Source organism: Pseudorhizobium xiangyangii (assembly GCF_020531965.1).
Classification (GTDB): Bacteria; Pseudomonadota; Alphaproteobacteria; order Rhizobiales; family Rhizobiaceae; genus Neorhizobium; species Neorhizobium xiangyangii.
Window position 1 is genome coordinate 1 of the sequence record NZ_JAJAWH010000003.1, and the last position, 55,925, is coordinate 55,925.

The following is a 55,925-nucleotide window of genomic DNA, read 5'->3' on the forward strand; positions in this document are numbered from 1 at the left end:
CGGGCCATGGCCCGCTTTTTTTATTGCTGCTTCACAGGGAAGAAAGCCGCGTCAGGTTTCCATCGAATAGCCGGCGCCACGAACCGTGCGGATCACATCCTGCATGTTCGAGAAGTTGAGTGCTTTGCGCAGGCGTCCCACATGAACATCGACCGTGCGCTCATCCACGTAGATGTCGTGCCCCCAGACGCCGTCGAGCAGTTGCGAACGGGAATAGACCCGTCCCGGCGAAGACATCAGGAACTCGAGCAGGCGGAACTCGGTCGGACCAAGCCGGACTTCCCGGCTCTTGCGATGAACGCGATGCGTTTCGCGATCCAGCTCGATATCGCCGCAACGGAGCACCGCAGACACCACTTCGGGACGGGCGCGCCGTAGCATCGCCTTCACCCGCGCCATCAGCTCCGGCGTGGAGAACGGCTTGACGACATAGTCGTCGGCTCCGGTGGAAAGACCGCGAACACGCTCGCTTTCCTCGCCGCGGGCCGTCAGCATGATGATGGGCAGGCGCTCCGTCTCCCGGCGCACGCGCAGGCGGCGGCAAAGCTCGATCCCGGACACGCCGGGCAGCATCCAGTCCAGGATGAGGAGGTCGGGGACGCGCTCCTGCAACCGGATCTCCGCCTCATCACCCTTCACAATGGTCTCGACCTCATAGCCTTCGGCCTCGAGGTTGTAGCGAAGAAGCACGCTCAACGCTTCTTCGTCTTCCACTACCGTAATTCTGGGCTGCATCGCGACCTACTCCGCCAGTCTTAATCGTCGCTCAGAATGGCACTGAGCGTGTTCGACCGGTCATCCTTCGGGCGCTCGCCCTCCGGCTGATGTCCCGTCGCCATGTAATAGATGGTCTCGGCGATGTTCGTGGCGTGGTCGCCGATGCGCTCGATGTTCTTGGCGCAGAAGAGGAGATGCGTGCAGCTCGTGATGTTGCGCGGATCTTCCATCATATAGGTGAGGAGCTCGCGGAAGAGCGAGGTATACATGGCGTCGATCTCTTCGTCGCGCTGGCGGATGGCTTCCGCCTTCTCCACCGAGCGCGTGGCGTAAACGTCGAGAACTTCCTTCAGCTGGATAAGCGCGAGCTCGGACAGATGCTCTATGCCGCGGGCCAAATTGCGCGGGATACCGCTCTCCTGGACCGCGATCACGCGCTTCGCAGTGTTCTTTCCCAGGTCGCCGACCCGTTCCAGATCTGCCGCGATGCGCAACGAACCAATGATTTCCCGCAGGTCAGCAGCCATGGGCTGGCGCTTCGCAATCGTGATGATGGCCTTTTCGCCGATCTCGCGCTCGGCGTGATCGAGGACGGCGTCATCGGAGATCACCTTCTGGGCGAGCGCGCCGTCGGCGTTGACCAGCGCGCGCACTGCATCCGCGCACATCTGTTCAGCAAGACCACCCATCTCCGAAATGCGGCGGGTCAGATATTTCAGCTCTTCGTCGTAGGCCGACGTGATGTGTGTCGATGGCATGGCTTTATCCTCGATATTTCCGCGTCAAAGGGCTGAAGATGATCAACCGAAGCGACCCATGATGTAGTCCTGGGTGCGCTGATCGTTCGGATTGGTGAACATCTTGTCGGTGTCGTCTTCTTCGACCAGATGACCGAGATGGAACATCGCCGTGCGCTGGGAAACGCGGGCCGCCTGCTGCATGGAGTGGGTGACGATGACGATCGTGTAGTTCGTGCGGAGCTCGTGGATGAGTTCCTCGACCTTCGCCGTCGCAATCGGGTCGAGAGCCGAACAGGGCTCATCCATGAGGATGACTTCCGGGGAAACGGCGATCGCACGGGCGATGCAGAGACGCTGCTGCTGGCCGCCGGACAGGCCGGTGCCGCTTTCATGGAGGCGATCCTTGGCTTCGTTCCAAAGACCGGCTCTCTGCAGGCTGGCCTCGACGACCTGGTCCATCTCTGCCTTGTTCCTGGCCAGCCCGTGAATGCGCGGACCATAGGCGATATTCTCGTAGATCGACTTCGGGAAGGGGTTCGGCTTCTGGAAGACCATGCCGACACGTGCCCGAAGCTCCACGACGTCGATCGCCGGATCGTAGATATCCTCTTCGTCGAGCGTGATCCTGCCGGTGACCTTGGCGCTCTCGATCGTATCGTTCATCCGGTTCAAGCAGCGCAGGAAGGTGGACTTTCCACAACCGGAGGGGCCGATCAACGCGGTGACAGTGTTTTCTCGGACATTGAGATTCACGTCGTAAAGCGCACGCTTGTCGCCGTAATAGACCGACACGTCCTTGCCGATCATCTTGTAGGAAACATCATTCATCTTCTTGTCCAGAGCCTTTTCAACTGCTGCATCCGACATCATGTTCATCTTTCCTACTCCGTCTACCAGCGGCGTTCAAAGCGGCGTCTCAAGAGAATTGCGCCGACGTTCATCACAATGAGGAACAGAAGAAGAATGATGATCGCGCCCGAGGTGCGTTCCACGAAGGCGCGTTCCGCTTCGTTCGCCCACATGTAGATCTGCACCGGCAGCGCCGTCGCGGGATCCATTGGGGTCGTCGGATAGTTGGCGACGAAGGCCACCATGCCGATCAGGAGCAGCGGGGCGGTTTCACCCAGCGCATGCGCCAGACCGATGATCGTGCCCGTCAGGATGCCTGGCATGGCCAGCGGCAGCACATGATGGAATATCGTCTGCATCTTAGAGGCGCCGAGACCCAGTGCCGCGGCACGAATGGACGGAGGAACCGCCTTGAGCGCCGCACGGGTGGCGATGATGATCGTCGGCAGGGTCATCAGCGTCAGCACGAGACCACCAACCAGTGCGGCCGAGCGCGGCAGGCCCGCGAACCCGATAAAGACCGAAAGACCAAGCAAACCGTAGACGATCGACGGCACCGCCGCGAGATTGTTGATGTTGACCTCGATGAGATCCGTCCAGCGGTTCTTCGGCGCGAACTCCTCGAGATATATCGATGCCGCGACGCCGATCGGCAGCGACAGCACCAGCACGATCCCCATCATGTACAGGGAACCGATGAGAGCTACACCGACGCCGGCGGCTTCCGGCCGGCTCGAGGCACCGTTGAAGAAGATCCCGGTGTTGAATTCCTTGGCCAGCGCTCCGGCTTCGGTCAGTTGCTCCATCCAGCCAACCTGCTGATCGGATATCCGCCGGTTCGCCTCGGGAACGTCGAGGTTCATCTGCCCCTTCAGGGCGGAATCGATCTCACCCGCAGCAAGCAACGACACTGTCTGCGTCGTGCCGATGATCGACGGATCGGCAACCACCATGTTGCGAAGCTGCGACCGAACACCTTCCGACAGCATCCGACCGATCTCACGCATCTGCTGGCGGTCGCCGGGGTCAGCGCCCAGTGCGGCGGCCAGAGCATTGCGCGCGACCACCGGATAGTTCGCGGTCATGAGCTTCGTCGGGTCGGTGTCGCGTTCGTTATCCTTGTCGATGATCTGCTCGGAGAACTCGACGGGAATGGTGATCATCGTCTGCTGGAAGGCAGTGTAACCCTTGGACCCTACCGACCAGAGGAGAAGGAAGAGGAAGAGCAGGCCAAAGGATATGGCCGCGATCCCGTAGATCCGAAAGCGGCGCTCTGCCGCGTACCGACGCTTGATGCCGATGTCGCGTCGCGCAGGACGGGCTGGTACCGCACCCGCAAGGGGAGAAGCTGTGTTGGTCATTCGTACTGCTCCCGGTACTTGCGGACAATATAGAGTGCGTAGATGTTGAGGCAGAGGGTGATCGCAAACAGCGTGATGCCGAGTGCGAAGGCCACGAGCGTCTGCGGCGAGGTAAACTCAAGGTCGCCCGTCAGCTGGCTGACGATCTTGACCGTGACGGTGGTCATGGGTTCGAACGGATTGATCTGCATGCGCGCAGCAACGCCGGCGGCCAGGACCACGATCATCGTCTCGCCGATGGCGCGCGAGGCGGTCATCAGCAGCGCACCGACGATGCCCGGCAATGCAGCAGGAAGAACCACACGCTTGATCGTCTCCGAGCGTGTCGCGCCGAGACCGAGCGAGCCGTCCCGCAGCGCCCGGGGGACGGCGGTAATGATATCGTCCGACAGCGACGAGACGTACGGGATCAGCATGATACCCATGACGAAGCCGGCGGTGATCACGCTCTGCGCCTGGATGAAATTGGAATAGTTGCCGGTGGCGATGCCGTTCAACTGCGTGGACAAGTCGCGCAGGAAGGGACCTACCGTCGTCAGCGCGAAGAAGCCGTATACGATGGTAGGAATGCCGGCCAGTACCTCGAGCAGCGGCTTCACGGCCGACCGCATTCGCGGCGAGGCGTATTCTGCCATGTAGATGGCCGAGAATATGCCCACGGGAACCGCCACGACCATGGCGACGAAGCCTATATAGAGCGTACCGGCAAGCAGCGGGATCAGACCGAACTGACCGGCGGAGTCCGTTGCGCCCGCCGCCGCGAAGCGCGGATCCCAGACCGTGCCGAAGAAAAACTCCCAGGCAGGAACCATCTGGAAGAACTGTATCGCTTCCGTCAGCATCGACGCCACAATGCCGACCGTGGTCAGGATGGCGATGCAGGATGCGGTAATCAGGCTGGCAAGAATGACCTGCTCGACCTTGTTGCGGGCACGGAACCTGGGCGCGATCATTCTATAGGCGTAGAAAAAGCCGACAACGGATGCGGCGATCACGGCAATCGTCATCGCGAGCCGGCTCGTGGCGTTCATCGCGTTGAGTTCGGCCGCCGCAGAAACCATGAACGGCTCTGGATCACCGGCCAGCGGAACGCCCTTTCCTCCCAGCAAAACCCGCAGCTCGCCGGGATTGGCTTGCGCCTGAGCGACCTCTTCCGGCGTCAGGACCGTCAGACCGCGAGCGACGGAGCCAATCGTTCCGAAGGTGAGGCTCTGCGCCGCTTCAGTCTGAGCCTTCAGGTCCTCCGGGAAGTTATCGCGGATCGAGGAATTAACGTAGATCGGGCTGGCCACGAGCCAGACAGCCAGGATGAGGAGCGCGGGAAGCCCCGCCCACACCGCCACATAGGAACCATAATAGCCCGGACGGGAATGCATTTTTGGCAAGGCGGCCGCGGCAAGCCTGCGCGCCTGACGCGCACCAAGCACATAGCCAGCAAGGCCGATCAACGCCACAATCAACAAGATCAATGAAGTGCTCATAAGACTTCCCTGGCTGTCGCCTTCGGCTGCTTGTGTCGCCGCTCGGCTTCGGTCATCGAAACCGCTACTCTTTAGCGCATTGCTCTCAATGAGCCAGAACCCCGCGGGCGAGGTCGGCAGGATATCGAGCCTAACCCACAGATTAGAAGGCCGGCGCCGGGAGACCCGGCGCCGGTTTATTATTACATGATGGTGCCGGCTTCAAACTTTGCGCGGATTTCGTCGCGCTCTGCGTCCGGAGCAGCAACGAGGCCGTAGTCCGCCAGCGGGGAGTCCGGACCGATCATGTCGTCAGACACGAAGAAATCGACGAATTCCTTGAGGCCCGGGATCACGCCGAGGTGAGCCTTCTTCACGTAGAAGAACAGCGGGCGGGAAACCGGATACTCGCCCGAGGCAATGCTCTCGGTCGAAGGAACAACGCCGTTGATCGTCGCGACCTTCAGGCGGTCATTGTTGTTTTCATAGAAGGCCAGGCCGAATACGCCGAGGCCGGTCTTGTTGGCATCGATGCGAGCGAGCGTTTCGGTGTAGTCGCCGTCGATGTCAACCGACGCGCCGTCCTTGCGGACTGCAACGCACTTGGCGGCAGCTTGCTTGGCGTCGGTGACGAGACCCTTGATGGCGTCCGCCGCACCGGCTTCCTTGCAGCCTTCGGTCATGATCTTCTCTTCGAAGACTTCACGCGTGCCGTGCTTGGAGCCCGGGATGTAGGCCGCGATCGCAACGTCCGGAAGAGCCGAGTTGACTTCCGACCACTTCTTGTAGGGGTTGGCAACGAGCTTGCCGTCGACAACGACTTCGTTGGCGAGAGCGAGATAGAGATCCTTCGGCGTCATGGCGACGTCCGGGTTGGACGCGTCCATGGCGAAGACGATACCGTCGTAGCCGATCTGAACTTCCTGGACGTCCGTAACGCCGGCTGCCTTGCAGGCCGCCAGTTCGTCGGCCTTGATGGCGCGCGAAGCGTTGGCGATGTCGATGGTGGCTTCACCAACGCCTGAGCAGAAAGCCTTCAGGCCGCCACCGGTGCCACCGGACTCAACAACCGGAGCCTTGAAGTCGGGGAAGGTCTCACCGAAGGTTTCGGAAACGATCTTGGCGTAGGGAAGAACGGTAGACGAACCGGCCACCTGGATCTGGTCGCGGGCAGTAGCTGCGCCGGCGAAGGCCACGGAGGCCACCAGTGCTGCGGCCGAAAGTTTCAGGATGTTCATGAGGAATCTCCCATCATGCGCTTGTGTGAATTTGGCCGCGCCATCTCGCTTTCGCCAGCGCCCGGCAGGCCTCTCATAGCGGCCCCTCGCACACCCTTTTATGTCAGTTGCATGAAACATTTGTGACGGGCCAACTATTTGATATCAAATATCAAAATTTGCCCTTTACTGAGCAGGCACGCTCAATCCGTCAAAAACGGACGGTAAAGTCGCTTCCGCGCCCCAGCTCGGAGCGCACAATAAGGCGTGCGCGGTGCCGCGTAAGGATGTGCTTGACGATGGCGAGCCCCAGGCCCGTTCCTTTTTTGGACCGGCTATCGGCCACGCTGACCCTATAGAAGCGCTCCGTCAGGCGCGGCACATGCTCGGCGGGAATACCGGGCCCCCGGTCGATGACACTGACTTCCACCGGTCCCGGATCCAACGGTCGAAGATGGACATCGACGATCTTGCCGTCCTGGCCATACTTGCAGGCATTCTCGACAAGGTTCTCGAACACCTGCACCAGTTCGTCGCGCTCGCCGGCTACTTCCACCGCGCCTTCCGGCAGATGCAGCCGGATTTCAACTCCCAGGTCGTGGGCAAGCGGCGCCAGCGAATCCCGCACGTGACAGAGCAAAGGAGCGAGGTCGATCTTGCCCTCCGGAGCCACATGCGACCTGAGCTCCAGGCGGGATAGCGACAGCAGATCGTCGACAAGGCGGCTCATGCGGGTCGCCTGATCCAGCATGATCGACAGGAACCGCTCCTGCGCCTGCACATCGGATTTCGCCGGTCCCTGCAATGTCTCGATGAAGCCCCGAAGAGATGCCAGTGGCGTTCGCAGTTCGTGGCTGGCATTTGCGACGAAATCGCTACGCATCTGGTCCAGCCGGCGCAGCTCGGAGATATCCCGGAAGGAAAGAAGATAGAGCCGCCGTCCGCCTGCCGGCATCTGCAGCACGATCGGAGCTATGCGCACCATGTAGACTTGCTGGGACGGCAGCCGCTCCGCATGCTCGATCTGGTTCGACCGACCGGTTGCCAAGGTCTCTCGCACCATGTCGAGAACCGCCGGCGAGCGCATGCGGGCCGAGATATGAGTGCCGACGGGCAACGTGCCGAGCAGGCGATCGCAGGCGGGGTTCTGACACAAGACATTAGCCTCGGCGTCGAGCACCAGCAGCGGCATGTCCAGAGCGCCGATCGTTGCGGTGATCTCCGAGAGCGGATCGCTTTGCCGCGAATGGTCCACAGGCTGGGTCTGCACGTCCTTCAGCTCTGCCTTTCCGCCGCCGGCCAGCGTCAGGCAGACGAGAAAGAACCATCCGAGCGCCGCCTGCCACAAAGGAATCCCGGCGAAGACCGCAAGGGCTCCGACCAGCGAGAGCGCAACAAGCAACGGCCATCTGCTGCCAAAACGCTTGCTCAACCAGTCCCCCCACTCCTCGAATGCCATAGACGAAATGCCTCCCCATATTCGGCTCTTAGGCCGCTTTCGTGACAGATATACATCGACGCCCGGTGGATGAGCGATAAATTGCGTCTCGTGCCATCCCGTCTCGTCGTTGCCCGGCACCCACAAGGAGTTGCGAATCAATGAGCAATGTTAATCACGATCGCATCGTCGAACTCGAGATCAGCGGACACAAGCGCCCCTTCGACATCGATGACCCGAAGCTGCCGAAATGGATCGACGATGCGGCGCTGGCGTCGGGCGGCTATCCCTATGACGACAAGATATCGAAAGACAAATACGAGAAAGCCCTGAAAGAGTTGCAGATCGAACTGGTCAAGCTGCAGTTCTGGCTACAGGCGAGCGGCAAGCGCCTGATGGCGCTGTTCGAGGGACGGGATGCCGCCGGCAAAGGCGGGACGATCTTCTCCGTTCGAGCCTACCTCAACCCACGTTCGGCCCATGTCGTCGCTCTCCAGAAGCCGACGGAGACCGAAGCGGGCCAGTGGTACTTCCAACGCTATGCCCGACATTTCCCGACCGCCGGCGAGATCGTGCTGTTCGACCGCTCCTGGTACAACCGCGGCGTCGTCGAGCCGGTCATGGGCTTCTGCACGCCGCAGCAATGCGGAAAATTTCTTGAGGATGTTCCCCAGTTCGAAAAGATGATCGTCGATGAAGGGATCTATTTCTTCAAGTTCTGGCTCAATATCGGCCAAGAAATGCAGCTGAAGCGTTTCCACGACCGCCGGCACGATCCGCTGAAGGTCTGGAAGCTTTCGCCGATGGATATCGCAGCGCTGACCAAGTGGGACGATTATACCGAAGCTCGCGACAGGATGCTCAAGAAGACGCACAGCGCCCATGCCCCCTGGACTGTCGTCAAGGCCAATGACAAGCGGCGGGCACGCCTCAATGTGATCCGGCACATCCTCCAGTCGATAGACTATGAGGGCAAGGACAAGGATGCGCTCGGCGAGATCGACCCAAAGATCCTCGGCCAGGGCTTCAAAGCCCTGTGACGGCGGCTCACTGGCCGGGAAGAACGCGGACCGAATGCACGAGCATGCTGTGGTTGCCGCCGGCGAGAGCGGTATTCACCAGCAGCCTGCCGGGCCCATCGGCAGAAGCGGAGGCTTCGAACGTGACGCGCAAGAGCACATCCGCCTGCTCCTGGCGCGCCGTGAAGCGATGACGGGCGCAACTGCCGAGGCTCGCAAAATCGCAGCGTACCGAGAATTGCACCGGCTCTTCCGTCGATGACTGCACCGTCAGCGCGATGGTGGAAGACTTTCCGACGAGTTGTTGCAGGATGTCTGCAGGAACCGTGATCGCCACGTCCCCTGCGGTCGTCGCTGCAGCGGATGTCACGCGGACGGCAAGGCCGCCGCTTGGGATCGACGCCTCTTCCACGGTTGCCGATGCACCAGCCTGCACAGAAGCCGCATTGCCGTCGAACACCTCGACCCACTCATCCGAGAAGCCTGCCTGGGGCTCCAGTCCCCGAGATCCACCCGACCGGTTGTCCGTCGACCGGCTGCCTGCGTCCATAGCCTGCTGGAGTGACTGCTGAATGAGACCCGACGAATAGGCCCACCAGACAGCGGCACCGATCAGAGCAAAAAAGACCAGCCACGCCATCAGCACGGACAGAAAGCTGCGGCGACGCCGGGGCTTTGCCGCCCGCTCCGGCGGGACATCCAGCGTCGCTGCGTTCTTCCCGCGTCGGCGCTTTTCGTTTTTCGGCGGCGGCGCTACGGGTTCGCGCGCATCGGCGCGCTCTCCGGCTGGCGCGATCCTGTCCGACTGAAAAGCGTTGAGGCTGGAAGCATCGTCCGCAAAGCCGGAACTCGACCTTCCCTGAACGTCATCGCGCGTCGCGCCTCCCAGCATGGACGCGTCCTGCGGGGCGCTGCCTTGTGGTCGCGCGCTGGCCCGTGGGGTTTCGGACGACGGAACCTGAACTGGCGGAGCCGGCGAAGCAGCAGGCGGCTGAACGTGCGTCAGCCCCCTCTCCTCACCCTCGATTTCGCGTATCTTCAGCTCCAGGCGCTGCCGCTGGAGAGCGATGACCTGGCCATCGGTGACGCCCTGCCTTGCGAGGCCGGAATCGAGTGCCTGCCGGGCAGACTGATAGATGCGCGCCCGGATTTCCGGGTTGGCCCGGTCCGACTTCTCCAACGCGTTTCTGATCGCTGTTTCCAAACCGCTCAATGCCAGCCCTCTACGCTGTCGTACTCCGGAAGAAATTTATTTACGTTCCGGTAATCTTTCCGCCCGCGAACTGCAAGGCATTCCTATTCCGGCAAATATGGGGCCGGTGTATCCAAAAGCCGTCAGCTCGCGAAAAAGGCTCCCCTTTTCCAGTGACTTCGCTTCTGCTAAACGATTTACGTTTGCGTAAACGTCAATTGAGGAGAGACCTGCATGCTGCCGCCGATTCTAAGGGAAAAACTGCGCCTTCCGGTTGTCGCTTCGCCGCTCTTCATCATTTCCCACCCTGCACTTACCATCGCCCAGTGCAAGGCCGGGGTCGTCGGCGCATTTCCCTCTCTCAATGCGCGGCCGGAAAGCCAGCTCGACGAATGGCTGGCGCAGGTCACGGAAGAACTTGCCGCTCACGATGCGGCGCATCCCGACAGACCGGCGGCACCGTTCGCGGTCAACCAGATCGTCCACACGTCCAACAAGCGGCTGGAACACGATCTGATGATGTGCGTGAAGTACAAGGTACCGATCGTGATCTCTTCGCTTGGCGCGGTTCCCGAGGTCAATGCCGCAGTCCATTCCTATGGGGGCATCGTCCTCCATGACATCATCAACAACCGTCACGCGAATTCCGCGATCCGCAAGGGCGCCGACGGGCTGATCGCGGTCGCTGTGGGCGCCGGCGGCCATGCGGGCACGCTGTCTCCCTTCGCGCTCGTACAGGAGATCCGCGAATGGTTCGACGGCCCTCTGCTGCTGGCCGGCGCAATCGGCACCGGCGGCGGGATCCTCGCGGCGCAGGCCATGGGTGCCGACATGGCCTATGTAGGGACACCGTTCATTGCCACCGAGGAAGCGAGGGCATCCGACGGTTACAAGCAGATGATCGTCGACTCGAAGGCGGGCGACATCGTGTATTCCAACTATTTCACCGGCATACATGGCAACTACCTGAAGGGCTCGATTACTGCTGCGGGCATGAATCCCGACGACCTGCCTGTTGCCGATCCCTCCAAGATGGACTTCGAGACGGCGACAACCGGCGCAAAAGCCTGGAAGGACATATGGGGAGCCGGCCAGGGAGTCGGTGCCGTCAAGGGCATCGTCCCGGTCGCGGAACTGGTCGATCGTCTCGACCGGGAGTATCGGGAAGCGCGGAGCCGGATCTGCGGTTAAGCGCCGGCCGCCTTCGAATGTGAAAATGCAGTTCGGAGCAAAATCGCGGCTTGAAATCGGCGTCCTTTGCCTGTATCAGCCGCAACACATCGCAGCCGGCCCGCCGGCCTTGCGCTTGGTACGCCGCTTTAGCTCAGGTGGTAGAGCACATCATTCGTAATGATGGGGTCGCAGGTTCGAGTCCTGCAAGCGGCACCATTTCCTTCAGACAAGCCTGACCTACCCACGGCAACCGCCGATCGGTGTCCGATCGAAGCGGCGCCACCGATAAGGGGCACCGCTTCGCTCAGCAGTCTTTATTGTGCCGGCGCAGGCGTTGCAGGTGCCGGTGTCGCCGGTGCAGGCGTTGCCGGTGCAGGTGTTACCGGTGCGGGCGCGGGTGTTGCGGGCTCGGGTGCCGGCGCAGTCGTTGCCGGCGGTGCTGCTGTCGACGGGGCATCCCCTGCCGGCTGATTGGTGCCCGGCATGAACATCATCACCAAGACGATGATGACGACCAGGGCAACAATGCCGACGATCACGTTTCTGTTCATGTGTCTCCTCCAGAGGCTCTTTTCACTTCAGCCCTATTTCGATCTGGCGTCCTTCCCGAATTTTTCAATGCTCGACGGAACGAAGATGGCACCGGAGCAGGCGTAAGCCCGCACTTTCCGTATGAGGTCCAAACCCTGCGTCCTTTCCTTGACGCCCGGTGGCGAGCAGCCGAATATCCGCCGCCGCGAGAGGAAGACTGGGCTTCCGAGGCGCTGAGGAGATTTCATGCCGCTGGATCCGAAGATCGTCGAGACGCTGAAGGGTGTTTCCACCGCCACACTGACCACCGTCCTTCTGAAGAAGGGCCTCCGCAACGTCTGGATGCGCGGCACGAAGCCGCTGAAGCCCGGCCAGGGGCGCGTGGTCGGGCCGGCCTTCACGCTTCGTTTCGTACCCGCCCGCGAGGATCTCGCAACTCCCGAAAGCTGGGCCTCGCCGATCTCCACCCGTGCGGCGATCGAAGCCATGCCGGAGGGATGCGTGGCCGTCGCCGATGCGATGGGCATACCCGACGCCGGCATCTTCGGCGACATCCTCTGCGCGCGCATGGTCAAGCGCGGCGTTGCAGGACTGGTGACCGACGGCGTGGTGCGCGATGCCGAAGGTGTTCTCGGCACAGGCATGAACGTCTGGTGCAATGGCGTTGCCGCGCCGCCTTCCGTGGCGGGGCTTACCTTCGTGGCCTGGCAGGAGCCGATTGCCTGCGGTGGCGTGGCCGTGTTCCCGGATGACGTCGTCGTGGTCGACGAGGATGGCGCCGTCCTCATTCCGGCAAAGCTGCTGGATGCCGTGCTGGCGGAAGCGCCGGAGCAGGAACGGATGGAAGCCTGGATCATGACCGAGGTCGACCGCGGCGTGGCCCTGCCGGGCCTCTATCCGATGGATGCCGAAACAAAAAAACGATACCAATCATGGAAGGAAACTCAGTGAATTTCTCCACGCAAAGCACCGGCGTCTATGCCATCGCGACCACACCTTTCCATGACGATGGCACGCTGGATCACCTGTCCATCGACCGCCTCACCGATTTCTACCAGGACAGCGGCTGCACCGGGATCACCATCCTCGGGATCATGGGGGAAGCGCCCAAGCTGGAACCCGCCGAGTCCCGCGCCGTCATCAAGCAGGTGGTCGGCCGCTCGCGCGTGCCGGTCATCGTCGGCGTCTCCGCACCCGGATTTGCCGCCATGCGCTCGCTGGCAAGAGACGCCATGGAGATGGGCGCTGCCGGGGTGATGATCGCGCCGACGCCGGCGCTGAGGACGGACGAGCAGATCGTCAACTATTTCGCCCAGGCGGTGGAGGCCGTCGGCGACGACGTGCCGTGGGTACTGCAGGACTATCCGCTCACCCTCAGCGTCGTGATGTCGGTTGGCGTCGTCGCCAAGGTCATCTCCGACCACCCGTCCTGCCTGATGCTGAAGCATGAGGACTGGCCGGGGCTGGAAAAGATCTCCAGGCTTCGCGCCATGCAGAAGGCCGGCGATCTGCGGCCGGTCTCGATCCTGTGCGGCAATGGCGGGATGTTCCTCGATTTCGAACCCGAACGTGGTGCCGATGGCGCCATGACCGGCTACGGCTTCCCGGACATGCTGGTCGAGCTGATCGGACTGTTTGCGCAGGGCAGGCGGGACGAGGCGCATGATCTCTTCGACGCGCACCTGCCGCTCATCCGCTACGAGCAGCAACTCGGTATCGGGCTCGCCGTGCGCAAGCATGTGTTGAAGCGCCGCGGCGTCATTACATCCGATGCACAGCGCAAGCCGGGCCTGGCACTCAGCGCCACCGCGCGCGCCGAAGTGGACTACCTGCTGTCGCGGCTCGCAAAGCATGACAGCCGCGCCCCGGCATGAGCAAGAACGGGCGGCCCGACGGTCGCCCGCTTTACCTGTCGCTCACATGTCGGCGAGCTCGATCCATGACGGCGCGTGGTCGCTGGCATGATCCCAGCCACGAACGTGGCGATCCACCTGCGCCTTTATCAACCGGTTCGCGATCGACGGGCTGAGAAGCAGATGGTCGAGCCTGAGACCGGCGTTGCGTCCCCAGGCGTTCCGGAAGTAATCCCAGAACGTGTATATCCGCTCTTCGGGATGGAGATCACGTACCGCATCCTTCCAGCCCTGCCGCATCAGGATCGAGAACGCGTCCCGCACCTCGGGCCGGAACAGCGCATCGTCCCGCCATCGCTCCGGCGCATAGACATCAAGGTCTGTCGGCATGATGTTGTAGTCCCCGGCGAGCACGACAGGTGCGCCGGATGCGAGCAGATCCGCGGCGTGGGCGATGAAGCGCTCGTACCAACGAAGCTTGTCGTCGAACTTCGGGCCTGGCGCCGGATTGCCGTTCGGCGCGTAGAGACAGCCTATCAGCACGCCCTGCACGGCGGCTTCGATGTAGCGACTGTGGCTACCCGCGGGATCTCCGCTCAGGCCGCGCCGTGTTTCGACAGGATCCACATCGCGAGCCAGGATAGCGACGCCGTTCCAGCTCTTCTGGCCGTGCCAGACGGCGCCATAGCCGGCGCTTTCGATAGCCCGCTGCGGGAACTTCTCCTGCGGAGCCTTCAACTCCTGCAGGCAGACGACGTCAGGTTGTGCCTCGTCCAGCCAGCGGCGAAGGAGGTCGATCCGACCGTTGATACCATTGACGTTGAAGGTCGCGATCCTCATTCGTCTACGTCAGCACTTTCCGGCATTCAATCTATACCTCGACGTTGCCTGTCTTAACGCACGGGAGACGCTGTTCGATGCGCGCCTTTGCAAAGTCTTTACGATCTGACTTAGCGAAAGATTCAGCCCCTCGTGCGACATTGCATCCTGATCAAGTGCGTCGAATTGGTGAACCGGACGACGCCGCGAAGACAAATTTCTAGAATGGAGCAGCCATCCATGGCCCAGAGATTTCATCCCGCCCTGCGGGAATTTATTGCCGAGAACTTCCTTTTCCGCGCCGATGCGGACATCGCAAACAGCCAATCTCTTCTTGATAGCGGCGTGATCGATTCAACCGGCGTGCTGGAACTGATCGCCTTCCTCGAAGCCTCCTATGGCATCAGCATCGCCGACGAGGAGATCGTCCCGGAAAACCTCGACAGCGTCGACAGCATGGCAGGCTACCTGATGCGCAAGCTGCCGGTGGCCGCCTGACAACGTGACCATGCGCATCGAGACCCGGCTCCGCAACAGCGCTGACCGCTTCGGCGGGAAGACTGCGATCATCGCAGGTAGCTGTCGGCTGACCTATGCGGAACTCGATACGCAATCGGATCGCCTGGCATCAGCATTGAGTTGCCTGGGCGTCACGCAAGGCGCACGCGTCGTACTCCTGCTCGACAACGATGCCGAGGCGGTGACAAGCTTCTTCGCCATCTGGAAAGCTCGCGCCGTCGCCTGCCCGCTCCATCCTTCGATGAAGCCCCAAAAACTCGCGGCGATCATCGCGAGCACCGACGCGGCGGCCGTGATCGTGTCGGCGCGACTTCTCGCCAACGTCGATATTGCGATTTCACTGGCTGGCCTGCTTCCGGTCAGGATCGTGACCCATATGCCACCAGGCACCGCACATACCGCCTTGCGGTTCGAGGATCTTGTTGAACAGGGCGCTGCGAGCGAACTGCCGTCACTCGATGACTGCGAGGCGCTGGCGCTTCTCATCCATACGTCCGGCTCCACGGGTCGACCCAAGGGCGTAAAGCTTACGCACGCCAATGTGGATGCCGCCTGCCAGTCGATCATCACCTATCTGGAGAACACTCCCGACGATATCGTGCTCAGTGTCCTGCCGCTTTCCTTCGGTTACGGGATTACCCAGGCGGTGACCATGACCTCGGTGGGCGGGACACTCGTCCTCGAGAAGAGCTTTGCATTCCCACGCAAGATCGTTGACCGGCTTCGGGATGAGAGAGCGACCGGCTTTCCGCTCGTCCCGGCAATGGCTGCCCTGCTGGGCAACATGCAGGATCTGGCGCCCGGCTCCCTGCCGGACCTCCGCTACGTGACGAGCGCGGCCGCGGCACTACCGCCGACCATCGCCCGGAGGATGCAGGATCTCATGCCGCGCGCCCGGATCGTCGTCATGTACGGACAGACCGAATGCCTGCGTATCAGCTACCTGCCGGCTGAAGAACTCGTCAAACGCCCAACCTCCGTCGGCAAGGCAATTCCCGGGACGCATGCTCTTATTGTGGATGACGACGGCGCGCCTGTCGGCCCTGACGTCATCGGCGAATTGACCGTCGAGGGACCTCACGTCATGGCCGGCTACTGGCAGGACGAGCTCGGCACGGTCCAGACACTGGAGCCAACGGCCAACGGGCGCAGGCTGCGAACGGGCGACCTCTTCCGGATGGACGCCGACGGTTTTCTCTATTTCATCAGCCGCAAGGACGACATCATCAAGACCCGCGGCGAGAAGGTGAGCCCGCAGGAGGTCGAGCGGGTATTGTACGCCCTGCCCGGCATCAAGGAAGCTGCCGTTGCCGGCATCGATGATCCGGTCTTCGGTCAGGTGGTTCGCGCCTATGTGGTGCTCGAAAGCGATGTCGTCCTCAGCGAAAGGGACATCATCCGCCACTGCGCCAGCCATCTGGAAGACTACATGGTGCCGAAAAGCGTCGAGTTTCGCGACGCCCTGCCAAAGACAACAACCGGCAAGATCAGAATGACTGCCGCTATCGACCAAGAGCCACAATGGGGGCCAGAATGGGGGAATGCCGTATGAACCAGAGCATGAAGATCAGTGCAGAGGGCGGCCTGTCGTTCTCCTCCGCCACCTTGGCGCTCGATGCCGACGCTGAAATCGAGCGCATCAGCGGATGGATCCGCGACACGGTGCTGAAGGGCCTGCGCAAGCGCGGGGTCGTGGTCGGACTGTCGGGAGGCATCGATTCCAGCGTTACCGCGGCGCTATGCGCCCGGGCACTGGGACCGGGCAAGGTAACCGGCGTGTTCATGCCGGAACACGACTCCGACCCCGACAGCCTGCGTCTCGGCAAAGCGCTTGCTGAGGCTACCGGTGTCGAAACCGTGCTCGAAGACATCGGCCCGGCTCTCGCCGCAGCCGGTTGTTATGTCCGCCGCGACGGCTTCATTCGCCAGATCGTTCCGGATTTCGGTGAGGGCTGGGGCTGCAAGGTCGTGCTTGAGAACGCGCTTTCGAGCCGCGGCTACAACATCTCGTGGCTGGTTGTCGCCAATCCCTCCGGCGAGCAAAGCCGGCACCGCATGCCGCTCGATGTCTATCTCGGCATGATCGCGGCCGCCAATATGAAGCAGCGCACGCGCAAGCAGATCGAATACTATCACGCCGACCGACTGAACTTTGCCGTCGCCGGCACACCGAACCGCCTGGAATACGACCAGGGCTTCTTCGTGAAGAACGGCGACGGGGCAGCCGATTTCAAGCCGATCGCCCATCTCTACAAGACACAGGTGTATCAGCTGGCGGAAGCCCTCGGAGTGCCGGAGGAAATCCGGCGTCGTCCGCCGACGACCGATACGTGGTCGTTGCCGCAGGGACAGGATGAGTACTATTTCTCGCTCCCCTACGACCGGATGGACATCTGCCTGTATGGGCTGGACCACGATATCCCGCGCGAAGCTGTCGGCAAAGCAGCAGGGCTTACGTCGGATGAGGTGGACTCCGTCTGGCGCAATATTGCCTCCAAGCGCAAGGTTGCGGAGTACCTGCACGCAGCGCCCGCATCAATGCTCGACTGATACGGGTAGCCAATCAGTCGAAGTGGTCGCCGATAAGGCGCGTCCAGTTCTCTCCGGCCAGACCGCTGATCAGCGCCTGGCCGGAATTGACCGGCTGCAGAAGGCTCTTGTCCTTGGCATGGGCGACGAAGAATGCCCGTCCGTAGAAAACCGCCTTTCGGCTGATCAGCTCCGGCGTCAGCCACGGATGCCCGCCGCCGCGAACTCCGGCGCAACCCTCCGTGTCCGCATGGGCGAACAGATCATCGACAAGTTCACCAGCCACGGCCGGCGAGCAGAGGGCCTGGAGAAGCCAGGCGATGCCGCCGGGCTTGCCGTAGTAAACGTAGCAACCGGCGATTTCACCGTTGCGCGCCACGGCAATCCGCCAGGACGGCTTTCCGAAGGCCCGCTTCTGCTCCGCCTGCTCCATGAACCATTCGAGCGATGGGCGGTCCCATTGCGGGCGCAAGAGTGCGAGGTCCTTCAGGGCAAAGACGGCGTCGGCGAACTCCTGCCGGGTTGCATCCTTGAAGGTCGCGCGACGTGCATTGAGCGCAATCGGAGCACGTAGCGAAAAAAGGCCGGTCCGTTCACCGAACCCATCGGCCATTCTGCCGATCGGCCGCAGGAGCCGTGCGACCGAACTTGCCTTTTCCATCACCTGGACGGCAGCCGACACCGGGCGGAAAACCCTGATCCAGTTAAGGCTGTAGGCGAGGTCCAGCGGAAGCGCGAGCTTTTGCCACATGCCGAGCGCCAGGGCATTGGCGGTTTCCGTCAGGGAGAGATCCTGGGGGCCAGCCAGAAAGGAGCGCAGCAGGCGGGCGCCAACGAGCGGATTTTCCGCCGGCCGATCGACCATCATCGTTCCGGCAAATGCTGCGCGCAACGACCGCCCCTCCAGCTCCAGACGGGAGGGAAACACGCCAATGAAACCCTTGAGTTCACTCTGGCCATCGATGAATACCTTCGACCGGAGTTCCTCGTCGTACCATGGATGATCGAAGAACACCTCGTGGAGGTAGCTCACCAGGGATGGCGGCAAAGTCTCTGACTTGCGGAACGTCTTCTGGAACAGCCGTCCGACAGCCGGAAGGTCCTCGCGCTCGAGATCACGCACCCCTGCCTTATCTGACTGTTCGGACATCGCACCCCCGCTGGCTCCACTTCAACGGCCGCCGCGCGGCATGATTCGCACGGAGGCGTTAAGCAAACGAAAAGAGGCCCCGCGCAAGCAGAGCCTCTTTCCAGGCGTCAGTGGCCGTGATTACAACCAGTATGGAGCAACGCCATAATGGTCGTAGATCGTTCGACCCTTGTCCTGATACCAGGTGTCGTCATCAAGATCATTGTAGCGCGGAGCGCCTGCGATCTGATCCTTCGTCAGGTCGATTCGATAGCCATCCAGTTCGTCGTCGTAATTGAGCTTTTCCCATGGCAGCGGATAATAGTCATCGCCTATACCCATGAAGCCGCCGAAGCTCAGAACGGCATAGGATACGCGCCCGCCACGTTTTTCCAGAAGAATCCGCTGGATCGAGCCGATGTGACGGCCGTCGGCGCCATAGACGCGGGTCCCTTCCACCTTGTCGCTGGCAATCAGCGAAGGAGTGTCCTTGACGTAGGGGTCCTGTCCTGCTCGCGGTTCGTGATGCACCATCAGTTGCCTCCTGTATGCGGTGGTTGTTACCCAAGCACAACGCCAGCGAACGACCTTCGTTCCCGCCTGCCGGTCGGCCCCGTTGACGTTTACGTCAAGGTTATATAGCTAGGTACCCAGGACATCGTCCAAGGCGGGGGCGTATGGCATGCTATAGTTCTTGAGGTGAAGTGGAGGACTTTGCATCGAGCCCCGCCAAGGATAAAAACAGGGAAGAGGAGGCCCTCATGAGCGACGTGTCTATGCAGACAAACGACGATTCCGCAAAGATCTGGCTTGCCTCGTATCCCCCCTCTGTGCCGGCCAATATCCCTTCTCTTGCCTATCGGTCGCTGGCCGAACTGTTCGAAAGCTGCTGCCGGGAATACGCGGAGAGAATTGCCTTCTCCAGCATGGGCCACGAGATGTCCTACCGGGTGCTCGATATGGAAACCCGCAAGATCGGCGCCTGGCTGCAAAGCATTGGACTGCAAAAGGGTGACCGCGTTGCGGTGATGATGCCGAACGTGCTGCAGAACCCGGTGGTGACCTACGGCATCCTGCGCGCCGGGCTTATAGTGGTCAACGTCAACCCGCTCTACACGCCCCGCGAACTTGAACACCAGCTCAAGGATTCCGGTGCCAAGACCATTTTCGTGTTGGAGAACTTTGCGCACACGGTGCAGCAGGTCGCAGCGCAGACCGGGCTCAAGCATATCGTCGTGACGGCGATGGGCGACATGCTCGGATTCAAGGGCCATATCGTCAACTTTGTGGTGCGCAAGGTTAAGAAACTGGTTCCTGCCTGGTCCATCCCCACCGCACGCAAGTTCAATGATGTACTGGCGGAAGGTATCTGGCATACGTTGAAGCCTGTCGACATCGACAGCAGCGACGTGGCGTTCCTGCAGTATACGGGTGGAACGACCGGCATTTCCAAGGGCGCGACGCTGACGCATGCGAACCTGATCGCCAACAAGATGCAGATCGCGCTTTGGCTCGATGCCGTGTTCCAGACCCGCCCCCGGCCGGACGTGCTGAACTTCGTCTGCGCCCTGCCGCTCTATCATATCTTCGCGCTGACGGTGAACTCGCTGATGGGCATTGCCATGGGCGGACATAACATCCTGATCGCCAATCCGCGTGACATCCCGGCCTTCGTGAAGGAACTGCAGAAGCACAAGGTCCATGTGTTTCCCGGCCTCAACACGCTCTTCAATGCGCTGATGAACAATCCCGATTTCCAGAAAGTGGACTTTTCGTCTCTCATCCTGGCGCTCGGTGGCGGCATGGCCGTACAGCGTCCTGTGGCGGAACGCTGGCAGGCCATGACGAAGACGGCGATTACAGAGGGATACGGTCTGTCGGAAACATCTCCCGTCGCGACGGCCAATCGGTTCGATTCGCATGATTTCACCGGCATGATCGGCCTGCCCTTGCCGTCCACCGAGATATCCATCCGCGACGATGACGGAAATGCCGTTTCCCAGGGAGATATCGGCGAAATCTGCATCCGCGGGCCGCAGGTGATGGCTGGCTACTGGCAGCGTCCGGACGAAACCGCAAAGGTGATGACCCCGGACGGTTTCTTCCGCTCCGGCGACATGGGCTATATGGACGCACGCGGCTACACCAAGATCGTCGACCGCAAGAAGGACATGATCCTCGTCTCCGGCTTCAACGTCTATCCCAACGAAGTTGAGGAAGTTGCAGCCATGCACCCGGGCGTGCTGGAAAGTGCCGCGATCGGCCTTCCCGACCCCCATTCCGGCGAAGTGGTGAAGCTTTTCGTGGTCAAGAAGGATCAGGCGCTGACGGAAGAACAGTTGCGCGAGCACTGCGCGGCAAACCTGACGGGTTACAAGCGGCCAAAGCTCATCGAGTTCCGCAGCGAGCTTCCGAAGTCGAATGTCGGCAAGATCCTGCGCCGGGAACTGCGCGGCTGATCACATCGCTCGATACGCGGCTTGATTTGAGAATGAAAGCTTATAGGTTCCCGTGCATCCCTCCCCCGGATCACGAGGACTTCCCATGCAGGCTATCGTCAAAGACCTGAAGAACACCGCCGCCGCCACGAAAGCAACCGATCTGCGCGCCGCGTTTGCCGCCGACGCAGAGCGGTTTTCGAGGTACAGCGTAGCCTCCGGCGACCTGCTTATGGATTTCTCGAAGACCGCGGTCAACGAGCAGATCCTGGTTCTCCTCGAGCAGCTCGCGGACGAAGCCGGGGTCGCTGCCAAGCGCGATGCGATGTTCTCGGGCGAGGAAATCAACTTCACCGAAGGCAGGGCTGTCCTCCACACCGCGCTGCGTAATCGCACCAACACGCCTGTTCTTGTCGATGGCAAGGATGTGATGCCCGACGTCAATGCCGTGCTCTCCGCCATGGGCCGGTTCGCCGACGGCATCCGCTCCGGCGCGCTCAAGGGCGCTACGGGCAAGGCGATCACGGACGTAGTCAACATCGGCATCGGCGGCTCCGACCTCGGACCGGTCATGGCAACGCTGGCGCTCGCGCCTTTCCATGATGGACCCCGCGCGCACTTTGTCTCGAATGTCGATGGCGCCCATATCGCCGATACGCTGAAGCTGCTCGATGCAGAGACGACGCTCTTCGTCATTGCCTCGAAAACCTTCACCACGATCGAAACAATGACGAACGCCGCCTCGGCGCGCGCCTTCATCGCCGACAAGCTCGGCGAAGCGGCCGTGAAGCATCATTTCGCGGCCGTCTCCACCGCGCTGGACAAGGTCGCGACCTTCGGCATCGAGAGTGACCGCATTTTCGGCTTCTGGGACTGGGTAGGCGGCCGGTACTCGATCTGGTCGGCGATCGGCCTGCCGCTGATGATTGCCGTCGGGCCTGAAAATTTCGGCAAGTTCCTGGACGGCGCACATGCGATGGATACGCATTTCCGGGACGCACGGGTGCGGGAAAACCTGCCGATGCTGCTGGGGCTCATCGGCTTCTATCATCGCAATGTTCTCGGCTATCCGTCGCGCGCCATCCTGCCCTACGACCAGCGTCTCCTGCGCTTTCCCGCTTACCTCCAGCAACTCGACATGGAATCGAACGGCAAGGGCGTGACGGTCGACGGTACTCCGGTCGACGGCAATTCCGGTCCTGTCGTCTGGGGCGAACCCGGGACGAACGGTCAGCACGCCTTCTACCAACTCATCCACCAGGGCACGAGCATCATCCCGGCCGAGTTCATGATCGCGGCGAACGGCTTCGAGCCGCATCTGCGCCATCAGCACGAACTGCTCATCGCCAATTGCCTTGCCCAGTCGGAAGCGTTGATGAAGGGCCGCACGCTGCAGGAAGCCAAGGCGCAGCTCACCTCCAAGGGCGTGGACGATGCCCAGGCGAACTTCATCGCTCCGCATCGCGTCTTTACCGGAAATCGCCCCTCCATCACCTTCGTCTACGATCAGTTGACGCCGTTCGCGCTAGGCCGCCTGATTGCACTCTACGAGCACCGCGTCTTCGTGGAAGGTGTCATGTTCCGCATCAACTCCTTCGACCAGTGGGGCGTCGAGCTTGGCAAGGAACTGGCGACCGGCCTGCTGCCGATCGTCGAGGGCAAGGAGAGCGCGGCAAGCCACGACTCGTCCACGCAGGGGCTGGTAAAGACGCTGGCGGGTTTGAAGAAGTAGGTACTCAAGCGCGGCGATCAGGAGGCGGGTCTCTCCTTACCCCTCCGCTTTTCTTGGCGACCCTCTCCCCCCGGGGAGAGGAAAAACCGCGGCGTGTCAGCAAGCTCCACCTTCTCCCCTGCTGCGAGAATCTGGTCTGAAGGATCGGAGACAGGGGAGCAGCTTTCTGCCTTTGGGGAACTAAAGCCCGATCTCGTGCGCGAACGGCGGATTGGCCCCTGCCCTCGAGACAGTGACAGCAGCGGCTTTCGCGCCAAGCGCCAGCGCCTTTGCAATCTGACCCTCCGTCAGGCTTGCCACCTGCGCCTTTGTCAGGAGGTTCTGCATTTTCAGCGAGGCGAGGATACCTGCATCGAACGTGTCGCCGGCGCCGACGGTATCGACCACGGTAACCCGCTCGCTCGGCACCGTGACCTTATGGTTCGCGGTATAACCGACAGCACCTTCGGCGCCACGAGTGACGACGACCAGCTTGGCGCCATGATGCAGCCAGTGATGGGCCAGCGTGTCCTCATCCCCTTCGAGACCGAACCAGACAAGATCCTCGTCCGAGAACTTCACGATATCCGACATCGCTGCCATGCGGTTGATGCGGGAGAGATGCGCTGCCTTGTCCTTGATGAAGCCGGGGCGGATGTTCGGATCGAGCGAGATCACGCGCGTCGCATGCTCACGCTTCATCAACGCCTCATAGGTCGAACCGCAGGGCTCGGGAATGAGGCTAATGGCACCGAAATGCAGCGCCTCGCAATTATCTCCCAGCGCCGGCAGGTCGGCTTCGGTGATCATGCGCCCGGCCGTGCCTTCATCATAAAATGCGTAGGTGGCATGGCCATCGACCAGTTTGACGAAGGCGATCGTCGACGGGCGCGATGCTAACGCGCAGTAGCTGAAATCGACTTTGCTCTGGCGAAGAGTGTCGCGCAGGATGTCACCCATCATGTCGTCGGCAAGGCCGGTAAAGAAACCGGTCTCGACGCCGAGGCGACCGAGCGCGATGGCCGTGTTGAAGACGGCCCCGCCGGCATAGGGAGCAAAACCCGTTTCGCCGAGCGTAGTCTCGCGCGGCAGCATGTCGATCAGCGCTTCACCGCAACACAAAATCATGGCTATCCTCCCAAAGACGCGACGTCGTTCACCGGATTAAGTGAGCTTTTGCCGCTTGGCTAGAGCGAAAGCTCGCTTACGCCGCCATTTCGACCGGACCATGCAAGCGGCGCATCAAGGAAGGCCTCGACTTCCGCCAACGTCTTGTCGTCGAAGAGCTTCTGGTCCCGGGCGACCGCCAGGACGTTGCGCCAGGTGGCAATATGATGAAACTGGACCTTGCCGTTTTCGAAACGCTGCGCGCCCTCATCAAAGATGCCGTAATAGAAGAGTGCAATTCCATGGTCCACGACCCCGCCTGCAGCACGGATTGCGTCGATGAACTTGAACATGCTGCCGCCGGCGGTGGTCAGGTCCTCGATGACGAGAACGCGTGCGCCTTCCGGCATGTGGCCTTCGATCTGCGCATTGCGGCCATGGCCCTTCGGCGCCTTGCGCACATAGATCATCGGCAGGCCCAGGCGCTCGGCGAGAAATGCCGCGAAGGGGATGCCGGCGGTCTCGCCGCCCGCGATGCAGTCGAACTTCTCGAAACCGGCATCGCGCATTACCGTCGCTGCGGCAAAATCCATGATGGCGGAACGTATCCGTGGATAGGAAATCAGCTTGCGGCAATCGATATAGACCGGGCTCATCAACCCGGATGCGAACTTGTAGGGCTTGTCGGCGCTAAAATGGACTGCCCCAATTTCCCACAGCATCTTTGCCATCAGTTCGGACATTACGCCGCGATCGGGAAATGTTGTCTGGATCATGCTGCCGCTCCTTTGTGCCACCCAAGTTGAGGAGCGCCATAGCAGCATGCGCGGCGCGGCGCCAGATGCATCGGGGGCAGGCAGATCAGGCGCTGCTTCGCGTGTCCCCGGCATCGACCTGCCGGAGGTGCCTGGCAACTTCCACCCGGTTTCGGCCTGCGCGCTTGGCCTCGTAGAGCGCCTTGTCGGCCAGGACGACCACCGCCTCGAAAGGCTGGCCCTCTTCAGTTCCCATGGCAATTCCGGCGCTGACCGTCGTACGCAGCACCGTCCCGCCCACCACAACTTCGCGCGCTGCGAAGCGGCCGGCGATATCGTTGGCAATGCACTCGGCGCGGCCAGGCAGGACATTATCGAGGATCATCGCAAATTCCTCGCCACCGAGGCGGGCGACCGTATGGGATTTGCCCGCGCCACTGGCAAGCTCCGCCGCAAAGACCTTCAATACGGTATCTCCGGTGGCATGACCGAATTCGTCGTTGATCAACTTGAAGCGATCGATGTCGAACACGATGACCGCGGTCGAGGCCTTTAGGAGGCGCTTGCCATGCTGTTCGAACAGCGCGCGACGATTGAGCAATCCCGTCAAGGAGTCGGTGAAGGACTCGCGGCGATGGAACGCCGCCATTCGCCACTGGTGAAGCGCCAGAGACAGCGAGCCGATCCCCGTCATGCCGGCAATGCAGACCCCGATATTGAGATCTTCCGCCCAGTTTTCCGGCGCATGACCGAGCACCCACTGCCCGTTTGCCGCAAGGACCGCCGCGCACAACAGAAACGAAATCGCGGTTGCGGCGTAGAGGATCGCAATGCCGATCAGCGGCCCGATCGCTTCCCGGCGCGCCAACCAGTACTGTCGGGCGGTCTCCAACAGGAGTGCCGCGGTGGCGGCATTCATGACAATGAAGCCCAGCCCATCAAGGCCGCCAAGGATGAGAGGCAATCCTACGGCTGCCCAGATGACCGTCAGGCCCAGCGCTCGCCTCCAGCGCCGAATGCCGGTGCGGAATTGTACCGCGCCAACGTAGATCATGCTGAAGCCTGCCATCAGGAACGTGTAGGCCAGCGACGCCAGCAAAGATCCCGAATGAATTGTGTAGGAGCTGTAGGCGAAGATGCCGGAGACCGTCAGGAGAAGTGCGATGACGAGCGTGAAGAGAAAGGAATCGCGGCGTGAAATCCACGTGCCGAAAAGCGTCACCATCAGACATGCTGCCGACACACCCAAGGCCAGCAGAAAAGAATGGTAGTCAAGCATCATGCTTATCTTTCTCTTCGGGAAGACCCGACGAAATCCTTATTCTGACGTAATACCCGGTCCTCTCCAAACCGTTATCGGTCTGTGTGGCATTTGAACTAAAGCGAGATTGCGCTGGCGATTACTCCACCACCTGCCAGTGCAGCGGAAACATCGGATCGAAGACGGTGATCGCACCCGCACCGGTATCCCGCTTGCTCGGATAGGAAACCGGCTGCTCCTGACGGACGAGCGTCATCGTCTCTTCGTTGGGCGCCATGCCGTACCAGGCCGGCCCGTTAAGGGATGTAAATGCCTCGAGCTTGTCGAGGGCATTCTCTTCCTCGAAGACATGGGCGAGGCAGCTCATCGTATTCGGCGACGTATAGATGCCGGCACAGCCGCAGCCGCACTCCTTGAGCGGATCCACATGCGGCGCCGAGTCCGTACCGAGGAAGAATCGCTTGTCGCCGGAGGCTGCAGCGGCCCGAAGTGCAAGCCGATGGTTCTCGCGCTTGGCGACCGGCAGGCAGTAGTAATGAGGACGGATGCCGCCGACCAGGATGGCGTTACGGTTGATAATCAGGTGGTGCGTGGTGATCGTGCCCGCGAGGTTGCCTGATGAGCCCATAATGTAGTCCACGCCATCCTTCGTCGTGACATGCTCCATCGTGACCTTCAATTCAGGCAGGCGATTGCGGAGCGGATCCAGCACCGTTTCGATAAAGACGGCCTCGCGGTCGAAGATATCCACTTCGGGCGTCGTCACCTCGCCGTGTACGCAGAGCGGCAGCCCGATCTCGGCCATGCGCTCCAGGACCGGCATCGCCTTGTCGATATCACGCACGCCGCCATGGGAATTGGTCGTCGCACCTGCCGGGTAGAGCTTCACAGCGGTGATCAGCCCGCTCTCCTTCGCGGCAGCGACGTCGTCCGGGTCCGTGCCTTCCGTCAGGTAAAGCGTCATCAGCGGCTGGAAGCGATCCCCCTGCGGCAGCGCCGTGAGGATACGGTCCCGATAGGCCACGGCATCCTGAGCAGTGACGACCGGTGGGACAAGATTGGGCATGATGATGGCGCGGGCGAAGTGCCGGCTCGTGTCGGCGATGACGCCCTCCAGAACCGCGCCATCGCGCAGGTGCAGATGCCAGTCGTCGGGGCGGCGGATGGTTAGCGTCTTCATCGGGGAGCCTTCGCTGTCATCGATGCGGCCCGCATAGCATCAATAGCCGGAAGGAGACAATCACAGATGCCGCCACAGACGCGGGCCAACGGATCGATCGCGAAATGGTGAAGAGGATTCAGCCCTCGGCGAGCAAGTAGCAAGCAGCCGGACGGAACCGCAAACGGGTTCGGGCGTTCGTTCATCAAAATAAAGATTCAATGAATCGGAGCGAACAATGAAATCCCCAGCCTCGCATGTCAACAGGGGTTTTGCACTTGCCACAGGAACAGCCGTCGCCCTTCTGGCGCTGACGGTGGCTCCCGGAGCAGAAGAGCGCCACAATACATTGGCTTCGCTCACCGTTCAGAACGAGTGCGACCGTCTGGCCGGCAGCCCCAACGACAACCAGCGCAACGCGACCTACGGCGCCGTCGATACCGCGCAGATCGATGCTGCGGCCGTTGATGCCTGTCGTTTGGCATTCGAGGCAACCGGCAACCCGCGGTTCGCCTATCAACTCGGCCGCGCTCTGAACAAGGCCGAGGATGCGGATAGAGCCATGGCGGCTTATGACGCCGCCGTGCAGGCCGACTATCCGGCCGCCAAAGTCAATTTCGGCATGCTGCTCGGCCGCCTCGGCGATCAGGAAGCCGAATTCAAGATGTACACCGAAGCCGCCAACAGCGGAAATGCGCTGGGTTCCTACAATCTCGGTGTCGCCTACCGCGACGGTTTGGGAACGCAGCCGGACGTGAATAAGGCTCTGCATTGGTTCCAAACGGCTGCGAGTGCCGGTGATGATACAGCCGCTTTCAACATCGCCGTCATCTACGACGAGGGCCAGATGGTGACCGAAGATGACCAGACGGCCATCGCCTGGTACGACCTCGCTGTTGCGCGTGGAAATGTCGACGCCATGGTGAACCTGGGCATCATGCTGGAAACCGGCGAAGGCATTCAAGCCGACCCGCAACAAGCCGCGGAACTGTACGCACTTGCTGCCCAGAAAGGCGACGAATTTGCCGCAAACAAGCTTCTTGAGCTTCACGATTCGGGCGCTGTCGCTCCACCTGCGATGACACAGCTGGAAGACGGCATGATGAATACCCTCGTGCTGAAGGAGGGCGACATGGAAACCCCTGCCACCCTCGCAAAGGACATTTAAGGCGGGATCAGATCTCGCCGGCCGATGGCCCCCATACATCTGTCATCGCAAACCCGTCGGCGAACGGGTCGAACGGGTCGAGAGCGACCTGAGACAAACCAAAGGTGAAGCCGCGGCCCGTGATCGTCGGTACGATCGCGGGCTTTTCCGCGACGGTAGTTTCGGCAGCAAGCCCGACTTCGAATTCCGAGCCGATGATCGACCGCGACTTGAAGACGTCGCCGACCGCGACCTGTCCCCGAGCATGGAGGGCAGCCAGGTTGGCGGAGTTTCCGGTGCCGCAAGGGGAACGATCAGCCCGGCCCGGCCACATCGTCGTACACGTCCTGACTGCACCATCCTCGTCAACATCACGGAACATGACATAGGCGACGCCTGAGATCGCGGAGATTTCAGGGTGCACGACCGAAACCGCACGGTTGACCAGATCCTTCAGCACCATGCCGGCCTGCACGAGCGCCGCTGCATTGGCCTTTTCGATCGTCAGATTGATCTGCCGAACATCCACCAGCGCATAGAAAATGCCGCCGTAGCAGAGGTCCAGGGTGATCTTGCCCCAATGCGGGGTCTCGAGCTCCACGTCGAGGCGATCGACGAACGACGGCACCATGGTCAGCTTGACCTTTTCGCATCGTCCGTCGCGGCATGTCGCCGTGGCCTTCACGAGGCCCGCAGCGGTTTCCAGCGTCACGACGGTTTCAGGCTCTTTCATCTCGACGATGCCGGCCTCCAGAAGCGCTGTGGTCACGCAAATGGAATTCGAGCCCGAGCTTGCATGCGCCTGGTCGGGCTGGAGGATGATAAAGGCCGCGTCGGCATCCGGATGCCGGGCCGGAAGGAGGAGATTGACCGAACCGATCGGCGCACCGCGCGGTTCCAGGCACAGGAAATGCCGCAGTTCCTGCCCTTTCGGATCCGTGTTCAGCCAACGCAGCTGGTCGGCAACCGTCTCACCCGGAATCTTGGGAACTCCGCCGATCGCCACCCGGCCGATTTCGCCTTCGCAATGAACGTCCAGCAACTGGATCGTACGCTTCCATCTCATGCGTATTTCTCCCGATCAGACGTGGCGCGTCAGGCCGCCGTCCACGCGAATGTTCTGGCCGGTGATGTAGCCGGCGCCATCAGACAACAGAAAGGAAGCCGTCTTGGCGATTTCCTCGACCAGGCCAATCCGCTTCATGGGGACCTTCTCCGCCGTTTCCGGCTTGTGGTTCAGGCTGTCGATGTAACCGGGCAGGATGCAGTTCATGCGGATGCCACTTGCTGCGTAGCGGTCCGAATAGAGCTTGGTGAAGGCGCCGGCGGCCGCCCGATAGGTGCAGGAGACCGGGAACACGAGCGAGGGCTCGTAAGCCGCAAATGTGGTGATGTTGACGAAGGCTCCCTTGCCCTGCTTGAGCATCACGGGCGTGACGAGCCGGGCCATGCGCACGAGGCTGAGCACCACCATGTCCGATCCCAGTGCCCAATCCTCGTCGGATATCTCCAGAAGATCGCCCTTCGGCGGATGGCCCGTGTGATTCACGACCGCATCGATGCGGCCATAAGTCTTCATCGTCAGGTCAAAGATGGCCTGGATATCCTTCGCCTCCTGGGCCACACCGCGATGTGCCACGCCACCCAGCTCCGCCGCCAGCGTTTCGCAGCTTTCGGAGGGCGACATAAGGGCGAGCCTATAACCCTGAGCACGAAGCTCAGTTGCGATTGCGGCGCCCATGCCGCGTCCACCGCCGGTGATCAGCGCCACCGGGCTTTCGGTCTCGTCACTCATGATGTCTCCTCAAGTCAGTCTTCCAAGGCGGGAATGTCGGTCGCTGATATATCATCAGCGCAACACGGTTGACTATGGCCAAGATCTGCAGGGAGACGGATTGAAATGAGATCGGGCAACGAAATGGCGCGCCGGATCACGTCCATGATACAACGTTGTGGGCGGCGCCGGTCACCGTGGGATCGGCGGTACATTCGACCGGGAGGTTCAAAATGACAGTCGTTCCAATAGAACCGTTGCCAGCGGCCTCGTTGCATCCTGAAGAAATCAAGGCCGTCTTCGATCTGCGCGTGGGGAAGCACATCAGCCTGCAGGGCAGCGCCAGGATAACGCCGGCAGGTGTGATCAGCGCCGGCATCGCCGTTGCAGCAATGACCCTCGCCGTGGGATATCTCGTCTCGTCGTCCAGATCCTACAGGTCCTAGACCTGAGCGAGACGTTTGGCCTTGGGGTATGGACCTGTATCGCGCGGGAATTCCGCAGGCGGCACGCCATAGACTGTGATGCAGCGATTGCCGGCTTCCGCTCGGGAACCCGCTGCCAAGTCTCATTGCTATTTATGGGAAGAAAATGGCGCACCCGGAACGATTCGAACGTCCGACCCCCAGATTCGTAGTCTGGTGCTCTATCCAGCTGAGCTACGGGTGCGTCTGCTAACGGCAGCGCCGCTTGCGTGGCGATCCTCTAAAACGTCCTCATTTCGATTGCAAGCGCTTTTCCGGCAAAAATTGATTTTTTGCCGTTTCGGGCAACGCAACGAGCTGAATCACATGACTTTTTCTGTTCATGCCCTGGCGCGATAGTCGTCGAGCGCGACCGGACGGTCCGGAATCTCGATTCTGAACTGGGTCCCGGGACCCGGCTTTTCCACCAATGCAATCGTGCCGCCGTGCGCCAGCACAAGCTCGCGCGCAATGGCGAGACCCAAGCCCGTGCCGCCTGAACGCGCGGCGCCCCTGAAAGCCGCGAACAGGTTCTCGCGCGCCTTTCGCGGCATGCCCGGCCCGGTGTCGTCGATGATGATCCCGACCACACTGCCGACCCGCTGCGCAGTAATGGTGATGCGGCGCACGGTTGCAGGATCCTGCGCATGGAAGGTGGCGAGCGCCTGCACCGCGTTACGGCAGATATTGTGGATGATCCTGAACAACTGCTCGCCATCGGCATCCACTTCAAGCTCCGGCGCAACCTGCTCCAGAAACTCGATGCCGTTTCCCTGGTCGAGAGCCAGCATGTCGCGGACCTCCTGACAGAGGTCGCTGAAGCGCACCCGCCGCCTCTTGGGTGTCGCCTCGGATGCCTGGCCATAGGAAAGCACCTCGTTGGTGTAGCCTACGGCACGGTCGATCGTCCGCAGCAATTTCGGAGCGAAGCTGCGCACCATCGGGTCCTCCACGTCGACAAGACGGTCGGACATCAGCTGCGCCGAGGCCAGGATGTTGCGCATGTCGTGATTGATCTTGGAGACTGCGAGCCCGAGGTCGGCCAGATTTTTCTGCTGCTTCAACGTGCGCTGCAACTCCACCTGCATGGATGCCAGATGTCGCCCCGCCACCGCCAGCTCCCCCTTGGCGCCGTCGCCCCCAAACACCCGTTCCGGATCTTGCGGCTGCTCCGAGAAGAGCTGCATGTTGCGGGTCAGGTGGCGAATGGGACGGATCATCATTCGATTGATCGCCACAAAGATCATCACGGCGGTGATCAATGAAATGACCAGCGACAGGGCAAACATCATGCGCGAATACCGCAGCATGTCCTTGCGCAGCGCATCGTCGGTCATGACCAACTCGATGATCATGTCGGTTTCGCCGATCGGGCCGAAGACCCGCATGACGCGACCGCCGCCGAAGAGCAGCGTATTCATCGCATCGCGGATCGAAACGGGCAGCGATACATCCGTCAGATCGTATTGATCATCGATCTGCGGCGGGACATCGCTCGCAGCGAGCAATCGGGACGTGCCATCCTTGCGAAGCGCAATGACTTTGGTACCCGTCGCGAGAAGCGTGTCGTCCTGGACGTTACGGGGCAGTTCCGATGGTTGCAGCCCGTCGATGACGATCCCGGCCGCAGCCGCAGTGTCCAGACGGTCGCGCAACCAGTTCATGCGCATGCCGGCAACCGATGGTCCAAAGATGAGGATTTCCGCCAGCATGACGAAGACTACCGTCAGCCAGAGCAGCCGGCCGGACAACCCCCGGAACAACCCCGGCATCGGTGCGATGCCTGGACGTTCCTGCAAGGCATCTGCCTCCATGTGAGCTTCACCGCGCATGCGGTTCTCCGTCCATCACTGCCGCGCCCCTTCAGCAGCTGCTTTATCTGTGGTTGCCCTTGCTCTTTTACCAGTTTTTCGGCCGTGCACAAACAATTGGGCCGGAGACATGATCTCCGGCCCAATTGCTTGGTAATTATGCCTGGGTTCAGAATTCTTCCCAGTCGGCCGCCGCAGCTGTAGCAGTCGCTGCAGACCCGCCGATCCCGAAGGCCTTGGCAATCGCACCGGTCATTGCCCGAGCAGGAGACACGCGCGGCCGCTGATCGGAAACCCGTGCCGGACGGCCACCCTTGGGTGCAGGCGCAGCGTAGCGCGAAGCAACGGCCCGATCGTGGCCGGTCTCAGCGCTACCGATGTTGAACTGCGAGACCATGGTGAAGAGGCTGGTCGCTTCCGCCGAGAGTTTCTGCGTCGCCGCAGATGTCTCTTCCACCATGGCGGCATTCTGCTGCGTTACCTGATCCATCTGGTTCACGGCCGTGTTGACCTCCTGCAGACCGGTGGCCTGCTCCTTCGCCGCGATAGCGATCGAATGGATGTGGTCGTTGATGCGCAGAACCCGCGATTCGATTTCCGAAAGCGCCTCACCCGTCTTCTGGACCAGCCGCACACCGCCGGCAACTTCCTCGCCCGACTTGGCGATCAGGCCCTTGATGTCCTTGGCAGCTGCCGCAGACCGCTGGGCAAGTTCACGAACTTCCTGCGCAACCACCGCAAAGCCCTTGCCCGCCTCGCCTGCACGCGCTGCTTCGACGCCGGCATTGAGCGCAAGAAGGTTCGTCTGGAAGGCGATCTCGTCGATGACATTGGTGATCTGCGCGATCTCGTTCGAGGCCTGCTCGATACGGCCCATCGCCTCGACAGCGTTGCGAACAACCGCTCCGGACTGAACCGCGCTTTCCTTCGCCTCACCGACCATCACGGTCGCTTCCTGCGCCCGCTCGGTCGAGGTCCGCACGACGGCCGTGATCTGGTCGAGAGCCGCCGACGTCTCCTCAAGCGCCGCTGCCTGCTGCTCCGTGCGCCTGGACAAGTCATTGGTGGCGCTGCTCAGTTCATTGGAGCTGCCACTGATCGTGCCGGTGCTCACCCGCACGTTCTGCATCGCGCTGCGAAGACTTTCGACAGCCGCGTTGACGTTCACCTGCAGTTCCGCAAATGCACCGCGGAAATCACCGGACATGGTTTCGGTGAGGTCGCCCTCCGCCATGCACCTGGCGATACGACCCGTCTCCGAAACCCCGGCTTCAACGCTGTTCAGCAGGTTATCGACATTACGGGCAAAGTTATCGAGGCTTTCGTCGCCGAAATGCTTGTTGATGCGCCGGCTGAAATCACCCTCTACTGCAGCACCGACAACGGCTTCCATCCGAACCCGAAGATCATCGCTGCGAGCGCGCATTCCGTTTTCATGCTCGTTCATGCGGGCCACTTCCAGGCCGTTGCGCTTGAAGACTTCGACGGTGGCGGCCATGTCGCCGATCTCGTCGGCGCGTCCCACGGACGGAACCTCAGCACCGAAATCACCCGAAGCGATCCGCTTCATGCTGCTGGTGAGTTCGATGATCGGCGAACTCAACTGGCGGCGACCGAGATATAGACCGAATGATGCACCGGCTCCGACGCCCAACAGCATGACAGCTGCAACGATGGCGAAGACTGCCTCTCCGAACTGATCCAGTTCGGCATTCACGGTCTCCAGTTCGACGATATCAGCCTGCACGACAGCATCGATCTCGGTCTGGTAGGCCTTGCGATTATTACGATTGGCCTCGTTGTTGCCTTGCTCGTTGGCCGCTTCCGGTCCACTTTCCGACGCCAGACGAACGGTCTCGCTGCGGAACGCCTTGAACTCTTCGGAGCGCCTGAGAAGGTTGTCAAAGCTCGCCTGCTGGCTCGCAGGGACCATCGGCTTCCATTCGGACAGAAGCTTCTCCATGCTCGCCAGATTCTTGACCAGCCCTTCACCAAACTTGGCAGCCTCTTGCGAGGTATCCGAGGCGTAAATCCCGCGCGCTTCCATGACGACCGCCGTGACGAGCCGGTTCAGGCTTTCTCCCATATGTGCCCGTTGCGCCGCGCCTTCATAAGCCTGCATGCGTGTCCGGTATTCAGACATGGCAAAGAGCGAGAGGCCGCCTATGAGCAGCGCCACCGCGCTCATGAGACCCACAAGCAAATTGATCTTACCTCGAATTTTCACTGCATCGTCCTTTCTGACGCAACGTTAAGTAAAGGGACATGCGATCTTCCAGGATCCCCACCCACATTGCTAAATTTGGCACTGATGCATTAAGAAAGGCTTGAGCATACTGCCCCGTACCGAACATGCCGCCACAATTAAGACACGTGCAACAGCCTGTAAGTTTTAGGAAATCGCCGCGGGCCGCCATTTTCGATCAGGCGAGCAGCATCGCCACAATGCGCGGCATGCCCAAAAAAAGTGCGAATTATAAAGGTGCCAACCAGCGCTGTGGATGAACGGGAAGCGGCAGGCGTATGGCAGCGGCAATTGACTTTTCCGCTGGAGTACTCTTATAAGCCCGGCACGTTCAGCTCATGCAGGCTCGCGCGATTGCGACTTGTTGCCAGACGTCACGAAACGCTGTTGCCGTAAAGGCAAATTCAAGAAGGGCCGCACACCGCGGTATTAAATAAATGTCGAAGCGTACTTTTCAACCGTCTAATCTTGTTCGCAAGCGTCGCCACGGCTTCCGCGCGCGCATGGCTACTGCTGGTGGCCGCAAGGTTCTCGCCGCACGTCGCGCACGCGGTCGCGCGCGTCTCTCGGCCTAAGGCCGGGTGGGCCCGGCAGACGGGCAATGACGTCTGATACCGAATTCAAATCAACTGTCGGGCGGCTGAAAAGCCGGCCGCAGTTTCTTGCCGTGCGTGCTGGGGAAAGCCGCCGTGGCCGAAACTTCCTCCTGGAAGTTCTGGACCGGAACGAGCCGGACACCGGTGCACGAGTGGGCTTCACGGTCACGAAAAAGCACGGCAACGCTGTCGAGCGCAACCGAATGCGCCGCCGCCTGAAAGAAGCGGTGCGCCAAAGCGCCGGGTTTGCAATGAAGCCCGGACACGACTATGTCATTGTCGCGCGACGGGAGGTCCTGACGGTGCCCTTCGCAGAATTGGCGGCGCAGCTTAGCGACCGCATAAAGAATCGGCCAAAACCGAGGCGGTCCGAGGAGACCGGTTCCAGGAAAGCATGATGGAAAAAAACCGCAATTACTTCATTGCGATCGCCCTCTCGGTAGTGATCGTCCTCGGCTGGCAATTCCTCTACATGAACCCGAGGATGGAAGCCCAGCAGCGCGCCCTTGAAGCGCAGCAGGCCCTGGAGGAGGCGTCGCGGCCCGCGACACCTGCAAGCCCCGGCGCAACCGTCAGCGGTTCGCTTCCCGGGTCCTCCCAGGCAGAGGCAACTGTAAGCCGCGAACAGGCGCTTGCGAAAAATCCGCGCGTACCGATCGATACTCCGGCCCTTTCCGGCTCCATCAATCTCCTTGGCGCCCGCTTTGACGACCTGAAACTGCGCGAATACCACGAGACCGTCGACGACGAGAGCCCGACCATCACGCTCTTCTCTCCCGCCGACACGCCGGACGGCTATTTCGCCGAGCTTGGCTTCGTCCAGAGCGAGACTTCGGGAACCGTCCCGGGTCCGGCCACGCAGTGGACGCTGGCAAGCGGTGAGAAGCTGACCGTCGACACGCCGGTGGTCCTGAGCTTCACCAACGAGAAGGGTATCGTATTTACCCGCACGATCGCCGTTGACGATCATTACATGCTGACCGTGACCGACAAGGTCGACAACGTAGCGGCAGAACCGATTACCTTCGCACCCTACGGTCGCGTGACACGTTACAACAAGCCGGCCACTCCCTCCGTCTATGTCATTCACGAGGGCTTCCTGGGCGTCGTCGGCGAGACGGGCCTTGTCGAGGAGAGCTACTCCGACATCGAAGAGGAGGCGGTCAACAATCCCAAGGGGACCGGCGGCTGGCTGGGCATCACGGACAAGTACTGGGCCGCTGCGCTCGTTCCGCCGCAGGAACTACCCTACGAGTCCCGCTTCTCGCACTTTACCGATGGGCAGCCGCGCTATCAGTCGGACTTCAAAAGTGACGCCGTAACCGTGGCTCCCGGGCAATCGGCCGAGGTGAAGAACCTTGTCTTTGCGGGCGCCAAGGAAGTGCCGCTCGTGGACCGCTACGAGGCCGAGTACTCGATCCCGCGCTTTGAATTGCTGATCGATTGGGGATGGTTCTACTTCATCACCAAGCCGATGTTTAAGCTGATGGACTTCTTCTACCGCTACTTCGGAAATTTCGGCGTGGCGATCCTGATGACGACCATTGTCGTCAAGGCACTCTTCTTCCCGCTCGCCAGCAAGCAGTACGCCTCCATGGCCAACATGAAGCGCGTGCAGCCGAAGATGGAGGAGTTGAAGGCCAAGCACGGCGACGATCGCATGGCCATGCAGCAAGCCATGATGCAGCTCTACAAGGAAGAGAAGATCAATCCGATTGCCGGATGCTGGCCGATTCTGCTGCAGATCCCCGTCTTCTTCGCGCTCTACAAGGTCATCTACGTTACCATCGAGATGCGCCACGCGCCGTTCTTCGGCTGGATCCAGGACCTTTCCGCACCCGATCCGACGTCGCTCTTCAACCTGTTCGGCCTGCTGCCCTTCGGCGTGCCTGCCTTCCTGATGATCGGCGTTTGGCCGCTGATCATGGGCGTCACCATGTTCCTGCAGATGCGCATGAACCCGACCCCGCCGGATCCGACACAGGCGATGATCTTCAACTGGATGCCGCTGATCTTCACGTTCATGCTGGCAACGTTCCCGGCCGGTCTCGTGATCTACTGGGCATGGAACAACACGCTTTCGATCATGCAGCAGGCGCTGATCATGAAGCGCCATGGTGCGAAGATCGAGATCTTCTCCAATCTGAAGGGCATGTTCCGGCGAAAGCCAGAACCCAACAAGTAAATCTGAAAGGCCCCGGTTCACCGGGGCCTTTCTTTTTCGACGACTATCGGTTTTGTCGGCCTGCAACTTGACAAGGCGGCTCAAAAACCGGAAGCCGTCCCCTTCATAGCGACAGGACAATGACCAATGCCCGCGATCACGACCAAGGATGAAAAGCCGCTGTTCGGCCGCCCCTGGATCTTTATCCGCGGTGTGCCCTCCCTGGAGTTCCTCCCCCCTGAGGGACCGCTGGAGGTCGCATTCGCCGGCCGCTCCAATGTCGGTAAATCTTCCCTCATCAATGCGCTTGTCGGTCACAAGGGCCTCGCCCGCACATCCAACACTCCCGGGCGCACGCAGGAACTCAACTACTTCGTCCCCGAAGGTTATTCCGGCCAGGACGGTGATCTCCCGCCCATGGCGCTGGTGGACATGCCCGGCTACGGCTATGCGAAGGCCCCGAAAGACCAGGTGGATGCGTGGACAAAACTCGTCTTCGACTACCTTCGTGGTCGCGCGACGCTAAAGCGCGTCTACGTGCTGATCGACAGCCGCCACGGCATCAAGAAGAACGACGAGGACGTGCTGGACCTGCTCGACAAGGCCGCCGTGTCCTACCAGATCGTCCTGACCAAGACAGACAAGATCAAGGAAGCGGGCGTGCCGAGGCTGGTTTCGGAAACCGCCGAGAAGATCCGCAAGCGCCCGGCCGCTTTCCCGGGGATCATCTCCACGTCATCCGAAAAAGGTAAGGGGCTCGATGAGCTGCGGCAGGCGATTGCTGAAACTGTCGGCTACTCCACCGTCTGATGGCTCGGATGGTTGGCTTATTTCCTCTGTAACGAACATGCATTAAGACGCGGCGCAGCTAGACTACGGAGATATCGATGACTGCTTCCGACAGCGAACTTCAGGCGAAACTTCTGGCTCAGGCCCTGCCCTACATGCAGCGCTATGAGAACAAGACGATCGTCGTGAAGTATGGCGGCCACGCCATGGGCGACATCGAGCTCGGCAAGGCATTTGCCGCCGACATCGCCCTCCTGAAGCAGTCCGGCGTCAATCCCATCGTCGTCCACGGTGGCGGGCCGCAGATCGGCGCAATGCTCTCCAAGATGGGCATCGAATCGAAATTCGAAGGCGGACTTCGGGTAACCGATGCCAAGACCGTCGAGATCGTCGAGATGGTTCTGGCCGGCTCGATCAACAAGGAGATCGTGGCGCTCATCAACCAGACCGGCGAATGGGCAATCGGCCTCTGCGGCAAGGACGGCAACATGGTCTTCGCCGAAAAGGCGAAGAAGACCATTGTCGACCCGGACTCCAATATCGAGCGTGTCCTCGACCTGGGCTTCGTCGGTGAAGTGGTCGAGGTCGATCGTACCCTGCTCGACCTGCTTGCCAAATCCGAGATGATCCCGGTCATCGCACCCGTTGCTCCCGGTCGCGACGGTGCGACCTACAACATCAACGCCGACACGTTTGCCGGTGCCATTGCCGGCGCGCTGCATGCGACCCGCCTGCTCTTCCTCACCGACGTGCCGGGAGTGCTCGACAAGGACAAACAGCTCATCAAGGAGCTGACCGTCGCGCAGGCGCAGGCCCTGATCAAGGATGGCACGATCTCCGGCGGCATGATCCCGAAGGTCGAGACCTGCATCGAGGCGATCAAGGCCGGCGTGCAGGGCGTGGTCATCCTCAATGGAAAGACGGCCCACTCCGTGCTCCTGGAAATCTTTACCGAGCACGGCGCAGGTACGCTTATCGTTCCCTGAACCAGATCCTGGCTTAGCCCGCGGCGGCAAACACCGCCGTGGCTTCCTCTTTCAGCCTCGCCATCATAGCGCGGTACGGTCCCGGACCATAGCTCACGCGCGCGACGCCAAGTTCGGCGAGCCGCTTCGGCGGCGAAACGCCAGGCATCATCATGATGTTGACCGGCAGCGGCGACACCTCGCACAGTTTTAAAATCAAATCCTCATCAGCCAACCCCGGTGCGAAGAACCCGCTCGCTCCCGCTGCTGCGTAGGCTTTCGCTCTTCCGATCGCTTCGTCGAGAAGTGCGGAATGCTTTTCCCGGTCGCCTTCCTGCAAAAAGAGGTCGGTGCGGGTGTTGATGAAGAACGGGATGCCCCGCTCATCGGCGCGCGAGCGGATGGCGCGGATCCGCTCCGCCTGCTTCTCAACCGGGTAGATACCCTTTCCGCCGACGACCTGATCCTCGAAGTTGATACCGACTGCGCCCGCCTCGATCACCTTGTCGACGTTCTTCGCCAACTGGCCGGGTGCTTCCGCATAGCCACCTTCGAAGTCCACCGACAGCGGGAGGTCCGTCGCAGCCGTGATCGAACGGGTGGTCGAGAGCAGCGCATCCAGCGGCAGGTTCTCCCCGTCAGCATAACCCTGAGCCGCTGCGACCGACCAGCTTCCGGTCCCCAACGCCTTGGCCCCAGCATCGGCCACGGCCTTGGCCGTGCCGGCATCCCAGATATTGTAGATGATCAGGGGCCGGCCCTTTTGGTGAAGCGCCTGGAATGCGTCTGCTCTGTCTTTCTGGTTCATAATCTTCTCCTCACGCCCATACGGCGCCCCAATCCGAGAGGGTCAAAGCTAGGAGAGAAGCAGACGCGGATCAATCGGTATCAAATCAAGACCAACGCAAGAATGCCGAGCACGATCAGCAGGCAACCGGCAATCTCGAGCCTATTGATATCCTCCTTGAAGATAAAAACGGACGAGGCGAAGGTGAAGAGCATTTCGATCTGCGCCAGGGCCTTGATCACCGCGGCAGGCTGCAACGTCATGGCGGTGAACCAGCCGAAAGAGGCCGTCGCCCCGACGAAGCCGACAAGCAGTGCCGGCCGCCACGCCTGGCAGATGCGCCGCAGCTCCTGCCGCTCCTTAAGAAGTATCCACACCAGCATCGCCACGGCCTGCATGATGATGACCATGACCAGGGTATAGCCGGCCTGCACGACCGGGTCGGGAGCAGGAAGGCTGGGTGCGAGCGAGAGCGATGCATAGCGGTAGGAGACGCCGGAGATTCCGAAGAGGAAGCCCGACAGGAGGCCAAAGACGGCTGTCCGGCTGCCAACGGAGGTCACCAGTGAGCGCAGGGTCAGTTCCGTCCTCGCGACCGAGATGAGCATGACGCCGACGACGGAGATGGCGATGGCGAGCATGGTGCCGGAGGTGATGGTCTCCCCGACCAGAACCAGTGCAACCAAAGCGGCCTGCGCCGGTTCGGTACGGGAATATGCCGTACCCACGGCGAAATTCCGGAAGGCGAAGATATAGACGAGCAGGAACGTAGCGCCGATCTGAGCAAAGCCGCCAACTATCGCCCACATTGCGAACGTCACATTCGGCGTCGGCATGGGGCGGTCCAGGCCAAGATGAAGGATAGCCATATAGATAAGGGCGAACGGCACGCCGTAGCCAAAGCGGACGAAAGTCGCCCCAGTCGTATTCAGGCGACCGCGCAAATGCTTCTGCAGGGCAGACCGCATGTTCTGCAGGAATGCGGAGACTATCGTGATGGGAATCCAGAGTTCCATGACTTCGCGCGTATCACGCGTTTCAATTGCATGCCAAGGCCACTTGCGGAGTAGAATGGAGTTTCCCGTTTTCTTTCGTGCAGCCACAGGGCATAAGACGGCATGACCAAGCCGAAGACATCCCCCGATCCCGCCGATTTCACCCAGATCAAAGACTGGGTCTTCGATCTCGACAACACGCTTTATCCGCATCACGTCAATCTCTTCGCGCAGATCGACAAGAACATGGGCGCCTATGTCGCCGAACTGCTCCAGCTTGAGCCGGACGAGGCGCGAGCATTGCAGAAGCGGTACTATCACGAGCACGGGACGACGCTGCAGGGCCTGATGCTGCACCACGGCATCAACCCCGACGAATTCCTCGAACGGGCCCACGCGATAGACTACTCAGCGCTCCTGCCGCATCCGGAACTCGGCGACGCAATCAAGTCGCTTCCCGGTCGCAAGTTTATCTTCACCAACGGCAGCGTTCCGCATGCAGAAGCGGCGGCCCGCGCGCTCGGCATTCTCGATCATTTCGACGATATCTTCGACATCGTTGCCGCCGACTACGTGCCGAAGCCCGCAGGCGCGACCTACGACAAGTTCGCCAGCCTTCACCGCGTCGATACCGGTCACGCCGTGATGTTCGAGGACCTGCCGCGCAACCTCAAGGCGCCAAAGGCGCTCGGCATGCGGACTGTCCTTCTCGTGCCCCGCAATCTGGATGACGTGCTGATAGAGCGGTGGGAAACGTTCTCTGAGGAGGACGATCACATCGACTACGTGACGGACGACCTGACGAGCTTCCTTGCCTTGCTTTCCACGCGCTGACCACCTTACCGAAAGTTCATCCAGATTACGGATGTTTAAGTAGCTCCTTCGCAGGTGCTCCCGTACCGTCAGGTCGTAGAGTAATCGAGTAAGGAGCTTCTCAATGAAAACCAAGAACGTCGTTCTGGCAACGCTCGCCGCCGCCCTGCTGATTGGCGCGGCTGCACCCGCGAGCTTCGCAGCGGCTGGTCGCGGTGGTCACGATGGCCCCGGCAAACGCGGCATGATGCAGGAGATGACGTTCATCCGCCTGCTGAAGACCGCCGACGCCGACAAGGACGCCAAGATCACCAAGGATGAGGTTGCCGCCTACCAGGAAGCTCTTTTTACCGAGATCGACGCCAACAAGGACGGAACCCTGATCCCAGGGGAACTGCGTGCCTTCCACAAGGCCAAGATGGAGGAATTCCGCAAGGAAAATCCGCGCCCTGAACGAGCAGAGCGCCGCGAAGAGCGTCGCAAGCAGATGGCCGAAAACGGCGAACATGACCGTGGAGACCGTCAGGATCGCAGGCATGGCCACCGCTGGGGCATGCACGGCGGCGGCCCCGGTGCCTTCCATCTGGTGCGCCAGGCGGACGCAGACGAGAACGGCCAGTTCAGCAAGGCCGAGGTGACGGCCGCAGTCGACAAGCTCTTTACCCGAATGGACCGTAACAAGGACGGTGTCATCACCATCGACGACATGCCGGACCGCCCGTTCTAGTTCCGCCGCAACGAACTAGCCCGGCCTGTCGTTGAGCCCGCCCCGTCCGCCCGGGGCGGGTTTTTTCGTCAGTGCTCGTAGAAGTTTGCGATGATCTTCCAGGCATCCTCGGCAGTATCGACGAAGCTGATGAGGTCGATATCCTCGGGCGCGATGGTCCCGAAGTCCGCAAGCGCCTTCCAGTTCACCATCGTATGCCAGAAATCCTTCCCGAACAGGATGAACGGAATACGTTCCATCCGGCCGGTCTGGATGAGTGTCAGCGCTTCGAACATCTCGTCCATCGTACCGAAGCCGCCCGGAAAGATGGCGACGGCCTTGGCGCGCATCATGAGATGCATCTTGCGGATCGCGAAATAGTGGAAGTTGAAGCTCAGCTCGGGCGTCACGTACTGGTTCGGCGCCTGCTCGTGAGGCAGGACGACATTGAAGCCAACCGTCGGAGCTCCTGCCTCGGATGCACCGCGATTTCCCGCTTCCATGACACCGGGGCCGCCACCGGTGACCACGACATATTCCTGATGATCGAACTGCTCGCTATGGCGTGCGCACAGACCTGCAAATTTGCGGGCTTCCTCGTAGTAGATGGACGCCGCCTCCAAATTCTTCTGCTGCGTCTCGTTGCGTGCCGCCCATGCCGCCTTGCCAGGGGCTGGAATTCGGGCGCCGCCAAACAGGACAACGGTGGATTTGACGCCACGCTCTGCGAGAACCATTTCCGGCTTCAGCAATTCGAGCTGCAGACGCACAGGACGCAATTCCTCGCGGCAGAGGAAGTCGTCATCGGCATAGGCGAGCCTGTAGGATGGCGACAGCGTCTGCGGCGTCTTGGGCACACCCTCTGCGCTTCGCTTGTCCGTCGAACTGTCCTTCAGCGGATCCCAGACGCCGTCCCTGCGTCGCGGACCATCCTTCTTCAGCTTGGCCATTGCCTGCCTTTCATGTGGGTCTCACTATGCCAATTCACATTGACGCTAGAGTGGCGGTCGCTTAGAGCAATTAGCATCATTTGGCCAGCCGCGAGACCATCCGGAACTCATCCTATCGACGCGGCGTTTAAGGATTTCCCATGAGCAGCACGGATCTCGCCTCCCTGGAAATGACCATCGAAGCCGCTTTCGAACAGCGCGACGGCATTTCGGTTTCCACCAAGGGAGAAGTTCGCGATGCCGTCGAGGCATCCCTCCAACTGCTGGATACCGGCAAGACACGCGTTGCCGAGCGGCAAGCGGACGGTTCCTGGAAGGTCAACCAATGGCTGAAGAAGGCCGTCCTACTGTCCTTCCGCCTCAACGACATGGAAGTCGTGAAAGGCGGACCCGGCCAGTCTACCTGGTGGGACAAGGTTCCGTCCAAGTTCGAGGGCTGGGGTGAGAACGAATTCCGTTCGGCCGGCTTCCGTGCCGTTCCGAACGCCGTCGTTCGCCGCTCGGCCTATATCGCACCGAACGTCGTCCTGATGCCGTCCTTCGTCAATCTGGGCGCCTATGTCGGCGAAGGCACGATGGTCGACACATGGGCAACCGTCGGTTCCTGCGCCCAGATCGGCAAGCACGTGCATCTTTCCGGTGGCGTCGGCATCGGCGGCGTGCTCGAGCCTATGCAGGCCGGCCCGACCATCATCGAGGATAACTGCTTCGTCGGCGCCCGTTCGGAAGTCGTAGAAGGCTGCATCGTACGCGAGGGCGCTGTTCTCGGCATGGGCGTCTTCATCGGAAAGTCGACCAAGATCGTCAACCGCGCTACCGGCGAGATCAGCTATGGCGAAGTGCCGCCTTATTCCGTCGTTGTCGCCGGCACGATGCCGGGCAAGCCTTTCCCGAACGGCGAGCCGGGTCCGAGCCTCTATTGCGCGGTGATCGTCAAGACGGTCGACGAGAAGACCCGTTCCAAGACTGGCATCAACGAACTGCTGCGGGACTGATTAAAGCGCATGTCTGCAACTAACCCCGTCGAAAACCTTCAAACGCTCATCCGGTGCCCCTCGGTCACGCCGACCGAAGGTGGTGCTCTTTCGGCTATCCAGGCCATGCTGGCGCCGCTCGGCTTCCGCGTCGAGCGGATGGTCGCACAAGCGGAAGGGACGCCGGACGTCGAGAACCTCTATGCGCGGATCGGAGACGATGGCCCGCACCTGATGTTCGCAGGCCATACGGACGTGGTCCCGCCGGGCGACGAGGCGAGCTGGTCGCACCCGCCGTTCGCCGCAGACATCGCGGACGGCATGATGTTCGGACGCGGCGCGGTCGACATGAAGGGCGGCATCGCCTGCTTCGTGGCAGCCGTTGCCCGTCACATCGAGCAGCACGGCGCGCCGAACGGTTCGATCTCGTTCCTGATCACCGGCGACGAGGAAGGTCCCTCGATCAACGGCACCGAAAAGCTGCTGAAATGGGCCGCCGAGAAGGGCGAGGCCTGGGATGCGTGCCTCGTCGGCGAACCGACCAATCCGGACGTGCTGGGAGACATGATCAAGATCGGCCGGCGCGGCTCGCTGTCTGGCAAGGTCACCGTGCATGGTGTCCAGGGCCACGCGGCCTATCCGCATCTGGCGGACAACCCGGTTCGCGGCCTCCTGCCGCTTGCCTCGGCGCTGATGGATCCAGCTTTCGACGCCGGAACACCGGAGTTTCCGGCTTCCAATCTGGAGGTCACCTCGGTCGATGTCGGCAATCCGGCGACCAATGTCATTCCGGCCAAGGCCACATTCGCCTTCAACATCCGCTTCAACGATACCTGGAGCGCCGATACGCTGAAGGCCGAAATCATTCGCCGGCTTGACGAAGCTGCGGGCGACCAGACGCTGCGAGCGGGCCGCGAACCGGTGCGCTACGACTTGACCTGGAACGAGCGGCCGAGCCATGTCTTCCTCACCCGCAACAACGCGCTCATTGCCTCGCTTTCGGAAGCTGTCGAGAAGGTGACGCAGCGCCGGCCGGCGCTTTCCACCACCGGCGGCACTTCGGACGCACGCTTCATCAAGGACTACTGCCCCGTCGTCGAATTCGGCCTCGTCGGCCAGACGATGCACATGGTCGACGAGCGCGCGTCCGTAACGGATCTGGAAACGCTGACCGAGATTTACGGCAGCTTCATTGCCAACTGGTTCGATCATGCCCGGAACGGCTGAGATCAGGCTCTACCTGGCCGGACTCTGGCTTCTGGTTCGGGGAAACCCAGCCGGCCTGAAGCAACTCGACGTTACCGATCGCGGCCTGATGCGGTCATTCTGGGCTATCGTCTGGTGCCTGCCGGCGATAATGCTCTCCTGGTTCTGGTGGCGCACGCTCTATCTGCGCGGCTTGCCCGAGGATACCGAGCTCGGTGGGATTTTCTTCTTCCGTCTCGCCATGCTGGAAGTTGCAAACTGGCTTCTCCCGCTGATCCTGGTCGGATTGCTTGCGTGGGGGCTTGGCCTCGGCCGCAAGTACCACGCCATGGTCGTGGCGGTGAACTGGCTTTCCGTCCCCTACGCCTACGCCTATGGCCTGCTCAGCGTGCTCTTGATGCTTGCGCCGGCCCTGACAGGGATTTTATCGCTCATCTGGCTTTTCCTGATGATGGCGCTGATCTTCTCGATCTCGCGGATCTTCCGGATCATCTGCGGCCCGCATCCGCTGATGGTGGCGACCCTGACCATGGTGCTGATCGTCCCGACCATGCTCCTCTCGGACACACTGGAACGCTTCCTCGGCATCTATCCCGGCTGATCGTCCGGGTAATCCACCTTCAGGAAATAGAGACCTTCCGGAGGTGCTACCGGTCCGCATTCCTTGCGATCCCTCGCGTCCAATGCGGCGCGTACATCCTGTGGTGTCATCTTCCCCTCGCCCGCAAGCTTCAGCGTCCCGGCAAAGGAGCGGATCTGGTTGTGCAGGAAGCTTTGCGCCGTGGCGCGGATCTCGATGAGTTGGCCGTTGCGCGTCACGTCAAGCCGGTCGAGCGTTCGCATCGGGCTGGCCGCCTGGCAGTGTGTCGACCTGAAGGTCGTGAAGTCGTGATGCCCGACCAGCGTCTGCGCCGCGGCATGCATCGCCTCGTGATCGAGGTCCTTTGACACCCACCAGGCGCGCTTCGCTTCAAGGGCCAGCGGCGCCGGACGGCTGATGATGCGGTAAAGGTAATGCCGGCGAAGGGCCGAGAACCGCGCATCGAAACTCTCGTCCACCTCCTGGACGTCGAGGACGGAGACTTTTTCTCGAGCCATGGCCAAATGCGCATTGAGCGCGTTGCGCAGCTTGTACGGCGCCCAGATCCGGGAGAGGTCGACATGAACGACCTGGCCGAATGCGTGCACGCCGGAATCGGTACGGCCGGCTCCACGTATGGACACCGTCTCGGACGTCAGGGAGAGAACGCTGCGCTCGAGCGCAGCCTGAACGGAATGTCCGTTGTCCTGACGCTGCCAGCCGACATAGGGGGTGCCGTCATACTCGACGATCAAGCGGTAGCGCGGCATCAGCCGAGCCTCGTTCCGGGGGCCAGCAGCGTCCCTCTCAGAAATTCTTGCGCAGCGAGCGGCTTGCCGCCTGCCTTCTGCAGCCGCGTCAGCCGTACGGCACCTCCAGCGCAGGCTACGGACAGGTGGTCGTCGAGCACTTCGCCAGCGCTTCCCGCTCCTTCCGCCAGCTCCGATGCCAGGGCCTTGATCCTTTCCGGCTTGCCGTTCACCATCGCTTCCATCCACGCTCCCGGAAAAGGCGACAGACCGCGAATGTGATTGTGAACGTCGGTGGCGGTTCTGGAAAAATCGATCCGCGTCTCGTTCTTGTCGATCTTCGCGGCGTAAAGCACGCCGTCTTGCGCCTGCGGCGTCAGCGGCAGGTCATCGGCGTCAAGCTTTTCCATCGCCTCGACCATGGCGCGAGCACCAACGAGCATGAGCCGATCGTGCAGCTCTCCCGCTGTCATGTTTTCGGCGATCTCGACCTCGCGGGTCAGCGCGACAGGGCCGGTATCCAGCCCTTTATCCATCTTCATCACCATCATGCCGGTTTTCACATCGCCGGCCATGATGGCCCTTTGGATCGGCGCCGCACCGCGCCAACGCGGCAGGAGGGAGGCATGTCCGTTGTAGCAGCCGAGCCGCGTTCCTTCGAGGATGGCAACCGGCAGCAGCAACCCATAGGCGACCACCACTGCGACATCCGCATTAAACTGCCGGAAGGTCTCGCGATCCTCCTCCGCCTTGAAATTGAGAGGCGTCAGCACCGGAATGCCAAGAAGCTCGGCCGCCTGATGCACCGGCGACTTCTGCAGATCCAGGCCACGCCGTCCACCCGGCCGCGGGGGCTGGCTATAGACAGCAACGACTTCGTGACCCGCATCCTTCAGCGCACGGAGGGTGGGCACGGAGAATTCCGGCGTGCCCATGAAGATGATGCGAAGAGCCATTGCAGTCCCGTCTTTCGTGCCAGTCTCTCGGGACTGGTCCAGCGTCAGACCACCCGTGTCTTGGCAGCCTTGGTGAACTTCCTAATCACCATCTCCCGCTTCAGGCGCGAGATGTGGTCGATGAACAGGACGCCATCAAGATGGTCGATCTCGTGCTGCAGGCAGGTTGCCAGCAATCCATCGGCCTCAAGCCTCTGCTGTTTGCCCTCACGGTCGACATAGTTCACAGTCACGACTGCCGGACGCTCGACCTCGGCATAGTAGTCGGGAATCGAGAGGCAGCCTTCCTCATAGACCGAGCGGTCGTCAGATGTTCTCACGACTTCCGGGTTGATGAAAACGAGCGGCTTGTTTTCCTCGTCGTCACGCGAAACATCGATCACCAGCATCCGGCGCGGCACACCGATCTGGACCGCTGCAAGACCGATACCCGGAGCGTCGTACATCGTCTCCAGCATATCGTCGGCAAGGCGCTTTATTTCGGAATCTACCTGCTCCACAGATGTCGAGACCTGTCGGAGCAGCGGGTCGGGCAGGATGATAAGAGGCTTGATCGTCATGGCCTCCCATAGCGCATCTTTTTCGTGGATGGAACACCGGAGAACGGTCTCAAAAGGCGGACAGATACCAAATGTTCATGTTTTGATCTTCTGATGCAACAGAAATCTGCTAGGTTGCCCGTATGGACCGTATCATCGCTATGCTTCCCGCCCCCCTTCAGGGCGCGCCTTCTTCCCTCTGGCTCGCGGGTGTTGTCGTCACGATCGTGTGCGTCGCGGCCCTGTACGCGCGCTCCTCGTCTCGCCGGCTGCGTGAGGAAGCTGCCCGCCGGGCGCTGGAATCGGAAGCCCGGCTTGCCGAGCTTGTCCGTTCGCAGGCAGAGATGCAGGGCCGCCTTGCGCACATGACCGAGACACTGTCGCAGCGACAGGCCGAGCTGAACCACGGCGTCAACCAGCGGCTCGACGGCATGACGCAGCGTCTCGGAACCACGCTGTCGGAACAGACGAAATCCACGCACGAGAACCTGCGGCTGCTGCAGGAGCGGCTGGCCGTTATCGACGCGGCCCAGAACAATATCCAGAACCTCGCCAAGGATATGGTCGGGCTGCAGGCCATCCTGTCCAACAAGCAGACCCGCGGCGCCTTCGGCCAGGGCCGGATGGAAGCCATCGTGGCCGATGGTCTGCCGATAGGCGCCTATCAATTTCAGGCACTGCTTTCCAACGGCAAGCGTCCCGACTGCACGATCAGGATGCCTAACGGGGCTGCCCCTCTTGTCATCGACGCAAAGTTTCCGCTGGAGGCCTGGAACGCGTTTCGCGATGTGGCCGCACCCGAAGCCCGCAAGGCAGCAGGGCAGCAGTTCAGACGGGACCTTGAGGTGCATATCCGAGACATTTCGGAAAAGTATCTCATTTCCGGCGAGACGCAGGACATGGCCTTCCTGTTCGTGCCATCGGAATCGATCTTCGCGGAGATCCACGAGCATTTCGACGCGGTGGTGCAAAAGGCTCAACGGTCGCGGGTGGTCATCGTTTCTCCGTCGCTCCTGATGCTGTCCATCCAGGTCATCCAGGCCGTATTGAAGGATCAGCGCATGCGCGAACAGGCGCATCTCATCCAGGGCGAGGTAGCCTTGCTGATGGACGACCTGACGCGGCTGGATGACCGGACCCGCAAGCTGCAGGGGCATTTCCTTGCCGCCCAGCGCGACGTCGAGCAGATCGTCATATCTTCCGACAAGCTGACGAAACGAGGCGCGAAGATCGGCGCCCTGGAACTGGAAATCGTTGCACCGGCGGTGGAGAAAGAGGTCGCTCCTCCCCGAGCGGTGGAAAGTCGAACGGGGATGCTGAAGCTTCGGGTAGTTGACGAGGAGTAAGCGCCTCGGGCAGTGTCCCGGTCAAAGTCAGCAGCGCGAGGCATCCTTACATGATCACCGTTTTCGGCTCCATCAACATGGACCTCATCGCCACGACGGAGCGCTTGCCGGAACCGGGGGAAACCGTCGCCGGCACCGGCTTCTCGACCGCAGCAGGAGGCAAGGGCGCAAACCAGGCGCTTGCGGCGCGCCGCGCCGGTCGGGACGTCCGGATGGCGGGAGCAGTCGGAAAGGACGAGTTCGCAGCCCCGGCGCTTGCGCTTCTGGACGATGCGGGAACGGATCTGTCTTCGGTCAATCGGGTCGATGATCCCACCGGTACCGCTCTCATCCTCGTCGGCGGGACTGGCGAAAACATGATCGCCGTGGTTCCGGGCGCAAACGGCACTGTCGATGAGGCACAGGCCCGCGCAGCGGTCGAGGCGATGGGCGCAAACGATCTCTTGATGCTGCAGCTGGAGATCCCGGCGGCGTCGGTGGAAGCCGCACTACAGGCGGCGCGAACCAAGGGCGTGACTACGATCCTGAACACCGCGCCATTGACCGCGGACGCTGCCCGGCTGTCTCGGCTTGCGGATATCGTCATTGCCAACGAGACAGAGTTCGAGCTGCTCGCGGGCCGGTCCGAAATGGATGCCCACACCCGGCAGGATGCGCTGCAGAAGATGCATGCGCAAAGCGGCCAGACCTTTATCGTCACGCTCGGAGCGGACGGCGTGATCGCCGCCCGCGATGGCAAGATCTACAAGTCAGACGGGCTCTCCATCGAGCCGGTCGACACGGTGGGCGCAGGCGATACGTTCTGCGGCTACCTGGCAGCCAGCCTCGATAGCGGCCTGGCTTTCGAGGAGGCTCTTCGGCGTGCCGCAGTCGCCGGCTCGCTTGCTTGCCTCAAGGCTGGAGCACAGCCCTCCATACCGACGGATGCGGAAGTAACAGAACGCCTCTAGGGCGTTCCGACAGGCATCAAAGCCGACCGACCCGTTCCGTCAACAGCTCGAAAAAGCCATCGGAATCGACGTCCCGCATAACCATTGCATTCGGCTGGCGTCCTGACACCCGCCACCAGTCGACCACCGTCATGCCGACCGTCAGTTCCGATTGCGTCTCGATCTCGACATTGCAATGGCGACCGGAGAAGAGCTCCGGCTTCAACAGATAGGCGATCACCGTTGGATCGTGCAGCGGCCCGCCGTCCGACCCGTACTTCTCCTCGTCAAAACGCTCGAAGAATGCGAGCCAGTCGACCAGGACCTTCGCCGGACGGGTATCGAGAGCGGCGATCTTCGCCACCCGATCCTTCCGCGTCAGCACCTGATGAGTGACGTCGAGCGGCATCATGACGATCGGCATTCCCGACGCGAACACCGCGGCCGCAGCATCGGGATCGACATAGATGTTGAATTCTGCCGCCGGCGTTATGTTGCCGCCTTCGAAGAAGCCGCCGCCCATCATCACGAGTTCCTTGACCCGCTCGGCGATCGCCGGTTCCTTCTGCAGCGCCAGTGCGACGTTGGTCAGCGCCCCCAAGGTGCAAAGGGTGACGCTCCCCTCGGGTTCCCGCATGATCGTTTCGACGATGAAATCGACGGCATGCTGGGGCTGAACCGCCATCGTCGGTTCCGGAAGTTCCGCCCCATCGAGGCCCGTCCGACCGTGGACATGTTCCGCCGTCACCAGTTGGCGCGCGATCGGCTGCTTCGCCCCCTCGTAGACAGGCACATCGGTGCGACCGCAGAGCTCACAGACGATGCGCACGTTTCGGCTTGTTAACGCGAGAGGCACATTTCCGGCCACTGCGGTGAGGCCGAGAACCTCCAGTTCATCGGGACTTGCGAATGCCAGCATGAGGGCTGCGGCATCGTCTTGCCCCGGGTCTGTGTCGATGATGATTTTTCTGCGTTGCGCCATCTCAAGCCTCAATCTCGTATTGCAGATCGTTGCTACACGCCCGTATTCAGACAGGCAATGGCGTACCACCGAACGCCGCTCCACCGCTTGCGCCGGACGGGCCGGCTTCCCATATTGCCGGTGAGCAGGGCGCCGTCTGACGGGCCCAGATCATGGTCGCTTTTTGCAAGGACTGATAAATGAGCCGAATCACGCCGTTCGCGAGCCCGCTGCTTCTGGGCTTCGACGCCATGGAAAAGACCCTGGAGCGGCTGGCCAAGGCCAACGACGGATATCCGCCCTACAACATCGAACGGCTTCACGCCGATTCGGACGGCGCGCCTGAGCGTCTGCGCATCACGGTTGCTGTCGCCGGCTTCTCCGACAACGATCTCGACGTGACGGTGGAAGAAAATCAGTTGGTCATTCGCGGACGGCAGACTGAACAGCCGGAACGCGATTACCTGTACCGCGGCATTGCCGCCCGCCAGTTCCAGCGCATGTTCGTGCTGGCCGACGGGATGCAGGTCGCCGGCGCAACGCTGAAGAACGGGCTTCTCTCCGTCGACCTGATCCGACCGGAACCGGCGCGCATGGTGCGAAAAATTAACATTTCCGTCTCACAGTGAGCCAACGACATCACCGTCGTTACGCTCCTCAATGTTGGAGGCTGAAATGCTCCTGAAAGAAGCCAATACGCGTCTTACGCAGTCCGAACTCGCCCACCTTGGCTCTGGAGAAGTCGGCTACATTCGCAAAATTCGCTCGGAAGATGTCTCGCGCTGCTTTCCAGAAGCACCGGAGATGGATCCGAACCTCGACCTATGGGCACTGTTCGGTGCCGACGGTACGCCGATCCTGCTGACCGACAACCGTTCCAGCACCTTCTTCAAGGCCGCCGAAGACGACCTGAAGACTGTAAGCCTGCACTAGTCGAGGCGACTACACCTTGCGAAACGTGAGATAGGCGGACGACCGCCCCTCGCGCCGGGCCTTGGCTTCGTATCTAGTGCCAGGCCAGCCCGCAAACGGCGTCAACCAATCCGAAGACTGCTCCGCCAGCCATTCGAAGCCGCCATGATCTCTGCAATGGGTCAGGGTCCAGTTGATATACGTGTCGATATCCGAAGCGAACAGGAACAGCCCGCCCGGCTTCAGGACGCGGTGAAACCGCGCAAGATTGACCTGTGAAACAAACCGGCGCTTCCAGTGCTTCCGCTTTGGCCAGGGATCAGGATACAGAAGATCGATCCGATCCACCGACCCTTCAGGTAGCCAGTCGAGTACTTGAGTCGCATCGTCGTCATAGACGCGGATATTCTTCAGGCCCAGGTCATCGACGCGTCCCACCAGCTTCGCCATCGAATTGACGAACGGCTCGACGCCAATGAAACCGGTATCGGAGGTTTCCACAGCACGGTGGATCAGGTGCTCGCCGCCACCGAAACCAATCTCCAGCCGCACTTCATGGACCGGGACAGGAAAAAGTTCGGCGAGCTTACCGGGCGCTTCTGCTTGCAGGTCGAGCTTGAGCGCTGGCAGTACGGAGGCCAGGCCTTCCGCTTGCCGCTCCCGCAAAGGCTTTCCCTTGCGTCTTCCGAAAAATGCCTCGGTCGACCGACTTGGGCGCTGCTGATCATTCATCGACTATCTTCCGAAACTAAAAAGCGGATGGTCCAGAGAGCCATCCGCTTTACAGTCTTCACAATGGGTCCGTAAAGGCCAATCAGGCGGCCTTCAGAGCATCCTTGAGAGGCTTCACCAGATCTACCTTCTCCCAGGAGAAGGAGCCGTCGCGGCCAGCCTTGCGGCCGAAGTGGCCGTAAGCTGCAGTCCTGGCGTAAATAGGCTTGTTGAGATCGAGGTGACGGCGGATGCCAGTCGGTGACAGATCCATGACCTGGCGGATTGCGGCCTCGACCTGATCCTCGGTTACGCCATTGCCCGTTGTGTGCAGGTCGACATAGACCGACAGCGGCTGTGCGATACCGATGGCGTAGGAAAGCTGGATCGTGCAGCGTTCGGCCAGGCCAGCGGCAACGACGTTCTTGGCGAGATAGCGCGCCGCGTAGGCTGCGGACCGGTCGACCTTGGTCGTATCTTTTCCGGAAAACGCTCCGCCACCGTGCGGAGCCGAGCCCCCGTAGGTATCAACAATGATCTTGCGGCCGGTCAATCCGGCGTCGCCGTCCGGGCCACCGATGACGAACTTTCCAGTGGGGTTGATGTACCACTTGCAATCGTCGGCGATCTTGAGGTCACCAAGCGCTTCGAGGATATAAGGTTCGACGACAGAACGAACCTTCTTCGAATCCCAGTTCTCGTCCAGATGCTGGGTTGAAAGCACGATGGAGTCCACGCAGGCGGGCTTGCCCTCTTCGTAGCGGACGGTGACCTGGCTTTTCGCGTCGGGACCCAGCTTGCCGGCATCGCCCTCGCCCTTCTTGCGGGCCGCGGCGAGCAGCTGCAGGATCTTGTGCGAATAGTAAATCGGCGCCGGCATGAGGTCTGGCGTCTCCTTGCAGGCGTAACCGAACATGATGCCCTGGTCGCCCGCACCTTCATCGCCCTGCTTATCAGCGGCGCTGTCGACACCCTGCGCGATATCGGCCGACTGCGAGTGCAAGAGCACGTCGATCTTGGCCGTCTTCCAGTGGAAACCGTCCTGCTCGTAGCCGATATCACGGATGGCCTTGCGCGCCGCGGACTTGAACTTGGAGGGATTGATGACGTCCTTGCCGTCCTTATCCTTCTTCATAAGGCTCGGCGGCAGGCGAACTTCACCAGCAATGACCACCCTGTTGGTGGTGGCGAGGGTTTCGCATGCGATGCGCACCGTCCAAGGATCCACTCCGGTCTTGGCAGCTTCGCGGTAGACGAGATCGACGATCTCATCGGAGATGCGGTCGCAAACCTTGTCTGGATGGCCTTCAGCAACCGACTCGCTGGTAAAGAGATAACTGGCGCGCATTACGGGATTCCCCTCAATGAAATAAACAGTCATGTGTTAGTGGCTCACCCAACCAAACACAAGCGCATAAATATATCTTTATATGTCAAACCGCCGAGGGGAAGCGGTCCGCGCGAAAAAAAAGCGGCTTACGCCGCTTTCTGTTGGATCCGGGAATCTAAGGCTAGTCAGCCTCAGCCTCTGCCGCCAGCGCCTTGACCAGGTCGACAAGCCGCTTCCTGACTTTCGGATCAGCAATCTTGACGAAGGCCCGGTTGAGCTGCAGCCCTTCCGATGACGACAGGAAGTCAACGACATAGTTGGAGCTGGAAGCCTCTTCCATGCCGCCCGCCGCTGTCGTGTGGTCGCCGGGAGCGTCCTCGAAAAAGAACGAGACCGGCACGTTGAGGATGCTTGAGATATTCTGAAGACGGCTGGCGCCAACACGGTTGGTGCCCTTTTCGTATTTCTGGATCTGCTGGAACGTGATGCCCAGACTTTCACCAAGTTTCTCCTGGCTCATTCCCAGCATCGTACGGCGAAGACGAATCCGACTTCCAACATGGATATCAATCGGATTCGGCTTCTTCTTATTCTCAATCATCACTATGTCCTGATAGTTGGTGGTCGATGAACCGCGCCTCACAGCGCTTCTTCCTCTTCCGGATGCCTACAACCCCAGCGCGGGCACTATGCATTTTTGGGGGTTTTGGGTCAATTCGTGCCTGTTTTAAAACCCATGCGAGCAAGCGCTGCAATCAGGAACATCGAGAACAGGATCAAACAGAAGTGAGTGAGGCGAGCCGAATTGTTCCACGAGGGAACAGTCGCGTCCTTTAACGGAGCATCGATGAACCCCTTCTGATTGAAAGCCAATCCGTCACTCACCCTGCCAAACGAATCGACGACCGCCGAAATGCCGCTGTTGGCTCCGCGGATGAGGGGAAGGCCCGTTTCCACAGCCCGCACCCTGGCCTGGAGGAAATGCTGATACGGTCCCGGCGTATCCCCGAACCAGGCATCATTGGTGATGTTCAGGATCGCAGTCGCCCGGGTTATGTCCTCGGTGATCTCCTGCGGGAAAATGGCTTCGTAGCAGATCAGGGGATAGAGCGATTGACCGCCCGGAAGGGGGAGCAGCGAGCGAACTGCCGCAGCCGTAAAGCCTCCCGGCAGGGACACAAGATTATCGATACCCCAGTCCCTCAGCCAGTTCTCGAAGGGCACATATTCTCCGAACGGGGTCAGGTGCACCTTGTCGGAGGCCGCGAGGATCTGTCCCGCGTCATCCACGACGTAGACAGAGTTGTAATAGCGGGGTGTCGAGCCGGCCCCGATATATTCCACACGCACGGCCCCGGCGACCAAAACCTGGCCTTCATCCAGGACATCCGCGATCCTCGCCAGCGCATCCTGATTTTCGGTGAGGATAAAGGGCACGGAGGTCTCCGGCCAGACGATGATGTCGGGGCGCCGACCGCCTGCCTCCGGCGGCGCATCGGAAAGCGCCAGGTGCTCCTCGAAAATATCGGTGCGATCGGCATTCTGAAGT

At 61.1% G+C, this 55,925-nt stretch carries 56 protein-coding genes and 2 tRNA genes (1 of these 58 running past the window's edge); 26 read left to right on the forward strand and 32 right to left on the reverse strand.

Translation table 11 applies throughout. From position 1 onward, the window contains the following. Positions 1 to 51 precede the first annotated feature (51 nt). The 7 genes from phoB to phoR all read right to left on the reverse strand — a co-directional run bounded on the left by phoB (position 52) and on the right by phoR (position 7,803). Complete coding sequence (gene phoB / locus LH464_RS02775) at positions 52 to 735, reverse strand: phosphate regulon transcriptional regulator PhoB (protein WP_226784847.1); 684 nt, start codon at positions 733 to 735, stop codon at positions 52 to 54. A gap of 20 nt (positions 736 to 755) precedes the next feature. Next, positions 756 to 1,475: a phosphate signaling complex protein PhoU gene (gene phoU / locus LH464_RS02780; protein WP_226784848.1), complete on the reverse strand. Its 720-nt coding sequence runs from the start codon at positions 1,473 to 1,475 to the stop codon at positions 756 to 758. Positions 1,476 to 1,517: 42 nt separating this feature from the next. Continuing rightward, positions 1,518 to 2,333 carry a phosphate ABC transporter ATP-binding protein PstB gene (pstB, locus tag LH464_RS02785; protein WP_226784849.1) on the reverse strand — a complete coding sequence of 272 codons (816 nt, stop codon included), beginning with the start codon at positions 2,331 to 2,333 and terminating at the stop codon, positions 1,518 to 1,520. Between the two features lie 14 nt (positions 2,334 to 2,347). Then, positions 2,348 to 3,667 carry a phosphate ABC transporter permease PstA gene (gene pstA / locus LH464_RS02790; protein ID WP_226784850.1) on the reverse strand — a complete coding sequence of 440 codons (1,320 nt, stop codon included), beginning with the start codon at positions 3,665 to 3,667 and terminating at the stop codon, positions 2,348 to 2,350. Further along, positions 3,664 to 5,148 (reverse strand): phosphate ABC transporter permease subunit PstC, encoded by a 1,485-nt coding sequence (gene pstC / locus LH464_RS02795; protein ID WP_226784851.1) that lies wholly within the window; start codon positions 5,146 to 5,148, stop codon positions 3,664 to 3,666. Before pstC ends, pstA begins: the two co-directional genes overlap by 4 nt. 182 nt (positions 5,149 to 5,330) lie before the next feature. Then, positions 5,331 to 6,365 carry a PstS family phosphate ABC transporter substrate-binding protein gene (locus tag LH464_RS02800; RefSeq protein ID WP_226784852.1) on the reverse strand — a complete coding sequence of 345 codons (1,035 nt, stop codon included), beginning with the start codon at positions 6,363 to 6,365 and terminating at the stop codon, positions 5,331 to 5,333. Between the two features lie 190 nt (positions 6,366 to 6,555). Continuing rightward, positions 6,556 to 7,803 carry a phosphate regulon sensor histidine kinase PhoR gene (gene phoR / locus LH464_RS02805; protein WP_226784853.1) on the reverse strand — a complete coding sequence of 416 codons (1,248 nt, stop codon included), beginning with the start codon at positions 7,801 to 7,803 and terminating at the stop codon, positions 6,556 to 6,558. Between the two features lie 140 nt (positions 7,804 to 7,943). Here phoR and ppk2 point away from each other — a divergent pair, with 140 nt between their 5' ends. Beyond that, complete coding sequence (ppk2, locus tag LH464_RS02810) at positions 7,944 to 8,822, forward strand: polyphosphate kinase 2 (RefSeq protein WP_226784854.1); 879 nt, start codon at positions 7,944 to 7,946, stop codon at positions 8,820 to 8,822. A gap of 7 nt (positions 8,823 to 8,829) precedes the next feature. Here ppk2 and LH464_RS02815 read toward each other — a convergent pair whose 3' ends face one another. Continuing rightward, entirely contained in the window at positions 8,830 to 10,014 is a 1,185-nt protein-coding gene (locus tag LH464_RS02815) for a hypothetical protein (RefSeq protein WP_226784855.1), read from the reverse strand. A 213-nt stretch (positions 10,015 to 10,227) separates the two neighbouring features. Between LH464_RS02815 and LH464_RS02820 the strand changes: the two genes are divergently transcribed. Together LH464_RS02820 and LH464_RS02825 are read left to right on the forward strand one after the other, a co-directional pair. Next, complete coding sequence (locus LH464_RS02820) at positions 10,228 to 11,184, forward strand: NAD(P)H-dependent flavin oxidoreductase (RefSeq protein ID WP_226784856.1); 957 nt, start codon at positions 10,228 to 10,230, stop codon at positions 11,182 to 11,184. Positions 11,185 to 11,306: 122 nt separating this feature from the next. Continuing rightward, positions 11,307 to 11,382: transfer RNA gene (locus LH464_RS02825), tRNA-Thr, on the forward strand. A gap of 98 nt (positions 11,383 to 11,480) precedes the next feature. Here the strand turns inward: LH464_RS02825 and LH464_RS02830 are convergent. Next, complete coding sequence (locus tag LH464_RS02830; protein WP_226784857.1) at positions 11,481 to 11,717, reverse strand: hypothetical protein; 237 nt, start codon at positions 11,715 to 11,717, stop codon at positions 11,481 to 11,483. A gap of 226 nt (positions 11,718 to 11,943) precedes the next feature. Here LH464_RS02830 and LH464_RS02835 point away from each other — a divergent pair, with 226 nt between their 5' ends. Both LH464_RS02835 and LH464_RS02840 read left to right on the forward strand, forming a co-directional pair. Further along, complete coding sequence (locus tag LH464_RS02835) at positions 11,944 to 12,648, forward strand: ribonuclease activity regulator RraA (protein WP_226784858.1); 705 nt, start codon at positions 11,944 to 11,946, stop codon at positions 12,646 to 12,648. Next, on the forward strand, positions 12,630 to 13,571 hold the full coding sequence (locus LH464_RS02840) for a dihydrodipicolinate synthase family protein (RefSeq protein WP_226784859.1): 942 nt from the start codon (positions 12,630 to 12,632) through the stop codon (positions 13,569 to 13,571). The genes LH464_RS02835 and LH464_RS02840 overlap by 19 nt, the downstream gene beginning before the upstream one ends. Positions 13,572 to 13,613: 42 nt before the next feature. Here the strand turns inward: LH464_RS02840 and xth are convergent, their stop codons facing one another. Beyond that, complete coding sequence (gene xth / locus LH464_RS02845; protein WP_226784860.1) at positions 13,614 to 14,390, reverse strand: exodeoxyribonuclease III; 777 nt, start codon at positions 14,388 to 14,390, stop codon at positions 13,614 to 13,616. Between the two features lie 219 nt (positions 14,391 to 14,609). Between xth and LH464_RS02850 the strand changes: the two genes are divergently transcribed. Genes LH464_RS02850 through nadE form a run of 3 tightly spaced genes read left to right on the forward strand, consistent with a single transcriptional unit; the run spans position 14,610 to position 17,438 of the window. Then, complete coding sequence (locus tag LH464_RS02850) at positions 14,610 to 14,867, forward strand: acyl carrier protein (RefSeq protein ID WP_226784861.1); 258 nt, start codon at positions 14,610 to 14,612, stop codon at positions 14,865 to 14,867. A 10-nt stretch (positions 14,868 to 14,877) separates the two neighbouring features. Beyond that, positions 14,878 to 16,440 (forward strand): class I adenylate-forming enzyme family protein, encoded by a 1,563-nt coding sequence (locus tag LH464_RS02855; protein ID WP_226784862.1) that lies wholly within the window; start codon positions 14,878 to 14,880, stop codon positions 16,438 to 16,440. Continuing rightward, positions 16,437 to 17,438, forward strand: a complete 1,002-nt coding sequence (gene nadE, locus LH464_RS02860; protein WP_226784863.1) for an NAD(+) synthase — start codon at positions 16,437 to 16,439, stop codon at positions 17,436 to 17,438. Before LH464_RS02855 ends, nadE begins: the two co-directional genes overlap by 4 nt. A gap of 13 nt (positions 17,439 to 17,451) precedes the next feature. On the opposite strand, the gene LH464_RS02865 is transcribed toward nadE, so the two are convergent. Together LH464_RS02865 and LH464_RS02870 are read right to left on the reverse strand one after the other, a co-directional pair. Continuing rightward, positions 17,452 to 18,567, reverse strand: coding sequence for a hypothetical protein (locus LH464_RS02865; protein ID WP_226784864.1), 1,116 nt, complete (start codon positions 18,565 to 18,567; stop codon positions 17,452 to 17,454). Between the two features lie 120 nt (positions 18,568 to 18,687). Then, positions 18,688 to 19,080 carry a PRC-barrel domain-containing protein gene (locus tag LH464_RS02870; RefSeq protein ID WP_226784865.1) on the reverse strand — a complete coding sequence of 131 codons (393 nt, stop codon included), beginning with the start codon at positions 19,078 to 19,080 and terminating at the stop codon, positions 18,688 to 18,690. A 227-nt stretch (positions 19,081 to 19,307) separates the two neighbouring features. Here LH464_RS02870 and LH464_RS02875 point away from each other — a divergent pair, with 227 nt between their 5' ends. Beyond that, positions 19,308 to 21,005, forward strand: a complete 1,698-nt coding sequence (locus LH464_RS02875; protein WP_226784866.1) for a long-chain fatty acid--CoA ligase — start codon at positions 19,308 to 19,310, stop codon at positions 21,003 to 21,005. Between the two features lie 85 nt (positions 21,006 to 21,090). Further along, positions 21,091 to 22,716 carry a glucose-6-phosphate isomerase gene (gene pgi, locus LH464_RS02880; RefSeq protein ID WP_226784867.1) on the forward strand — a complete coding sequence of 542 codons (1,626 nt, stop codon included), beginning with the start codon at positions 21,091 to 21,093 and terminating at the stop codon, positions 22,714 to 22,716. Positions 22,717 to 22,896: 180 nt separating this feature from the next. Here the strand turns inward: pgi and LH464_RS02885 are convergent, their stop codons facing one another. The 4 genes from LH464_RS02885 to pyrC form a co-directional block, all read right to left on the reverse strand. Further along, a complete protein-coding gene (locus LH464_RS02885) occupies positions 22,897 to 23,823 on the reverse strand; it encodes a carbohydrate kinase family protein (protein WP_226784868.1) in 927 nt (308 codons plus the stop codon). Positions 23,824 to 23,882: 59 nt separating this feature from the next. Then, positions 23,883 to 24,578, reverse strand: coding sequence for an orotate phosphoribosyltransferase (locus tag LH464_RS02890; RefSeq protein WP_226784869.1), 696 nt, complete (start codon positions 24,576 to 24,578; stop codon positions 23,883 to 23,885). Positions 24,579 to 24,663: 85 nt separating this feature from the next. Beyond that, positions 24,664 to 25,839, reverse strand: coding sequence for a GGDEF domain-containing protein (locus tag LH464_RS02895; RefSeq protein ID WP_226784870.1), 1,176 nt, complete (start codon positions 25,837 to 25,839; stop codon positions 24,664 to 24,666). Positions 25,840 to 25,957: 118 nt separating this feature from the next. Further along, positions 25,958 to 26,998 carry a dihydroorotase gene (gene pyrC / locus LH464_RS02900; RefSeq protein ID WP_226784871.1) on the reverse strand — a complete coding sequence of 347 codons (1,041 nt, stop codon included), beginning with the start codon at positions 26,996 to 26,998 and terminating at the stop codon, positions 25,958 to 25,960. 217 nt (positions 26,999 to 27,215) lie between these two features. Here pyrC and LH464_RS02905 point away from each other — a divergent pair, with 217 nt between their 5' ends. Next, a complete protein-coding gene (locus tag LH464_RS02905; protein WP_226784872.1) occupies positions 27,216 to 28,145 on the forward strand; it encodes a tetratricopeptide repeat protein in 930 nt (309 codons plus the stop codon). A 7-nt stretch (positions 28,146 to 28,152) separates the two neighbouring features. Here the strand turns inward: LH464_RS02905 and LH464_RS02910 are convergent, their stop codons facing one another. Both LH464_RS02910 and LH464_RS02915 read right to left on the reverse strand, forming a co-directional pair. Beyond that, positions 28,153 to 29,190 (reverse strand): 4-hydroxyproline epimerase, encoded by a 1,038-nt coding sequence (locus tag LH464_RS02910; protein ID WP_226784873.1) that lies wholly within the window; start codon positions 29,188 to 29,190, stop codon positions 28,153 to 28,155. A 15-nt stretch (positions 29,191 to 29,205) separates the two neighbouring features. Beyond that, a complete protein-coding gene (locus tag LH464_RS02915; protein WP_226784874.1) occupies positions 29,206 to 29,919 on the reverse strand; it encodes an SDR family oxidoreductase in 714 nt (237 codons plus the stop codon). 212 nt (positions 29,920 to 30,131) lie between these two features. Between LH464_RS02915 and LH464_RS02920 the strand changes: the two genes are divergently transcribed. Then, entirely contained in the window at positions 30,132 to 30,344 is a 213-nt protein-coding gene (locus LH464_RS02920; RefSeq protein WP_226784875.1) for a hypothetical protein, read from the forward strand. A gap of 146 nt (positions 30,345 to 30,490) precedes the next feature. Here LH464_RS02920 and LH464_RS02925 read toward each other — a convergent pair. From LH464_RS02925 to LH464_RS02935, 3 genes are all read right to left on the reverse strand, one after another. After that, positions 30,491 to 30,567, reverse strand: a tRNA-Arg gene (locus tag LH464_RS02925). Positions 30,568 to 30,703: 136 nt separating this feature from the next. Continuing rightward, complete coding sequence (locus tag LH464_RS02930; protein ID WP_390624908.1) at positions 30,704 to 32,194, reverse strand: ATP-binding protein; 1,491 nt, start codon at positions 32,192 to 32,194, stop codon at positions 30,704 to 30,706. Positions 32,195 to 32,342: 148 nt separating this feature from the next. Next, entirely contained in the window at positions 32,343 to 34,400 is a 2,058-nt protein-coding gene (locus LH464_RS02935) for a HAMP domain-containing methyl-accepting chemotaxis protein (protein ID WP_226784876.1), read from the reverse strand. 455 nt (positions 34,401 to 34,855) lie between these two features. Between LH464_RS02935 and rpmH the strand changes: the two genes are divergently transcribed. From rpmH to argB, 5 genes are all read left to right on the forward strand, one after another. Continuing rightward, complete coding sequence (rpmH, locus tag LH464_RS02940; RefSeq protein ID WP_226784877.1) at positions 34,856 to 34,993, forward strand: 50S ribosomal protein L34; 138 nt, start codon at positions 34,856 to 34,858, stop codon at positions 34,991 to 34,993. A gap of 26 nt (positions 34,994 to 35,019) precedes the next feature. Next, on the forward strand, positions 35,020 to 35,412 hold the full coding sequence (gene rnpA / locus LH464_RS02945) for a ribonuclease P protein component (protein WP_226784878.1): 393 nt from the start codon (positions 35,020 to 35,022) through the stop codon (positions 35,410 to 35,412). Next, positions 35,412 to 37,199, forward strand: a complete 1,788-nt coding sequence (gene yidC / locus LH464_RS02950) for a membrane protein insertase YidC (protein ID WP_226784879.1) — start codon at positions 35,412 to 35,414, stop codon at positions 37,197 to 37,199. Before rnpA ends, yidC begins: the two co-directional genes overlap by 1 nt. 126 nt (positions 37,200 to 37,325) lie before the next feature. Further along, positions 37,326 to 37,988 (forward strand): ribosome biogenesis GTP-binding protein YihA/YsxC, encoded by a 663-nt coding sequence (gene yihA / locus LH464_RS02955; protein WP_226784880.1) that lies wholly within the window; start codon positions 37,326 to 37,328, stop codon positions 37,986 to 37,988. A 77-nt stretch (positions 37,989 to 38,065) separates the two neighbouring features. Next, positions 38,066 to 38,953, forward strand: a complete 888-nt coding sequence (gene argB / locus LH464_RS02960) for an acetylglutamate kinase (protein ID WP_226784881.1) — start codon at positions 38,066 to 38,068, stop codon at positions 38,951 to 38,953. A 13-nt stretch (positions 38,954 to 38,966) separates the two neighbouring features. Here the strand turns inward: argB and LH464_RS02965 are convergent, their stop codons facing one another. After that, positions 38,967 to 39,740 (reverse strand): isocitrate lyase/PEP mutase family protein, encoded by a 774-nt coding sequence (locus LH464_RS02965; RefSeq protein WP_226784882.1) that lies wholly within the window; start codon positions 39,738 to 39,740, stop codon positions 38,967 to 38,969. A gap of 80 nt (positions 39,741 to 39,820) precedes the next feature. Further along, positions 39,821 to 40,735 (reverse strand): DMT family transporter, encoded by a 915-nt coding sequence (locus LH464_RS02970; protein WP_226784883.1) that lies wholly within the window; start codon positions 40,733 to 40,735, stop codon positions 39,821 to 39,823. Between the two features lie 102 nt (positions 40,736 to 40,837). Here LH464_RS02970 and LH464_RS02975 point away from each other — a divergent pair, with 102 nt between their 5' ends. Together LH464_RS02975 and LH464_RS02980 are read left to right on the forward strand one after the other, a co-directional pair. Beyond that, a complete protein-coding gene (locus tag LH464_RS02975; RefSeq protein ID WP_226784884.1) occupies positions 40,838 to 41,548 on the forward strand; it encodes a pyrimidine 5'-nucleotidase in 711 nt (236 codons plus the stop codon). Positions 41,549 to 41,651: 103 nt separating this feature from the next. Further along, a complete protein-coding gene (locus LH464_RS02980) occupies positions 41,652 to 42,254 on the forward strand; it encodes a hypothetical protein (RefSeq protein WP_226784885.1) in 603 nt (200 codons plus the stop codon). Between the two features lie 68 nt (positions 42,255 to 42,322). On the opposite strand, the gene LH464_RS02985 is transcribed toward LH464_RS02980, so the two are convergent. Further along, the gene (locus LH464_RS02985) at positions 42,323 to 43,183 is read right to left on the reverse strand and encodes an LOG family protein (RefSeq protein WP_226784886.1); all 861 of its coding nucleotides are present in this window, start codon (positions 43,181 to 43,183) and stop codon (positions 42,323 to 42,325) included. Positions 43,184 to 43,323: 140 nt separating this feature from the next. On the opposite strand from LH464_RS02985, the gene dapD reads away from it, so the two are divergent. From dapD to LH464_RS03000, 3 genes are read left to right on the forward strand one after another with little or no spacing between them, the layout of a single operon-like run. Next, positions 43,324 to 44,178, forward strand: a complete 855-nt coding sequence (dapD, locus tag LH464_RS02990) for a 2,3,4,5-tetrahydropyridine-2,6-dicarboxylate N-succinyltransferase (RefSeq protein WP_226784887.1) — start codon at positions 43,324 to 43,326, stop codon at positions 44,176 to 44,178. A 9-nt stretch (positions 44,179 to 44,187) separates the two neighbouring features. Then, on the forward strand, positions 44,188 to 45,384 hold the full coding sequence (gene dapE / locus LH464_RS02995) for a succinyl-diaminopimelate desuccinylase (protein WP_226784888.1): 1,197 nt from the start codon (positions 44,188 to 44,190) through the stop codon (positions 45,382 to 45,384). Further along, positions 45,368 to 45,964: a hypothetical protein gene (locus LH464_RS03000; RefSeq protein WP_226784889.1), complete on the forward strand. Its 597-nt coding sequence runs from the start codon at positions 45,368 to 45,370 to the stop codon at positions 45,962 to 45,964. Before dapE ends, LH464_RS03000 begins: the two co-directional genes overlap by 17 nt. Here LH464_RS03000 and truA read toward each other — a convergent pair. Genes truA through def form a run of 3 tightly spaced genes read right to left on the reverse strand, consistent with a single transcriptional unit; the run spans position 45,952 to position 48,208 of the window. Further along, positions 45,952 to 46,713: a tRNA pseudouridine(38-40) synthase TruA gene (truA, locus tag LH464_RS03005; protein ID WP_226784890.1), complete on the reverse strand. Its 762-nt coding sequence runs from the start codon at positions 46,711 to 46,713 to the stop codon at positions 45,952 to 45,954. The genes LH464_RS03000 and truA overlap by 13 nt on opposite strands. Then, a complete protein-coding gene (gene fmt / locus LH464_RS03010) occupies positions 46,713 to 47,648 on the reverse strand; it encodes a methionyl-tRNA formyltransferase (RefSeq protein WP_226784891.1) in 936 nt (311 codons plus the stop codon). Before fmt ends, truA begins: the two co-directional genes overlap by 1 nt. A gap of 44 nt (positions 47,649 to 47,692) precedes the next feature. After that, positions 47,693 to 48,208: a peptide deformylase gene (gene def, locus LH464_RS03015; protein WP_226784892.1), complete on the reverse strand. Its 516-nt coding sequence runs from the start codon at positions 48,206 to 48,208 to the stop codon at positions 47,693 to 47,695. 122 nt (positions 48,209 to 48,330) lie between these two features. On the opposite strand from def, the gene LH464_RS03020 reads away from it, so the two are divergent. Beyond that, entirely contained in the window at positions 48,331 to 49,533 is a 1,203-nt protein-coding gene (locus tag LH464_RS03020) for a DNA recombination protein RmuC (protein ID WP_226784893.1), read from the forward strand. Between the two features lie 50 nt (positions 49,534 to 49,583). Continuing rightward, positions 49,584 to 50,483, forward strand: a complete 900-nt coding sequence (locus tag LH464_RS03025; protein ID WP_226784894.1) for a ribokinase — start codon at positions 49,584 to 49,586, stop codon at positions 50,481 to 50,483. A 16-nt stretch (positions 50,484 to 50,499) separates the two neighbouring features. Here LH464_RS03025 and LH464_RS03030 read toward each other — a convergent pair whose 3' ends face one another. Beyond that, positions 50,500 to 51,444, reverse strand: coding sequence for a nucleoside hydrolase (locus LH464_RS03030; protein WP_226784895.1), 945 nt, complete (start codon positions 51,442 to 51,444; stop codon positions 50,500 to 50,502). 179 nt (positions 51,445 to 51,623) lie between these two features. On the opposite strand from LH464_RS03030, the gene LH464_RS03035 reads away from it, so the two are divergent. Next, a complete protein-coding gene (locus LH464_RS03035) occupies positions 51,624 to 52,052 on the forward strand; it encodes an Hsp20 family protein (protein WP_226784896.1) in 429 nt (142 codons plus the stop codon). A gap of 46 nt (positions 52,053 to 52,098) precedes the next feature. Continuing rightward, positions 52,099 to 52,356, forward strand: coding sequence for a BQ00720 family protein (locus tag LH464_RS03040; RefSeq protein WP_226784897.1), 258 nt, complete (start codon positions 52,099 to 52,101; stop codon positions 52,354 to 52,356). A 9-nt stretch (positions 52,357 to 52,365) separates the two neighbouring features. Here LH464_RS03040 and trmB read toward each other — a convergent pair whose 3' ends face one another. From trmB to lnt, 4 genes are all read right to left on the reverse strand, one after another. After that, positions 52,366 to 53,067: a tRNA (guanosine(46)-N7)-methyltransferase TrmB gene (gene trmB, locus LH464_RS03045; protein ID WP_226784898.1), complete on the reverse strand. Its 702-nt coding sequence runs from the start codon at positions 53,065 to 53,067 to the stop codon at positions 52,366 to 52,368. Between the two features lie 82 nt (positions 53,068 to 53,149). After that, on the reverse strand, positions 53,150 to 54,394 hold the full coding sequence (metK, locus tag LH464_RS03050) for a methionine adenosyltransferase (protein WP_226784899.1): 1,245 nt from the start codon (positions 54,392 to 54,394) through the stop codon (positions 53,150 to 53,152). A 163-nt stretch (positions 54,395 to 54,557) separates the two neighbouring features. Next, entirely contained in the window at positions 54,558 to 54,977 is a 420-nt protein-coding gene (locus tag LH464_RS03055) for a helix-turn-helix domain-containing protein (RefSeq protein WP_226784900.1), read from the reverse strand. A gap of 110 nt (positions 54,978 to 55,087) precedes the next feature. Continuing rightward, a protein-coding gene (gene lnt / locus LH464_RS03060; protein WP_226784901.1) for an apolipoprotein N-acyltransferase crosses the window boundary here: on the reverse strand, positions 55,088 to 55,925 show its 3' portion. 755 nt of this gene lie beyond the right edge of the window; the window shows 838 of its 1,593 coding nt (coding positions 756-1,593); its start codon lies beyond the right edge, outside the window; its stop codon occupies positions 55,088 to 55,090.

Coding starts and splice junctions, on each gene's coding strand:
- pstA (WP_226784850.1), bottom strand. CDS start 3,667: ATGACCAACACAGCTTCTCCCCTTGCGGGTGCGGTACCAGCCCGTCCT.
- LH464_RS02875 (WP_226784866.1), top strand. CDS start 19,308: ATGAGCGACGTGTCTATGCAGACAAACGACGATTCCGCAAAGATCTGG.
- LH464_RS02865 (WP_226784864.1), bottom strand. CDS start 18,567: ATGTCCGAACAGTCAGATAAGGCAGGGGTGCGTGATCTCGAGCGCGAG.
- LH464_RS03025 (WP_226784894.1), top strand. CDS start 49,584: ATGATCACCGTTTTCGGCTCCATCAACATGGACCTCATCGCCACGACG.
- rpmH (WP_226784877.1), top strand. CDS start 34,856: ATGTCGAAGCGTACTTTTCAACCGTCTAATCTTGTTCGCAAGCGTCGC.
- LH464_RS02830 (WP_226784857.1), bottom strand. CDS start 11,717: ATGAACAGAAACGTGATCGTCGGCATTGTTGCCCTGGTCGTCATCATC.
- LH464_RS02980 (WP_226784885.1), top strand. CDS start 41,652: ATGAAAACCAAGAACGTCGTTCTGGCAACGCTCGCCGCCGCCCTGCTG.
- LH464_RS02985 (WP_226784886.1), bottom strand. CDS start 43,183: ATGGCCAAGCTGAAGAAGGATGGTCCGCGACGCAGGGACGGCGTCTGG.
- pstB (WP_226784849.1), bottom strand. CDS start 2,333: ATGAACATGATGTCGGATGCAGCAGTTGAAAAGGCTCTGGACAAGAAG.
- LH464_RS02835 (WP_226784858.1), top strand. CDS start 11,944: ATGCCGCTGGATCCGAAGATCGTCGAGACGCTGAAGGGTGTTTCCACC.
- LH464_RS02855 (WP_226784862.1), top strand. CDS start 14,878: ATGCGCATCGAGACCCGGCTCCGCAACAGCGCTGACCGCTTCGGCGGG.
- phoU (WP_226784848.1), bottom strand. CDS start 1,475: ATGCCATCGACACACATCACGTCGGCCTACGACGAAGAGCTGAAATAT.
- rnpA (WP_226784878.1), top strand. CDS start 35,020: ATGACGTCTGATACCGAATTCAAATCAACTGTCGGGCGGCTGAAAAGC.
- pgi (WP_226784867.1), top strand. CDS start 21,091: ATGCAGGCTATCGTCAAAGACCTGAAGAACACCGCCGCCGCCACGAAA.
- LH464_RS02965 (WP_226784882.1), bottom strand. CDS start 39,740: ATGAACCAGAAAGACAGAGCAGACGCATTCCAGGCGCTTCACCAAAAG.
- yihA (WP_226784880.1), top strand. CDS start 37,326: ATGCCCGCGATCACGACCAAGGATGAAAAGCCGCTGTTCGGCCGCCCC.
- LH464_RS02975 (WP_226784884.1), top strand. CDS start 40,838: ATGACCAAGCCGAAGACATCCCCCGATCCCGCCGATTTCACCCAGATC.
- LH464_RS02870 (WP_226784865.1), bottom strand. CDS start 19,080: ATGGTGCATCACGAACCGCGAGCAGGACAGGACCCCTACGTCAAGGAC.
- LH464_RS03000 (WP_226784889.1), top strand. CDS start 45,368: ATGCCCGGAACGGCTGAGATCAGGCTCTACCTGGCCGGACTCTGGCTT.
- LH464_RS03020 (WP_226784893.1), top strand. CDS start 48,331: ATGGACCGTATCATCGCTATGCTTCCCGCCCCCCTTCAGGGCGCGCCT.
- argB (WP_226784881.1), top strand. CDS start 38,066: ATGACTGCTTCCGACAGCGAACTTCAGGCGAAACTTCTGGCTCAGGCC.
- LH464_RS02800 (WP_226784852.1), bottom strand. CDS start 6,365: ATGAACATCCTGAAACTTTCGGCCGCAGCACTGGTGGCCTCCGTGGCC.
- LH464_RS02840 (WP_226784859.1), top strand. CDS start 12,630: ATGGAAGGAAACTCAGTGAATTTCTCCACGCAAAGCACCGGCGTCTAT.
- LH464_RS03055 (WP_226784900.1), bottom strand. CDS start 54,977: ATGATTGAGAATAAGAAGAAGCCGAATCCGATTGATATCCATGTTGGA.
- xth (WP_226784860.1), bottom strand. CDS start 14,390: ATGAGGATCGCGACCTTCAACGTCAATGGTATCAACGGTCGGATCGAC.
- phoR (WP_226784853.1), bottom strand. CDS start 7,803: ATGGCATTCGAGGAGTGGGGGGACTGGTTGAGCAAGCGTTTTGGCAGC.
- truA (WP_226784890.1), bottom strand. CDS start 46,713: ATGCCGCGCTACCGCTTGATCGTCGAGTATGACGGCACCCCCTATGTC.
- LH464_RS02930 (WP_390624908.1), bottom strand. CDS start 32,194: ATGCGCGGTGAAGCTCACATGGAGGCAGATGCCTTGCAGGAACGTCCA.
- dapE (WP_226784888.1), top strand. CDS start 44,188: ATGTCTGCAACTAACCCCGTCGAAAACCTTCAAACGCTCATCCGGTGC.
- trmB (WP_226784898.1), bottom strand. CDS start 53,067: ATGAATGATCAGCAGCGCCCAAGTCGGTCGACCGAGGCATTTTTCGGA.
- metK (WP_226784899.1), bottom strand. CDS start 54,394: ATGCGCGCCAGTTATCTCTTTACCAGCGAGTCGGTTGCTGAAGGCCAT.
- LH464_RS02895 (WP_226784870.1), bottom strand. CDS start 25,839: ATGATGCTTGACTACCATTCTTTTCTGCTGGCCTTGGGTGTGTCGGCA.
- LH464_RS02890 (WP_226784869.1), bottom strand. CDS start 24,578: ATGATCCAGACAACATTTCCCGATCGCGGCGTAATGTCCGAACTGATG.
- ppk2 (WP_226784854.1), top strand. CDS start 7,944: ATGAGCAATGTTAATCACGATCGCATCGTCGAACTCGAGATCAGCGGA.
- LH464_RS02850 (WP_226784861.1), top strand. CDS start 14,610: ATGGCCCAGAGATTTCATCCCGCCCTGCGGGAATTTATTGCCGAGAAC.
- LH464_RS02915 (WP_226784874.1), bottom strand. CDS start 29,919: ATGAGTGACGAGACCGAAAGCCCGGTGGCGCTGATCACCGGCGGTGGA.
- pyrC (WP_226784871.1), bottom strand. CDS start 26,998: ATGAAGACGCTAACCATCCGCCGCCCCGACGACTGGCATCTGCACCTG.
- LH464_RS02820 (WP_226784856.1), top strand. CDS start 10,228: ATGCTGCCGCCGATTCTAAGGGAAAAACTGCGCCTTCCGGTTGTCGCT.
- LH464_RS02885 (WP_226784868.1), bottom strand. CDS start 23,823: ATGATTTTGTGTTGCGGTGAAGCGCTGATCGACATGCTGCCGCGCGAG.
- fmt (WP_226784891.1), bottom strand. CDS start 47,648: ATGGCTCTTCGCATCATCTTCATGGGCACGCCGGAATTCTCCGTGCCC.
- yidC (WP_226784879.1), top strand. CDS start 35,412: ATGGAAAAAAACCGCAATTACTTCATTGCGATCGCCCTCTCGGTAGTG.
- LH464_RS02905 (WP_226784872.1), top strand. CDS start 27,216: ATGAAATCCCCAGCCTCGCATGTCAACAGGGGTTTTGCACTTGCCACA.
- nadE (WP_226784863.1), top strand. CDS start 16,437: ATGAACCAGAGCATGAAGATCAGTGCAGAGGGCGGCCTGTCGTTCTCC.
- dapD (WP_226784887.1), top strand. CDS start 43,324: ATGAGCAGCACGGATCTCGCCTCCCTGGAAATGACCATCGAAGCCGCT.
- LH464_RS03035 (WP_226784896.1), top strand. CDS start 51,624: ATGAGCCGAATCACGCCGTTCGCGAGCCCGCTGCTTCTGGGCTTCGAC.
- LH464_RS02920 (WP_226784875.1), top strand. CDS start 30,132: ATGACAGTCGTTCCAATAGAACCGTTGCCAGCGGCCTCGTTGCATCCT.
- LH464_RS03030 (WP_226784895.1), bottom strand. CDS start 51,444: ATGGCGCAACGCAGAAAAATCATCATCGACACAGACCCGGGGCAAGAC.
- def (WP_226784892.1), bottom strand. CDS start 48,208: ATGACGATCAAGCCTCTTATCATCCTGCCCGACCCGCTGCTCCGACAG.
- LH464_RS02970 (WP_226784883.1), bottom strand. CDS start 40,735: ATGGAACTCTGGATTCCCATCACGATAGTCTCCGCATTCCTGCAGAAC.
- LH464_RS02910 (WP_226784873.1), bottom strand. CDS start 29,190: ATGAGATGGAAGCGTACGATCCAGTTGCTGGACGTTCATTGCGAAGGC.
- phoB (WP_226784847.1), bottom strand. CDS start 735: ATGCAGCCCAGAATTACGGTAGTGGAAGACGAAGAAGCGTTGAGCGTG.
- LH464_RS03040 (WP_226784897.1), top strand. CDS start 52,099: ATGCTCCTGAAAGAAGCCAATACGCGTCTTACGCAGTCCGAACTCGCC.
- pstC (WP_226784851.1), bottom strand. CDS start 5,148: ATGAGCACTTCATTGATCTTGTTGATTGTGGCGTTGATCGGCCTTGCT.